46 protein-coding genes, 7 pseudogenes and 4 riboswitches (2 of these 57 only partly in view) are annotated in these 57,671 nt (G+C 52.1%); of the genes and pseudogenes, 19 read left to right on the forward strand and 34 right to left on the reverse strand.

Translation table 11 applies throughout. The annotated features are described in order from the left end of the window. The 3 genes from ACHZB8_RS21410 to ACHZB8_RS21420 all read right to left on the reverse strand — a co-directional run. Positions 1-191: the 5' end (the start) of a tripartite tricarboxylate transporter TctB family protein gene (locus ACHZB8_RS21410; protein WP_316863294.1), read on the reverse strand. The gene continues 352 nt to the left of window position 1, outside the view; the window shows 191 of its 543 coding nt (coding positions 1-191); it begins with the start codon at positions 189-191; its stop codon lies beyond the left edge, outside the window. A gap of 74 nt (positions 192-265) precedes the next feature. Further along, entirely contained in the window at positions 266-1,204 is a 939-nt protein-coding gene (locus tag ACHZB8_RS21415; protein WP_316863295.1) for a tripartite tricarboxylate transporter substrate binding protein, read from the reverse strand. A gap of 324 nt (positions 1,205-1,528) precedes the next feature. Then, on the reverse strand, positions 1,529-2,728 hold the full coding sequence (locus ACHZB8_RS21420) for a mandelate racemase/muconate lactonizing enzyme family protein (protein ID WP_394706245.1): 1,200 nt from the start codon (positions 2,726-2,728) through the stop codon (positions 1,529-1,531). A 305-nt stretch (positions 2,729-3,033) separates the two neighbouring features. On the opposite strand from ACHZB8_RS21420, the gene ACHZB8_RS21425 reads away from it, so the two are divergent. Continuing rightward, a complete protein-coding gene (locus ACHZB8_RS21425) occupies positions 3,034-3,756 on the forward strand; it encodes an FCD domain-containing protein (RefSeq protein ID WP_316863296.1) in 723 nt (240 codons plus the stop codon). 254 nt (positions 3,757-4,010) lie between these two features. Here ACHZB8_RS21425 and ACHZB8_RS21430 read toward each other — a convergent pair whose 3' ends face one another. The 10 genes from ACHZB8_RS21430 to ACHZB8_RS21475 form a co-directional block, all read right to left on the reverse strand. After that, entirely contained in the window at positions 4,011-5,090 is a 1,080-nt protein-coding gene (locus tag ACHZB8_RS21430) for a hypothetical protein (RefSeq protein WP_316863297.1), read from the reverse strand. Positions 5,091-5,114: 24 nt separating this feature from the next. Further along, positions 5,115-5,927: an ABC transporter ATP-binding protein gene (locus ACHZB8_RS21435; RefSeq protein WP_316863298.1), complete on the reverse strand. Its 813-nt coding sequence runs from the start codon at positions 5,925-5,927 to the stop codon at positions 5,115-5,117. Continuing rightward, positions 5,924-6,898: an iron ABC transporter permease gene (locus ACHZB8_RS21440; protein WP_316863300.1), complete on the reverse strand. Its 975-nt coding sequence runs from the start codon at positions 6,896-6,898 to the stop codon at positions 5,924-5,926. Before ACHZB8_RS21440 ends, ACHZB8_RS21435 begins: the two co-directional genes overlap by 4 nt. Before the next feature lie 43 nt (positions 6,899-6,941). Beyond that, positions 6,942-8,018 (reverse strand): ABC transporter substrate-binding protein, encoded by a 1,077-nt coding sequence (locus tag ACHZB8_RS21445; protein ID WP_316863301.1) that lies wholly within the window; start codon positions 8,016-8,018, stop codon positions 6,942-6,944. A 614-nt stretch (positions 8,019-8,632) separates the two neighbouring features. Continuing rightward, the gene (locus ACHZB8_RS21450) at positions 8,633-9,985 is read right to left on the reverse strand and encodes an alpha-glucosidase/alpha-galactosidase (RefSeq protein WP_316863303.1); all 1,353 of its coding nucleotides are present in this window, start codon (positions 9,983-9,985) and stop codon (positions 8,633-8,635) included. Positions 9,986-10,006: 21 nt separating this feature from the next. Beyond that, positions 10,007-11,665, reverse strand: coding sequence for an ABC transporter ATP-binding protein (locus ACHZB8_RS21455; protein WP_316863305.1), 1,659 nt, complete (start codon positions 11,663-11,665; stop codon positions 10,007-10,009). 17 nt (positions 11,666-11,682) lie between these two features. Continuing rightward, positions 11,683-12,810, reverse strand: a complete 1,128-nt coding sequence (locus tag ACHZB8_RS21460) for an ABC transporter permease (RefSeq protein ID WP_316863307.1) — start codon at positions 12,808-12,810, stop codon at positions 11,683-11,685. Further along, on the reverse strand, positions 12,807-13,817 hold the full coding sequence (locus tag ACHZB8_RS21465) for an ABC transporter permease (RefSeq protein WP_316863308.1): 1,011 nt from the start codon (positions 13,815-13,817) through the stop codon (positions 12,807-12,809). Before ACHZB8_RS21465 ends, ACHZB8_RS21460 begins: the two co-directional genes overlap by 4 nt. Before the next feature lie 267 nt (positions 13,818-14,084). Continuing rightward, positions 14,085-16,166, reverse strand: a complete 2,082-nt coding sequence (locus ACHZB8_RS21470) for an ABC transporter substrate-binding protein (RefSeq protein ID WP_316863310.1) — start codon at positions 16,164-16,166, stop codon at positions 14,085-14,087. A 234-nt stretch (positions 16,167-16,400) separates the two neighbouring features. After that, positions 16,401-17,852 (reverse strand): alpha-glucosidase/alpha-galactosidase, encoded by a 1,452-nt coding sequence (locus ACHZB8_RS21475; protein WP_316863312.1) that lies wholly within the window; start codon positions 17,850-17,852, stop codon positions 16,401-16,403. Positions 17,853-18,058: 206 nt separating this feature from the next. Between ACHZB8_RS21475 and ACHZB8_RS21480 the strand changes: the two genes are divergently transcribed. Further along, positions 18,059-18,946: an AraC family transcriptional regulator gene (locus tag ACHZB8_RS21480; RefSeq protein WP_316863313.1), complete on the forward strand. Its 888-nt coding sequence runs from the start codon at positions 18,059-18,061 to the stop codon at positions 18,944-18,946. A 364-nt stretch (positions 18,947-19,310) separates the two neighbouring features. On the opposite strand, the gene ACHZB8_RS21485 is transcribed toward ACHZB8_RS21480, so the two are convergent. The 3 genes and pseudogenes from ACHZB8_RS21485 to ACHZB8_RS21495 all read right to left on the reverse strand — a co-directional run bounded on the left by ACHZB8_RS21485 (position 19,311) and on the right by ACHZB8_RS21495 (position 20,306). Continuing rightward, the gene (locus ACHZB8_RS21485) at positions 19,311-19,514 is read right to left on the reverse strand and encodes an AlpA family phage regulatory protein (RefSeq protein ID WP_316863314.1); all 204 of its coding nucleotides are present in this window, start codon (positions 19,512-19,514) and stop codon (positions 19,311-19,313) included. A gap of 219 nt (positions 19,515-19,733) precedes the next feature. Then, a pseudogene (locus ACHZB8_RS21490) lies at positions 19,734-19,976 on the reverse strand (DUF736 domain-containing protein); the annotation flags it as partial. A 12-nt stretch (positions 19,977-19,988) separates the two neighbouring features. Further along, positions 19,989-20,306, reverse strand: coding sequence for a hypothetical protein (locus ACHZB8_RS21495; RefSeq protein ID WP_316863315.1), 318 nt, complete (start codon positions 20,304-20,306; stop codon positions 19,989-19,991). A gap of 632 nt (positions 20,307-20,938) precedes the next feature. Next, a riboswitch (cobalamin riboswitch) is annotated at positions 20,939-21,149 on the forward strand. A 364-nt stretch (positions 21,150-21,513) separates the two neighbouring features. Between ACHZB8_RS21495 and ACHZB8_RS21500 the strand changes: the two are divergent. From ACHZB8_RS21500 to ACHZB8_RS21550, 11 genes and pseudogenes are all read left to right on the forward strand, one after another. Further along, positions 21,514-21,768 (forward strand): annotated as a pseudogene (locus ACHZB8_RS21500) (iron chelate uptake ABC transporter family permease subunit); the annotation flags it as partial. Continuing rightward, a pseudogene (locus ACHZB8_RS21505) lies at positions 21,708-22,544 on the forward strand (FecCD family ABC transporter permease). The pseudogenes ACHZB8_RS21500 and ACHZB8_RS21505, both read left to right, overlap by 61 nt. After that, positions 22,541-22,705 carry a hypothetical protein gene (locus ACHZB8_RS21510; protein ID WP_316863316.1) on the forward strand — a complete coding sequence of 55 codons (165 nt, stop codon included), beginning with the start codon at positions 22,541-22,543 and terminating at the stop codon, positions 22,703-22,705. Before ACHZB8_RS21505 ends, ACHZB8_RS21510 begins: the two are co-directional and overlap by 4 nt. A 16-nt stretch (positions 22,706-22,721) precedes the next feature. Next, a complete protein-coding gene (locus ACHZB8_RS21515; protein WP_316863317.1) occupies positions 22,722-23,309 on the forward strand; it encodes a hypothetical protein in 588 nt (195 codons plus the stop codon). Between the two features lie 26 nt (positions 23,310-23,335). Continuing rightward, positions 23,336-23,524 (forward strand): hypothetical protein, encoded by a 189-nt coding sequence (locus ACHZB8_RS21520; RefSeq protein ID WP_316863318.1) that lies wholly within the window; start codon positions 23,336-23,338, stop codon positions 23,522-23,524. Beyond that, positions 23,521-23,916, forward strand: coding sequence for an ABC transporter ATP-binding protein (locus ACHZB8_RS21525; RefSeq protein WP_316863319.1), 396 nt, complete (start codon positions 23,521-23,523; stop codon positions 23,914-23,916). The genes ACHZB8_RS21520 and ACHZB8_RS21525 overlap by 4 nt, the downstream gene beginning before the upstream one ends. Continuing rightward, positions 23,903-24,313 (forward strand): ABC transporter ATP-binding protein, encoded by a 411-nt coding sequence (locus ACHZB8_RS21530; RefSeq protein ID WP_316863320.1) that lies wholly within the window; start codon positions 23,903-23,905, stop codon positions 24,311-24,313. The genes ACHZB8_RS21525 and ACHZB8_RS21530 overlap by 14 nt, the downstream gene beginning before the upstream one ends. Beyond that, the gene (locus tag ACHZB8_RS21535) at positions 24,310-25,098 is read left to right on the forward strand and encodes a class I SAM-dependent methyltransferase (RefSeq protein ID WP_316863321.1); all 789 of its coding nucleotides are present in this window, start codon (positions 24,310-24,312) and stop codon (positions 25,096-25,098) included. Before ACHZB8_RS21530 ends, ACHZB8_RS21535 begins: the two co-directional genes overlap by 4 nt. 116 nt (positions 25,099-25,214) lie before the next feature. Next, a riboswitch (cobalamin riboswitch) is annotated at positions 25,215-25,424 on the forward strand. Positions 25,425-25,657: 233 nt separating this feature from the next. Further along, positions 25,658-26,659: an ABC transporter substrate-binding protein gene (locus tag ACHZB8_RS21540; RefSeq protein ID WP_316863322.1), complete on the forward strand. Its 1,002-nt coding sequence runs from the start codon at positions 25,658-25,660 to the stop codon at positions 26,657-26,659. A 108-nt stretch (positions 26,660-26,767) separates the two neighbouring features. Beyond that, on the forward strand, positions 26,768-27,898 hold the full coding sequence (locus tag ACHZB8_RS21545; protein ID WP_316863324.1) for an iron ABC transporter permease: 1,131 nt from the start codon (positions 26,768-26,770) through the stop codon (positions 27,896-27,898). Further along, positions 27,895-28,668 carry an ABC transporter ATP-binding protein gene (locus tag ACHZB8_RS21550; RefSeq protein WP_316863326.1) on the forward strand — a complete coding sequence of 258 codons (774 nt, stop codon included), beginning with the start codon at positions 27,895-27,897 and terminating at the stop codon, positions 28,666-28,668. Before ACHZB8_RS21545 ends, ACHZB8_RS21550 begins: the two co-directional genes overlap by 4 nt. An 11-nt stretch (positions 28,669-28,679) precedes the next feature. Here the strand turns inward: ACHZB8_RS21550 and ACHZB8_RS21555 are convergent, their stop codons facing one another. Beyond that, complete coding sequence (locus tag ACHZB8_RS21555) at positions 28,680-29,375, reverse strand: methyltransferase domain-containing protein (RefSeq protein ID WP_316863328.1); 696 nt, start codon at positions 29,373-29,375, stop codon at positions 28,680-28,682. Positions 29,376-29,675: 300 nt separating this feature from the next. Then, positions 29,676-29,822, reverse strand: a pseudogene (locus tag ACHZB8_RS21560) (IS5/IS1182 family transposase); the annotation flags it as partial. Positions 29,823-29,967: 145 nt separating this feature from the next. Between ACHZB8_RS21560 and ACHZB8_RS21565 the strand changes: the two are divergent. Further along, positions 29,968-30,189, forward strand: a pseudogene (locus ACHZB8_RS21565) (ribonucleotide-diphosphate reductase subunit beta); the annotation flags it as partial. Positions 30,190-30,254: 65 nt separating this feature from the next. On the opposite strand, the gene ACHZB8_RS21570 reads toward ACHZB8_RS21565, so the two are convergent. The 4 genes and pseudogenes from ACHZB8_RS21570 to ACHZB8_RS21585 form a co-directional block, all read right to left on the reverse strand. Further along, positions 30,255-32,168, reverse strand: coding sequence for an SLC13 family permease (locus ACHZB8_RS21570; protein ID WP_316863329.1), 1,914 nt, complete (start codon positions 32,166-32,168; stop codon positions 30,255-30,257). A gap of 301 nt (positions 32,169-32,469) precedes the next feature. After that, positions 32,470-32,678, reverse strand: a riboswitch (cobalamin riboswitch). Between the two features lie 108 nt (positions 32,679-32,786). After that, the gene (locus ACHZB8_RS21575) at positions 32,787-33,461 is read right to left on the reverse strand and encodes an anaerobic ribonucleoside-triphosphate reductase activating protein (protein WP_316863330.1); all 675 of its coding nucleotides are present in this window, start codon (positions 33,459-33,461) and stop codon (positions 32,787-32,789) included. Then, positions 33,454-35,700, reverse strand: coding sequence for a ribonucleoside triphosphate reductase (locus ACHZB8_RS21580; protein WP_316863331.1), 2,247 nt, complete (start codon positions 35,698-35,700; stop codon positions 33,454-33,456). The genes ACHZB8_RS21575 and ACHZB8_RS21580 overlap by 8 nt, the downstream gene beginning before the upstream one ends. A 143-nt stretch (positions 35,701-35,843) precedes the next feature. Then, positions 35,844-36,076: riboswitch (cobalamin riboswitch) on the reverse strand. Between the two features lie 330 nt (positions 36,077-36,406). Next, positions 36,407-36,523 (reverse strand): annotated as a pseudogene (locus ACHZB8_RS21585) (IS5/IS1182 family transposase); the annotation flags it as partial. A 641-nt stretch (positions 36,524-37,164) separates the two neighbouring features. Here ACHZB8_RS21585 and ACHZB8_RS21590 point away from each other — a divergent pair. The 5 genes from ACHZB8_RS21590 to ACHZB8_RS21610 all read left to right on the forward strand — a co-directional run bounded on the left by ACHZB8_RS21590 (position 37,165) and on the right by ACHZB8_RS21610 (position 42,513). Beyond that, the gene (locus ACHZB8_RS21590) at positions 37,165-39,012 is read left to right on the forward strand and encodes an ABC transporter ATP-binding protein (protein ID WP_316863332.1); all 1,848 of its coding nucleotides are present in this window, start codon (positions 37,165-37,167) and stop codon (positions 39,010-39,012) included. Next, positions 39,005-40,834 (forward strand): ABC transporter ATP-binding protein, encoded by a 1,830-nt coding sequence (locus ACHZB8_RS21595; protein WP_316863333.1) that lies wholly within the window; start codon positions 39,005-39,007, stop codon positions 40,832-40,834. Before ACHZB8_RS21590 ends, ACHZB8_RS21595 begins: the two co-directional genes overlap by 8 nt. Positions 40,835-40,857: 23 nt before the next feature. Continuing rightward, positions 40,858-41,550: a TetR/AcrR family transcriptional regulator gene (locus ACHZB8_RS21600; RefSeq protein WP_316863334.1), complete on the forward strand. Its 693-nt coding sequence runs from the start codon at positions 40,858-40,860 to the stop codon at positions 41,548-41,550. 168 nt (positions 41,551-41,718) lie between these two features. Continuing rightward, on the forward strand, positions 41,719-42,009 hold the full coding sequence (locus tag ACHZB8_RS21605) for a hypothetical protein (RefSeq protein ID WP_316863335.1): 291 nt from the start codon (positions 41,719-41,721) through the stop codon (positions 42,007-42,009). A gap of 12 nt (positions 42,010-42,021) precedes the next feature. Next, complete coding sequence (locus ACHZB8_RS21610; RefSeq protein WP_316863336.1) at positions 42,022-42,513, forward strand: (2Fe-2S) ferredoxin domain-containing protein; 492 nt, start codon at positions 42,022-42,024, stop codon at positions 42,511-42,513. 728 nt (positions 42,514-43,241) lie between these two features. Here the strand turns inward: ACHZB8_RS21610 and ACHZB8_RS21615 are convergent. The 12 genes and pseudogenes from ACHZB8_RS21615 to ACHZB8_RS21670 all read right to left on the reverse strand — a co-directional run. Then, a complete protein-coding gene (locus ACHZB8_RS21615) occupies positions 43,242-44,510 on the reverse strand; it encodes a hypothetical protein (protein WP_316863337.1) in 1,269 nt (422 codons plus the stop codon). Between the two features lie 17 nt (positions 44,511-44,527). Further along, on the reverse strand, positions 44,528-45,307 hold the full coding sequence (locus tag ACHZB8_RS21620) for an ABC transporter ATP-binding protein (protein ID WP_316863338.1): 780 nt from the start codon (positions 45,305-45,307) through the stop codon (positions 44,528-44,530). Beyond that, the gene (locus ACHZB8_RS21625) at positions 45,300-46,364 is read right to left on the reverse strand and encodes an iron ABC transporter permease (RefSeq protein WP_316863339.1); all 1,065 of its coding nucleotides are present in this window, start codon (positions 46,362-46,364) and stop codon (positions 45,300-45,302) included. Before ACHZB8_RS21625 ends, ACHZB8_RS21620 begins: the two co-directional genes overlap by 8 nt. 126 nt (positions 46,365-46,490) lie before the next feature. Beyond that, a complete protein-coding gene (locus ACHZB8_RS21630) occupies positions 46,491-47,585 on the reverse strand; it encodes an ABC transporter substrate-binding protein (RefSeq protein WP_316863340.1) in 1,095 nt (364 codons plus the stop codon). Between the two features lie 456 nt (positions 47,586-48,041). Next, positions 48,042-48,362: pseudogene (locus ACHZB8_RS21635) on the reverse strand (integrase core domain-containing protein); the annotation flags it as partial. 241 nt (positions 48,363-48,603) lie between these two features. Further along, positions 48,604-49,638 carry a hydrogenase expression/formation protein HypE gene (hypE, locus tag ACHZB8_RS21640; RefSeq protein ID WP_316863342.1) on the reverse strand — a complete coding sequence of 345 codons (1,035 nt, stop codon included), beginning with the start codon at positions 49,636-49,638 and terminating at the stop codon, positions 48,604-48,606. Continuing rightward, positions 49,635-50,774: a hydrogenase formation protein HypD gene (gene hypD / locus ACHZB8_RS21645; RefSeq protein WP_316863343.1), complete on the reverse strand. Its 1,140-nt coding sequence runs from the start codon at positions 50,772-50,774 to the stop codon at positions 49,635-49,637. Before hypD ends, hypE begins: the two co-directional genes overlap by 4 nt. After that, positions 50,774-51,088, reverse strand: coding sequence for a HypC/HybG/HupF family hydrogenase formation chaperone (locus ACHZB8_RS21650; RefSeq protein WP_316863345.1), 315 nt, complete (start codon positions 51,086-51,088; stop codon positions 50,774-50,776). Before ACHZB8_RS21650 ends, hypD begins: the two co-directional genes overlap by 1 nt. 61 nt (positions 51,089-51,149) lie before the next feature. Next, positions 51,150-53,471, reverse strand: a complete 2,322-nt coding sequence (hypF, locus tag ACHZB8_RS21655; RefSeq protein ID WP_316863347.1) for a carbamoyltransferase HypF — start codon at positions 53,469-53,471, stop codon at positions 51,150-51,152. Positions 53,472-53,519: 48 nt separating this feature from the next. After that, the gene (gene hypB, locus ACHZB8_RS21660) at positions 53,520-54,374 is read right to left on the reverse strand and encodes a hydrogenase nickel incorporation protein HypB (protein WP_316863348.1); all 855 of its coding nucleotides are present in this window, start codon (positions 54,372-54,374) and stop codon (positions 53,520-53,522) included. A 182-nt stretch (positions 54,375-54,556) separates the two neighbouring features. Next, complete coding sequence (locus ACHZB8_RS21665; protein ID WP_316863349.1) at positions 54,557-56,263, reverse strand: GAF domain-containing protein; 1,707 nt, start codon at positions 56,261-56,263, stop codon at positions 54,557-54,559. Between the two features lie 139 nt (positions 56,264-56,402). Next, positions 56,403-57,671: the 3' portion of a DVU_1553 family AMP-dependent CoA ligase gene (locus tag ACHZB8_RS21670; protein WP_316863351.1), read on the reverse strand. It continues 738 nt past the right edge of the window; only the last 1,269 of its 2,007 coding nucleotides appear in the window; its start codon lies beyond the right edge, outside the window — the gene reads right to left on this strand; its stop codon occupies positions 56,403-56,405.

The raw sequence follows: 57,671 nt of genomic DNA on the forward strand, positions 1-57,671 counted from the left end.
TAAAGAAGAATTGCAGACCCGATATAAAGGAGGCTCACAAGGATAATGGCCAGTGAAACAAGTTCGGGCAAGAAACCACTGTCAATTCCAACGGGCATACGTCTGGGTATTGTGAGCGCGTAAAGATATGAAGCCACACCAAGCACGAGAAACAGAAGCCCGGTTGCTATGTCCTGATATGTTTTTTGCATTTTAGTTTCCTTAGCGTAAAAAGCCACCCGGATCTGACATGCACGAAGCATCGGTCCGGATGGCAAATTTCGCACTATTTCAAGTCAACCATATTGACGATCGCATCCAGTTCCTCCATGCGAGCAACGGCGTCATCTCCAATCATCGCGACCGGTTCTTGAGCATAGGCCTTGATGTCAGCAATATAATCAGGATTCTGGACAACCTTCATGACGGCTGCACCGAATTTGTCTACGATCTCCTTGGGAGTTCCCTTTGGAAAGGCAAAGTAGAAATTGAACTGAAAGGCAATGTCGTATCCCTGTTCCTTCAGCGTAGGAATGTCGGGCGCTGCTTTGATGCGCTCGTCGGTGAAGGTTCCCAAGGCACGAAGCTCGCCATTCTTGAGATAGTCCTTGACCTGAGCATAAGGGTTCTGTGACAGATCAACATTGCCACCCAAAATAGCTGTCAGTCGTTTGCTGCTGCCGCCGACGTCAACCAAATTGAATTTCAGCCCCTTCTTGTCAAGCAGCTTGGCGATCAGATAGGTTGTTGCACCCACATTTGCAGTCAGGCTCAAGGATTGCGGCTCGGCCTTGATGGCAGCTGCCAGATCATCCATAGTTTTCCAGGGAGCATCTTTCTGCACAAGCAGAACGGTACCGCCTTCCTTGCCGGCAATGGCTGCCAGTTCAAAATCCCGCCAACCAAAATCGGCAATGCCAGTTGCGGTGCTGACCATCAATCCGGCATGGTAGAACATGACCTTGTAGCCATCTGGTTTGGCCGACATCACCTGTCTTGCACCAATGGTGCCACCAGCCCCGGCGATATTGACAACCGGCAAGGCAACTCCCAGTTCCTTCTGCAAGTATTTGGACATCTCGCGAGCGTTGAAGTCCGTGTCTCCCCCGGTTCCGACAGGCACTACTATCTGAATCGGTTTCTCAGGATATTCTGCATAAGCGGGACTCATCGCGAACGCGGCCGAGATCGCAGCAGCACAAAAAAGTGTAGACATGACTTTCATGATATTTTTCCTCCATAATCAGTTACCTGAAGCTATTGAAGCCAAGGTGAACAAATTCCCATTCGTGGGCGGAAGGGGGGGCTCCCACCCATTGATTACAACGCATTTCACGGTTTGCCGGTTGGCCAACTCGACAGATGGAAAAGACGATGCACTCCGGTTGCTAGATTGGCGGCCTCCCAATGCCCGCCAATTTCAGGATTGGACGTGTTTTTACTCCGTGCGAACCTCCTCTTCATGTATTGATCTCTTGTGACCAAAATTGGATTTTACCTACCAGACACGTGACAACGCGCGATTTCTCGATGAGCTAAATGATGCTGGTCAGGATGAGGCCGTGAATGTTTCTTGATGCTCGATCCAGGCGAGCGCCTGTTCCGTGAGAGTGAAGCCCAGACCCGGCCGATTGGGAACGATCATCCGCCCATCCTTGATCTGAAGTTCTTCGTTGAACAGAGGTTGCAACCAATCAAAATGCTCCACCCATGTATCATGATTGTAGGCCGCAGCCAGATGCAAATGGATCTCCATTGCGAAATGGGGAGCCAAGCTCATGTTCTTCTGATCGGCAAATGCCATGATCTTGAGAAATGGTGTAATGCCGCCTACCCGTGGGGCATCTGGTTGAATGAAGTCACAAGCCTTGTTGTTGATCAGCTCCAGATGTTCAGTGACGCTGGTCAGCATTTCACCGGTGGCTATCGGGGTATCCAGCATGGCTGCCAACTCGGCGTGGCCTTCGGCATCATATGCATCCAGCGGCTCCTCGATCCAGAACAGGTTGAGTGGTTCCAGAATTCGACAAATACGGGCTGCAGTTGTCCTGTCCCACTGCTGATTGGCGTCGACGGCAAGCGGAAAATTATCGCCAATCTTTGCGCGAATGGCCGAAAGCCGTTGCAGATCAATCATCGGATCGGGTTGCCCCACTTTGATCTTGATCCCGCCAATACCGTCTTCGATGGACTGAGAAATATTATCAAGAACCTGTTCGATGGGGCTGGAAAGGAAACCGCCCGATGTGTTGTAGCACCGAACGGTATCCCGTTGGGCACCAAGCAATTTGGCAAGAGGCAAATTGGCTCTTTTTGCCTTCATGTCCCACAGGGCCACATCAAAGGCGGCAATTGCCTGCGTGGCAAGGCCAGATCGACCAACGGAAGCACCAGCCCAGATGAGCTTGTTCCAAATGCGCGCAATGTCATTGGGATCTTCCCCAATCAGATTGTCGCAGATTTCGACGGCATGAGCATAAAGACCGGGACCACCGGCACGTTTGGAATAGCTGAAACCAATTCCCTTGTGGCCTTCCCTGCTTTCGATTTCGGCAAATAGCATTGCCACAGCTGTCAAGGGTTTCTGACGACCAGTCAGGACTTTGGCATCGCTTATCGGGGTTTTGAGCGGCAGATTGATCAAGGACAAGGTAATTCGATCTATTGCGTCCGTAGTGGCCTCGCTTGGCGGTAAACCGGCTTGCATCGGATTCTCAGGCAGCAGACGTTTTGCGCTTCCTAAATCCATCATAGTTAACTCCTATGCTCTTGTTGTAATATGGTACGTATTTCTTGTTGTTGAGTGTTCGACACCGCCAATAGCTCCGAGGAAACGGTGCATTTGAACCAGAGACCGGCAAGGCAAACCTGTCTTGACGATTGTTTTGCAACGACGGAAAATCCGGACACAAAAGCCCGTTACGGGAAACGATATCGTTTCCTCCGTTAGGTCTTCCGTCGATGTTATGAGTGTTGAATGGAGCTTCACATTAATCTCTTTTTATGTCAATAATGGACTAATATGTCACTAATAGTGTGGATTTTGTGCTCACAATGAAACAAATTGATACTAATTTCGACAATACGGAATCCGTAAGTCAGCTCGTTCTGATAACCTGCCAGCGCCTCAAGGAATTGCTGATGGAGCCGGAATGGGACGAAGCATCCCGCCTTCCTCCGGAAGATCATTTGGCGCGCAGTTTGGGGGTTTCCCGGCGCACCTTGAGGGCAGCTCTGGCCGAGTTGAGAAAGGAAGGGCTCATCGTCACCAGACGGGGGTCTGGAAATTACGTGCAGAACGCAAACAAAGACGCATCGATTGCACCAAACCCGTTCAGCACCCTGTCCATCCATTCCATGGTCGACCTGCGGGCCTGTTTGCGTTTTCGACAGGTCATAGAGGTCGCCGCAGCCGGTGATGCGGCCGTTAATGTTTCAACCAAGTCGCTTGCCAGAATAGAAGCCGCTCTGGAAAAATACTGCCTTGCGTTGCCGGGGGATGAACAATTCGAGGCAGACTTCGCGTTTCACAGTGCCATCGCTGTTGCCTCTGGAAACCCCTTTTTCTCTGCTGCCATTGGAAGTCTGAAAGTCCCGTTTCGGATGAGCTATGATTTCAGCCGAAAAATGCGTCGGGTCTTGTTGAACGAAAGAACAAAAGTCGCCGAAGAACACGCCAAAATCGCGTCTGCGATCAAGGACCGGGATGTTATCGGAGCACGAGAAGCGATGGAGCTTCATAACAGCGCCACGATCAATCGCCTGTTTGGCGGATGACCCTGCGCAGGATTCATTCAAATTACGAAAAACACGGACGAAAAAACAAAGGCAAGGAGCGCTTGATTGCGGGCAATGCGACCGAGGTCGTCCACCTTGCATCATGAGCGGAAAGTGGCAGCCTTGTTAGAGGATGCTTTATGAAAATATCAAGCCGAAAGAGCTGATATTCGGTTGGGTATCATCAAAAACCTGAACAACCCTCCTTTGTCGAGGGTTATTCAGGTTGATAATCCGAAATGTCAAACGTGCCGCTAGTCGATGCGATCAAGAATGTCCTCGGATTTCATGTCAATCAGCACCTTGCCTATTTCAAATTTGTAGGTGTTCCAGCGTGTAATTTCTTTCTCACTCGCAAGACCCGCATTGACCTTCTTGCCAATGCTCGCGAAATCCTCAGGCAAAAGCCCGTCCTTCAAGCGCAGGCTGACCGTGTCATCTCCTCTGCTGAACTGGAAAGAAAAGCTGCCGAACGGAGATTTCGGTGCGGACATGTCGGAAATGGTGCTGCTACAGCGTCGTCTCGACCCGGCACGCAACACATATTCGAAGCAATCAATCAATCCGGGAGGGTTGAGGCCACAGCGGACATGGATCTCGTCCCGATCGAGACTTTCACCCTGCCAGCAGTGATAGACCAGATAGGTGAACAATTTGTGGGCCAGAACGATGCCGGCAAAATGATCCTTGTCGTGAAAATCCATCATGCCCTGAAATGGAATCGTGATCTCGCCAATTCCGTCCCTGACCCGCAAGTCCTGAAGCGAGGATGTGTCAGGCGTAAAGGCAAAGACATCCGGTTGACCTTTGGGATCCATGGCCTCCGAACCAACGTCAAACTGGTAGAGATCTTCCCCCCGTTGCTCCATGAAGCTTTGGGCAAGCGCATCGGAACGCTGCTGCCAGGCAAGCGCTTCTGCTGGAGGACAGAGACCGGCATCAATCCGCTTGGCGGTTGCTGCGAAGTCATCCGGGATCACGCCGTCACGCAGATGACCGGTCACGGTGCCTGCGGTTGTGCGCAAGGAGAAACTGAGTATCCCGGAACACTTACAGGCACCCGAGCCGAAACCGGGATCAAAGATAGCTCTCTGGCGGGAAAAGGCGCGCGTGACAAATTCCAGACAGTCAACCACACCGGGTGGAGTGGCCCCGACGATCAGGCTGCTTCGAAACCGTTGAAGCTCATCAATCTCCAGAGCCTGCATTGAGGCTTGCAGAAATTTCCAGCCAAGAGCGACCCCGGCTCGATGAAAGCGCCCGTGGTACTGTAGTGCATCCTGAAATTTCAGGATCTTGCGCCCTTGGCGATCATTAACGACAAGTTCTGTCATGATTTAATTCCGTTGGTTGTTTACTCATTTTGAAATCTGTTGCTTGCCTGTCATTCCAAGCCAGTCGGGAACGACAGTGCGCAAGGCAGGCGCTTGGGCGCTATAGCTGACAATGTTGACATGGATGCCGTAGATATCGCGGATGGTCTCGGCATTCATCACCTCGTCCGGATGACCAAACAGGGCTGATCCCCCCGGGCGCATCAGCAGAGCCTTGCTGGAAAAAAGAAAGGCATGATCGGGATTATGAGTTGTCATGATCACCGACAGACGGCGGTCGCAACTCAGAGACTTCAGCACTTTGAGTACTTGTGCCTGATTGAAAATATCCAGATGGGAGGTTGGTTCATCCAGCAGCAGAACATCCGGTTCGGCTGCCAGCGCTCTTGCAATGATCACCAACTGCGCTTGCCCACCGCTGAGTTCATTGAAATTGCGCTCCCGGAGCGATTCCAGTCCGACAAGGGAGAGCGCGGACAAGGCAACCTCCCGGTCCTGTTCACCGGGTTCACCAAACAAGCCAATATGGGCTGCCCGCCCCATCAACACCATGTCCAGAACAGTGAAGCCGAAGGTATCTTCGTTATGCTGAGGAACATACCCGATGGTCTTGCCGAGCAGCTGACGGCTCATCGTGGAAATATTGTGCGCCCCTATCCTGATATCTCCGGCTGCTGGTGTCAGCAAGCCGTTGAGACAGCGAAGCAGCGTGCTTTTTCCGGCACCATTGGGCCCAATAATGCTCAGGATCTCGCCAGCCTTGAGCGAAAAGCTGATATCGCGAAATATGCATTGCTGACCGAAGGAAAAATCGAGTTTTGTCACACAGACCGTCATGACCACTTGCCCCCTGTCCTTGCCAGAAGCCAGGCGAAAAACGGGGCTCCGACCAGGGCGGTCAGGATGCTCAGCGGAATTTCTGCGGTTGTCGCGGTACGTGCAATCACATCAATGATCAGCAAGTAGCAGGCCCCGATGCCCAGAGAAGCGGGCAGCAGAACCGAATGGTCGGGCCCAAGAAACATGCGTCCGATATGTGGTACCAGCAATCCGACCCAGCCGACGATGCCTGCAACGGCGACGCAGGCAGACGTCACGATGGTGGCAGCGCCAATGATGGCAAAACGCAACAGACGGGTGTCCTCACCGAACGACCGGGCGGCCTCTTCACCAAGCGCCAGAACGTTGAGTCGCCAGCGTAGCGCCACCAGCACCGCAGAGCCGATGCAGATAATAGGACCGGCAAAGAGCAGATCCCTGTAACCGGCGCTCGAGAGACCTCCCATCAGCCAATAAACGATCGTCGGCAGCTTCTCTTCGGGATCAGCCGTATATTTGACCAGCGAAATCAGAGCGGTAAAGACGGCTCCGATGACAATCCCTGCCAGCACCAGCATCAACAAAGAGCTATTGCTCTTTTTCAACCCGATAAAACAGGCCATGGAAACCGCGATGATGCCAAACAGGAAGGCCAGAATATTGGCCACAAAATAGGAATCGGCGATCAAAAGTCCCAGCGCAGCCCCGAAGCCAGCTCCTTGCGCAACACCCAGAATGCTCGGCCCGACCAGAGGGTTGCGGAAAAGCCCCTGAAAGGCGGCTCCAGAGACGGCGAGCCCGGCACCAACCAGCAATGCGGCAATCCCTCGCGGCAAGCGGATGCCGAGAACCACACTTTTCGCGACCGCTTCAACATCTGTACCCGTGGGGATGAAGATCGCCATGACCTCCTGAATGGAAATGGCGAAGCGTCCGATGCAAAGAGAGACGGCAAGGCTCAGCAAGGGCAAACAGAGGAGGAGCCACAAGGTTCCTCCTCTTCTTTCTCCCGACAGGAAACGGATCTGCATATCAGTTCCATTTCCAATCGCTGGTTGGATCCGGTTTGAGAATATGATCGATATCGTCTTCGGATAAGGTGAAGTCATACAGACGAGAGAAATAATCCTTCATTTCTTCTCGAATATCGATATCGGCAAAGAGGTCCGGCTGATTGATCGAAGCCATCCACTTCAACATCAGAGCCGAGTCGGCGCTGGGCGGATACCAACGATAGATGCCCAGAGGAATCTTGTAGACCCGTTTTTCCTTGACCGCCTTGACGGCACTCCAGTCTTGTCCGGGAACCTTGTTCTCGTAGAGATCTTCCGGCGTCGTGCTACAGAAATTGGTGATATAGATCACGTCGGGATCCCAACTGAGGATCTGTTCCATATTCACCGTTGCACCACGAGGACTTGTCTTGATATCCGAGGCAACGTTCCTCGCCCCGGTATTTTCCAGCCAGTAATTGGCAAAAGACCCCGTACCGGTCGCCATGAGACGCTCGACATTGAACAGGATGAGGCCCTTTGGGCGATCCTCTTGTTTGATATCAGCGGTTTTCGCTCTGATTTGCTCGAGGCTCTGATCAAATTCGTCGCGAATCTGTTGCGCCCGATCCGCTTTGCCCAGCACTTTGCCAAGAATATCGAGATAGCCGGTGTAATAGTCGTAGAAATCTCCACTATCGGTTGCGATGACGGGCAAACCGACGGATTCCATTTTCTCGATTTCCTTCTGTTCGGAACTGACCTGGAAAACAAGATCGGGCTTCAGCTTGAGTATTTCTTCGAGATTGACCTTGAAGCCCCCTTGAATGAACCCGGTTGGAACATCCAACAGCTCGGGAGCGATGCGCGAGAGCACGGATTCCCGAACGGCCGTTTGGGTGACCGGGTGCATCCCGACGATCCTGTCCCCCGTTCCATCAACCGCCGTCAGCATGGGCGGCATGACAACGGGAATGCTGACGATGCGCTTTGGATCGGCTGGAATGGTCACCTCTCGATCCTGCATGTCCTTGATCACGACGGTGTCCGAAGCACTTGCTTGACCGGTTGATAATGACAGACACAGCGCAATGGCACAGGCAAAAGCGGCTCTCATATTTCACTCCATATTTTTGAAACATTCGAATTATCCTGCCGGATCCTATTTATCTTGAGTCCAAGACTCAAGTATTAAATTGTCGCATCTTCACGGAAATTTTCTCGAATTGGCCATCAATAGGCAAAAATACCGGGTGCGGCTGCCCGAAGACATGGAGATACTTTCACGAACATGGAGCGAGAAGGGGCGACGTTGACAACGTCCGTCCTGAAGAGGAAAAAGTCTCCGAACGACGCAGTCTGCACGGTCTTCGTTTATACGCTTCGGTAAAGCTGAAGCGAGTGACACTGAAGTGAAAAAGGCAGACAAAGCCGCTCGTGCCATGCAATTGGCATGGCCCTGCCCGTCTGTTACCAGACGCACCTGGGGGATCAGGGCATACGTCTGCCTGTTTTAAACAGGATTCGCCCCTGTTGAGCGGCAAGATCGAATGCTCGCCTGGAACCAGTCAGCGAGCATCCTACCGACACCTCTCATACAGGGGCGACATGGATCTCAAAGCCAGAAGTCTGCCACAGGCAAAGCCCTTCATCGAGTGCCCCGAAACGGAAACACCGTGAGCAAAAGCCTGTTAAGTCACACTTCGACGCCTTTGTTCAACACCTGCGATTTTAATACCTTGCCCATTCAGGCAGCCAATCGCCATGGGCCTTGAGGAGATCGTCGGTCAAGGACCAGATCTGATCAAGATCCAGCTCGGCGGCAGTGTGCGGGTCCATCATCGCGGCGTGATAGATATGCTCCTTGTTCTCGGTCATCAGTGCAGCAACGGTCAGCTCCTGAACATTGACGTTGGTGCGGATGAGCGCTGTCAATTGCGGCGGCAAATCACCGATGAAGGTCGGCTGAATTCCGTTATCATCGACCAGACAAGGCACCTCGGCAGCACACTTATATGGCAACGAGGTGATGCAGCCATTGTTGCGCAGGTTGCCGTAAATCACCGATGGTTCACCGGTCCAGACGGAATTGACGATAGAGGAGGCATATTCGCGACTTTCCTCAACCTCGATGGTCTCGGCAGTACGATATTCATCAGCCTGCGCTTTCCATTTTCCGATCTGCTCGATGCAACGCACCGGATATTCGTCAAGCGGAATACCGAACTTCTCGATCAGGTCTTCGCGACCTTCCTTGATGAAATATGGGGTATATTCGGAAAAATGCTCAGAGCTTTCGGTAACGAAATAGCCAAGCCGGGTCATCACTTCATAGCGCACCTTGTTCGGGCAGCGCGGGTTCCATGAACTCGGCTTTGGAATGCGTCCGGCGCGATAGCCGGCCAAGAGATCGGGATAGAGATCCCTGTAACTGCCATCTGGCTGACGATGTTCGAACTTGAGATAGAAGGCCATATGGTTGATGCCCGCCGAGCGATAGCGGATATCCTCGATGGGGATTTCCAGATCGCGGGCCAGTTCTTCCGCCGTTCCCTGCACGGAGTGGCAGAGGCCGACCTGCTTGATGGTTGGGTATTTCTCGGCTATCGCCCAGGTATTGATGGCCATCGGGTTGACATATTGCAGCAACACCGCTTCAGGGCAGACCTCAAGCATGTCTTCGCAGATCTTCCATAGATGCGGCACGGTACGGATACCGCGCATGATGCCCCCGACCCCGAGCGTGTCGGCGATGGTGTGGCGCAGGCCGTATTTTTTAGGCACTTCAAAGTCGGTAACGGTACAAGGCTCATAGCCACCGATCTGGAAGGCGACGATGACGAAATGGGCCTTGTCGAGAGCCTTCTTCTGGTCAGTGAAGGTTTCAACGCTGGCTGTCGCGCCCAAGGTTGAAACGAGCTTGCGCGCAACAATGGCACTTTCGGCGAGGCGTTCTGGATTGACATCCATCAGGGCGATCTCGGCATCCTTAAGTGCCGGACGGTGAAGGATGTCACCGATGATATTTTTCATGAAAACCGTTGAGCCGGCACCAATGAACGTGATTTTGGGTTGTTTAGCCATGGATTTGCTTCTTTCCTGAGGTCAGGCGGCTACTTCGAAGGCGGCCTTGACGAGCCTTCTTGTGTAGTCGGTTTCCGGTTCTGTAAGGATTTGTTCGACCGGCCCCTGTTCAACGATCTTGCCATGTTGCATGACAATGACGCGATGACAGAGCGCCCGGACAACTTTGAGATCATGGGAGATGAAGAGGTAACTGAGGCCCTTCTCATCCTGAAGCTTGCGCAACAGGTCGATAATCTGAGCCTGTACCGAGAGATCGAGCGCGGATGTGGGTTCATCCAGCAGGACGAACTCGGGCTCGAGCACGATGGCGCGGGCGATGGCAATGCGTTGCCGCTGTCCCCCTGAAAACTCATGGGGGAAACGCCCCATGATGGTATCGGGCAGCCCCGCATCCCTGAGCCCCTGACGAACGCGCTCTTCCCGCTCGCGGCCATCCTCGCCTATGCCATTGACAATCAGCCCCTCGCCGATGATCTGACCGATGGTCATGCGCGGATTGAGCGAGGCGAAGGGATCCTGGAAGACAATCTGCATACGGGACCGGAAGGGGCGCAATTGCTCCCTATCCATTTTGTCGATGCGGTTGCCGTCAAAAGTGATCTCGCCACTTCGATTGTTGATGAGGCGCGTGAGAGCAAGGCCAAAGGTCGTCTTGCCCGAGCCAGATTCGCCCACAAGGCCAAGCGTTTCATTACGATGCAGGCACAAAGAGAGATTATCAACCGCCTTCAGCTCTTTCAGTTTGGATTTGAAAAAACCACCGCTCTTGAGCATGAAGGAGACCTTGACGTCGTTGCCTTCCAGAATAACCGGAGAATTCTCCTGCAATGGCTTGGCGCTGCCTCTCGGCTCAGACCCAAGCAAATGCTGGGTATAGGGGTGCTGCGGGTTGGAGAAGATGGCCTCGGTGCGATTATGCTCCTTGAGGCATCCCTTTTGCATCACATAGACATAGTCTGAGAATTTGCGCACCACGGTCAGGTCGTGGGTGATGAGGATGATCGCCATGCCGTGTTTCTTCTGCAAGCTGCGCAGCAGGTTGAGAATTTGCGCCTGCACGGTGACATCGAGCGCCGTGGTTGGTTCATCGGCGATCAGCACATGGGGATTGTTGGCAAGCGCCATGGCAATCATGACACGCTGGCGCTGGCCGCCGGAGAGCTGATGCGGATATTGATCAATGCGGATTTCCGGCTCGGGGATCTGCACCTCGCGCAGAAGCGCGATCACTTGCTCGCGGGCCTTGGCGCGGGAGATCTTGCGGTGGGCCTGAATGGCTTCCACGATCTGCCCACCCACCGTGTAAAGCGGATTGAGCGAACTCATGGGTTCTTGAAAGATCATAGAGATCTGACTACCGCGCAGGGCGCGCCGTTTGTGCTTGGACTGGGATATAACATCTTCGCCACGAAAGAAGATTTGCGAGCCCTTGCGCATCGTCGCACGGCGGGACAAAAGCCCCATGATGGCGCGGGCGGTGACGGATTTGCCCGAACCGGACTCGCCGACCAATGCAATGGTTTCGCCGCTATAAAGCTGCATGGAAATGTCTTCGACGGCCAGCACGCTGCCGCGTTCTGTAGCAAAGGATACGCCAACGTTGCGCACATCGATGATGGGATCGTCTTTGTGCAGGTCGGCGTCCAGACGCCTGGAAGGTATGAGATCTTCGGTCATGACTGTCCTTGGCCTCCTCAATAAGGGTCGATGGCATCGCGCAGCCCGTCACCCAATGCGTTGAAAGCAAAGACGGTGATGAGCACGAATGCGACAGGGCTCAGAATCCAGGGATAGGAGCCGATGACCGAATAGTTCGATGTGTCCTGAAGCATCAGGCCCCAGGAGATGAGCGGCGGCTTGACGGCAAAGCCGAGGAAGCCGAGGAAAGATTCCAGCAGCACCACGTTTGGAATGGCCAATGTGACGGCGACGATCACATGGCTCATGACGTTGGGCAGGATGTGCTGGAAGATGATCCGCCGGTCCGTTGCGCCAATGGCCATGGCCGCCTTGACATATTCGATGCGCGAGAGGGCGAGCGTCTTGCCACGCACCTCGCGGGACATCTGCGCCCAGCCGAGCGCTGACATCACCACGATGACGAAGACGAGGAAGACGTTCGTAGGCGCGGTGACCGGGATCAGCGATGTGAGCGCCAGATAGAGCGGCAATTGCGGAAAGGCCAGAACCAGTTCCACAAAGCGCTGCATCCAGACATCGAAACTGCCGAGGAAATAGCCGGACATCATGCCGATGGTAGTGCCGACGATGGTGACGATGCTGACCACAGTCAGGGCGATGGTCAGCGAGATTCGTGCGCCGTAAATGGCTCGGGACAGGATGTCGCGTCCGAGCTTGTCGGTGCCGAGAAGGTGGACGGGTTCGCCATCGCTGGTGCCGAACAGGTGGATGGTCGAGGGGACCAGACCGAGGATGCGATATTCGAACCCGCGTGCAAACAACACCAGCCTGCGCGGATTTTCAAAATCAGGACCTGTGAGCGGCTGGAAGGTGACCGGATCGAACTCGCCGGTCTCGACCAGCGGGTAGATACGCGGGGTTACCAGACCACCGTCCTTATCCAGTATGCGCAAGGCATCGGGTGGCATGAAGGATTCTGTCGACAGGTTTGGCTCCATGGGCGCAAAGAAGCCCGCGAAGATGGCCATCACCAGCAGCATTGTAACGAGGATAAGCCCCATCATGCCGGTGAAAGAGCGACGCAGCCGACGCCAGACGAGAGCCTGATAGCTCTCGTTGTGATCCGAGAGGGATGCATCGTTATTGGCTGGCTCGAAGGTGGATTCTGCGGGAATGGTCATGCGCGAGATCCTCCCAGACGAATGCGGGGGTCAAGCAGGGCGAGCAGGATGTCGGCAATGATGTTGCCGATGATCAGGGTGGCTGCGAGCACCAGCATGAAGGTGGCGGTGACATAGACGTCGCCTACATTCATCGAGGTCACGATGGCCGGACCGACGGTTGGCAGAGCGAAGATGATCGCCACTTCGATTTCGCCGGTCAGCATGTAAGGCAACACCACGCCCTGATACATGATCAGCGGATGCAGCGCATTGGGGACCGCGTGGCGCATGATAACCGCGCTCTCTGGTAGACCCTTGGCACGGGCGGTTTCGACATATTGCGCATTCAGCGTATCGAGCAGATTGCCGCGCATGACGCGCATATTGTAGGCAAGGCCACCGAATGTGGCGATGGCCACGACGGGCCAGACATGATGAACCAGATCCGCAAACTTGGCCCACGACCAAGGCGCACCACCATATTTGGGCGAGAAGAAATTGCCGATTTCGTTCATGTCATAGTGAAAGACCAGGAAATAGACGAGCACCAGCGCCATGAGAAAGCGCGGTATGGTCATCCCTAAGAAGGATATGCCCGACAGGGCTGTGTCGACCCAGCTATATTGCTTCGTGGCGGCCAATATTCCGAAGGTTATGCCGAACAGGGAGGCGAATATGTGGCATGTCAGCGCCAGCAGAATGGTGCGTGGCAGCCGCTCGGCGACAATCTCGGAAACGGGGCGGTTATAGTACATGCTGTCACCGAAGTCCCCGCGGGTAACCATACCGGCGATCCAGTTGACATATTGTACGGGGATCGGCTTGTCCAAGCCGTGTTCGACCGCATAGGCCTTGGCCTGCGCATCGGCCTGATCGAATGAGGCACCGCCCATATTGATCAACTGCGAGCGGATATAATCGCTATAATCCCCGGGTGGGGCCTGAATGATGGCAAATGTCACGACACTCAGGACAAAGAGCACCGGCACCGCAGACGAAATGCGCAAAATGAGAAATCTCAACATCAATAAGCTTCCTGCTGAATAGAACTTGCTGCGTCAACCTGATTGAGAAGGCCTGTCATCTCCACCTTTTCCGGTAAATTTCAAAAAGGCAACTGATGTCGGCTCTCCCTGAACTGCAGGGTCGGAATAGCTTGGCCCCGCCCCCGCAGCCCTTTGCTATATCGGCACTCTTCATAGTCACTCTGAAGGTGACAGGAAGGGTGCCGACAGGTTCAGCAGGAGCGTGCAGACCGGGAAATCTGGATCACGCTCCCACGCAAGCCCGTTCTATTTCACCGGACCTGCTCCGCCGGGGAGGCCTGGCAGAGTGTGAGGGTAGAGCTGATAGTCTCCCTGTGCTTCTGCAGGCACGAAGAGACGCTCACGCATGATGGCTCCCTCCGCCCAGTTGAACATATAGATCGGTGCGCCGGCAGGTACGTTTTTGAAACGTTTGTTGATGATCAACGCGCCAGGATACTGCACCAGACCAACCGAGTTGACATTACTAGTCGAGATTTTCTGATAGTCTTTGATTGCGGCAACCTGTTCGTCAGCATCATTGCTGGAGATGAACTTGCCAATCGCAGCGACCATTTCTTCTTCGAATGGCATCAGGTCAAGCTCGCCGGCCCCGTTTGCGCGATGGAAGAAGGAAGTCCGTGGTCCCATCGGGGCCAACTGGTGGGTGAGCTGCACAACGGACGCCAGTTCGGTCTGGTTGCGGAAGACCATCCAGTCGAATTTGCCGCCATAATTGACCGCGTCACGATCCTTGCCATTCTGGATGTTCAGCACAACACGCAGGCCAAGGGTCTGCATCTGGGCGATGATGCCCTCTGCAAGGCTTTTGTCGGTGTTGTAATCGCCACTGACGAGCAGGGAGATTTCAACATTCTTGCCACCCACGGTCCCTGCCGGGAAGTTCACGAAGCCATCACCGTCGGTGTCTTTCAGGCCAGCCTTGGCAAGCAGGGCCTTGGCGCCTTCCAGATCGAACGGATAATACATCGTCGAGGCCTGATCATAATAGTTCGAACCAGACATGATTCCGCCGGGATATTCCGCAACGAACGGGCCTTTGACCAGCGAGTCACCCAATTTCTTGCGATCCACCGCCATGGTAACAGCTTTGCGGAAGTCGAAGTTACGGTTCAGTTCGCGAACGGCCTGTTCTCTCTCGTCCGGATCGCCCCAGCCATTGCCGGAGAAGTTCATATAGAGATTGTAGCCGATGAGGCGCGGACCGAAAGCGAGGCGAGCAGGCGCATCGTCTTTGGCAGCGCGTTTGAGAGATTCAACAAAGTTGCTTGGCTGTTCGAGGTTGGACAAATCGCCCGACCCGGCAACGGCCTGAACGTCACGGTCTGCCCAGGTGGAGAGCTTATATTGGGTCTCATCCAGATATGGCAGCTGATTGCCGTCGGAATCGACTTTCCAATAGTAAGGGTTGCGCCGCAACACGATGATATCATCAGGACGATACCCGACCGGAACCCATGCACCCATGACCGGAAAATTCATAAAGTCCGGCGGGAAGGCATTCTTGAATTGCTCATAGGTGTTGTCGGAATATTTCGGATGCTGTGGCTTGAGCAGATGGGCAGGCCCCGGACAGAAGGTGCCATAGGCCATGGTATAGAGGAACTGTTTCGGGAAGGCCGTCTTGAAAGTCCACTGAACGGTATATTTGTCCAGAGCCTTCAGAGTGGTACCAACGCCGAAGCTTTCCTGACTGGCACCATTGAGCGGATAGACATTGGGATCCATCACATTGTCATCCCAATAGAACATCACGTCATCAGAGGTAAAATCCTCGCCGTCAGACCATTTGGCCCCTTCGATCAGATGCATGGTAAGCACGAAACCGTCGTCAGACCATTCCCAGCTTTTGGCAAGGTTGGGCATGGGCTCCAGTTCTTCGGGCTTGATCTGGAAAAGCGGTCCGGTGCGTGTGAGGCATTCATACATGGCGATGTCGATACCGCCCCAGCCCTGTGCCTGCCCTGCGGAGTTGTTCCACCCCTCGGGACGGCCACCGATGACATGGCGCAGCGTATCACCATAAACACCAATGCCATCAGGCATATTGCCAACCTGATAGACCATTGGTTCCTTGGGCAGACGGTCTTTGACGGGGGGCAGCTTGCCGGTTTCGACAAACTGTTTGGTGACCCAGTCAGGTTCGCTATACTTGTCCAGAGCCTTGAACTGGATAACGTCAGCGATGCCGACATACGTCACTTTGTTCTGGTTTGGAAAATTCGGAGCGTCGGGCGCTGACTGCATCTCAGAAGCGCAAGCCGACGAGGCAATGGCTGCCGTGCCCAACATCAGGGCTGCAACCAGACCGTAAGTTCTGTGTGACATTTTCTCTCCCGTATGTAAGTGAGCCGACCGGCGCAAATCCCCCGCACACGGTAGCCCTTTCATCAAGTCCGGCCTCCCGCCGGACCATTCAGCCCTCTTCCGCAGAGCGGCCGAATTCCTCCCTAAAGCGAGGCACTGCCCGCGCTTGCTTCTGACACTATTTCTCCCGAATGCATGTCACCAAGTGCGGACGATGTAGCCTCTCTTTGTTCGATTGCCTCCACAGAGGCGCAATCAGATTGCTTCCTTCTCCTCGCGCATTTCCTCAATAGAGCGAACCTTGCGGCGCGCGGAGCCTTCCCACTCGCGGGTCTTGATCCTTGCCTTGGCCAAGCGATCTTTCGCCGCCGGTATGGCATGGGCATATTGTGGCAACCACTGAGCCTGGGCGACCAGCATTTCATCCACCATCTGCCAGACTTCCTCTGGCGTGCAAATGGCCCCGACCAGCGGATCATGCAGGGTGGCAAGCTTGAGCATTTCAACATCACCGGTAACAGCAGCCTCAACCGACATGCGCTGCACATTGATTGAAGCCATGCAGGTGGCGGCACAGGCCAGCGGCAAGGTTATGCCAGCGGCCATGTTGATGCCGAAGCGGTCAACGAAGCCCGGCGACTCGATGATGGCATCATGAGGTAAATTGGTGATGACACCATTGTTCTTCTGGTTGAAATGACCGCGATAGACGCGCCCGGTTTCCAGACCTTCCAGAATGTAGCTGGCATGCTCGTTGGAGCGTTCATAATCAGCAAACGGCTTTTTGGCCTTTTCCAGAATGGACGGGAACTCGGTTTCGAACCAGTTGCGATTCTCGCGGGTAAAGCGCAAATAGCCGCCGGTTTCACCGTGGATCCAGTCGGACATGTCAATCCAGTTGACGATTTCGTCCGGCCGTTTGCGATACCAGGGCAGATACTCGGACAGATGGCCATTGCTTTCAGTGGAATAAACCCCGAAGCGTTTGAGCACATCGATACGGACTTTCTCCTGCTGGCTGAAGACAGGATGTGCCTCAAAGGCAGCGACCAGTTCATCCTTGCTGATCTTGCGCCCCTTGACGCGAATATCGACGAACCATGTCTGATGATTGATGCCCGAGCAGATGAAATCAAGATCATCGTGATCCACGCCCAACACTTCTGCGATCTGCTCACCGCCATGTTGCACACCATGGCAAAGGCCGATGGTATCGACCTTGCCATGGTCGATAGCGGCCCAGGTATTCATCGCCATCGGGTTGGCATAGTTCAGAAAGCGTGCGCCGGGTTCGGCAACTTCGCGAATATCTTTGCAGAAGTCCAGAATGACCGGAATATTGCGCTGACCATAAAGGATGCCGCCTGCGCAAATGGTGTCACCAACGCATTGGTCGATGCCATATTTCAGCGGAATCCGGATATCATCCTCATAGGCTTCAAGCCCACCCACACGTACACAGGAAACAATATAACGGGCTCCTTCCAGAGCTTTGCGACGATCGGTTGTGGCGCTGATGCGGACATTTAGACCATTGGTGTCCTTAATGGTTTTAAGAACTTGCTCTATGAGGGAAAGATTGTGCTCTGATATGTCAGTCAGTGCGAATTCAACGTCCTGAAATTCCGGAACCTTGAGTATATCGGAAAAAAGGGTTCGCGTGAAACCGACACTGCCCGCTCCGATAATGGCAATTTTGAAACTCATTGGTCTCCCCTCATTTAAATATATACAATTCAAAGGCTTCCATACGTGCAATGCCGTAATTGAAACGCAAAAATTCGACTTTCGTACAGCCAGTCCTTGATTTTCCTCTCTTTTGACTATGCCAATATTTGGATAGAATAAAAGAGGAGCTTTGTGCTAAAAAGGGTAAAATTGTGCTATCTGACCTAATCAAAAGCACCCCCGAGATGCGGATCATATCTCTGCTTCGCTCCTACGGGGACTTGCATGCCATGCCGACCAGCGCGGGTTATGAGCGCCTTAGGAGTGTGGACTATCGCTGGGATGGCAAACGGCGGGGCAATACGCCCTTCACCATCCTGCAACACACCATCAGCGGGCGCGGAAACCTGCGCTTTGAAAATCGTCAGATCGAATTGCGCCCCGGTGAGACCTTCGCGCTGATCGTGCCGCACAATCACTGCTACTGGCTGGAAGACGGGAACGAGTGGGATTTTTTCTGGATCTCGATGAATGGCATGGAAGCATTGCGCATTCATGAAATGGTGCTCAATGCCAAGGGCCCGGTTTTCCGCCTCAAGAGCGACACCATCGACAAACTGGCCGATTGCACCATGCAATTGATGGAAAAAGGAGTGCTGATGCCAGGGCGAGCCTCGGCAGTTTGCTACGAAGCCTGCATGCTGCTCTATGACGATATTTTCGGGCCATCCGACCGGCGCTGGAAGGAACAGAATGCGGTGACCCGCGCCATCGAATTTGCCATGGCCAATCTGGACAGGGATTTGAGCGTGGAGACGCTGGCGGATGCAGCAGGTCTGAGCCGCGCACATTTCTCCCGCTGCTTCGCCAGCTTCACCGGCATGTCTCCGGCAAAATATGTGCAGCATCAGCGCATGCGGCTGGCAGCAAGACTGTTGATCGCCAACCGGAATATGAGTGTGAAGGAAGTGGCGATTCTGTGCGGTATTCCCGAAAGCAACTATTTCTCGAAGGTGTTCCGCAAGACCTATGATGTCAGTCCTGTTGATTTTCGCATGAGCGGCAAGATCAAGTCCATCGGCTCGACAGACCCGTTGCAGTTCTTCCGGCAGAAAACTGGTGTCCGCACGTAAAAATCAAAATCTTCAAGGACAGATGTGAATGGCCGGATGTGAATGCCAGACAAGAGCTTTGCAAAAGCACACACGAGGCTTCAAGACATGCTCCCCAAGGTCACAACCAGGATCAGTCAGAAAGAGCATTGAGGTATCCGGACACGGCTTCCATAGCCCCCATGCAACGAGGGACCGCATCACAGGCGACCATGCTAGCGCATTGAAATTTAAGGAAATACCAGATTTCTTCCAGTTTGAAGGCAGATGGCGGAGAGATTGGGAGCAGTTCCTTACAGGAAAGATGCTGCCCGAATTGCAAGTCGAGGACACCTAAGTTCAACAATTTTGCCTGTCCAGCCTCAATTTACTTATTGTCTTCGAACTAACTACCTCTCTCAGGCCTCCAGTTCATAGGATTGGCAATCCAGCGATTGACTTCGAATTCCCGCCATCCTGCGCTACGCAAACTTATCCGTATCTGGGCTGAGAATGTACCCTCTCCTATTTTGCGATAAAGTGTTGAGCGAGATAGCCCGCTTCTTGAGAGTAAAGTTTTAAGGCGGATAATTCGATCTGATTGAACCATGTTTGCGAACCTTTCCTAGGTGGCTCATTTCCATTTTGCTCTATCCAGCCCCACAAGAACCCAAGGTGCAAGGCACAGTTCTTCTCCATCGAAATCTGGAGTAAAGGCGGCGGTTAATCGGACAAATCGCTGCGCCAATCTTCTGAATGAAGACTCCAGATTGAAGTTGACTGAAAGAAAACAAAAAAGGCTCCGGCATGTGCCGGAGCCTTCGCGATGTTATTCGCCACGATGCCCATTGGGACGAGACCAGATCAGGATGTAGCTCTCGCCATCTTCGTCATCGAAGAGGTTGGCATAGATGGGAGCTGTAAAGCTGGGATCACCCAGTTTGAGACCAAGATAGTCACGGCCTTCACTTGATCGCTTCGACCAAGCAGCTCCGATTTCTGCGCGGCCAACAAGGACCCGGTGGCTTGGAGCGTTGTCGCCTGTTGCACGAACGTCGGGGACGATGTGGACGAGAGCGGACCTTTACTTTTTCAAGTCGCCTGAAATGTGCATCCAGGAGAGCTTGTCTTCAAAATGGGAGTGAGAAGTCGATATAACTGCTTCACGATCATCCAGAAGGGAAGCATAAAAATGGACTTCGCTTGGATAATGGTCCGATTTATAGAAAATAGGCTTAATTTCTGTGATTTTCCGCCTTCCATTTTCCTGACCAATCCAATTATGAGAGCCGATCAGCTCAAATTGACATGCACCACAAAAGCGATGCCCCTTTTTCTTTGTTACTTTTTCATCGTGCATATTCGTGCCTTTCACAGCAAAAGACTCGGGCTCATTTTTCATTATCCGAGCCTTAAGAGGCTTGTCAAAGCACGGTAAATTGGGCCTCGATCCTGACATGGGCAAGGCATTGTCACACAAAAATGGCCGTCCACGCTCTAATTTGAAGTCGCGACCCTATCCTTACGTTCTCGAGCGCCTACTTCCCCGAAGCTTGATTTCCAATTCCAAACATTTACCGCAACGCCAGATTTTTATTGCCTCAAAGTGTGTACCGAACAAAACCGGACGGAGAATGGGCAATCTGCATGGGGACGAAACCATGCTTTAAATGGAAAAGCAGACCTCCAAGCATGATATATTGATATTCAACAGGGTTAGGTATCTGTTGGAAACAAGCCAGAGCAAATAGAAGCGTGTCTCTATTACCCATTGCTCAGCGAACCATTAATATCGTACTTCGGCTGCCGGACATTTCGAGAAAGCATTGCCAGAAAATACGCACAACTATTACGTTAAGCCCCCACTTAACCAAGCACCGAGAATAAAGCTTTTGAGTAACTCAAGCGCATTTCCCTATCGATGAGTGGTTCCGATCAATTCATTCAGTGGTTCTCTTCAAACCTGCGACAACTCGCCTTGAATAAAAGCCTGGTTGTCCAAAACGACGACTTGATTGATTAGGGAATCTCATTCAACCTAAAGAAGCTGATGGTGTCTTCGAGAAAAAAGTCTCGAAGAAAAGGGAACGCAGTGAGGTGATTGATTTCACCAATTCTGTGACTGCCCCCGCAACTGTAATTGGCGAGCGCACCCGAAAGGCCACTGAATCGAAACGATTTGGGAAGGCCGGGAAGGCGTTGTGACCCATAAGTCAGGATACCTGCCATCATTCCATTCACCCCAAATTCGGTGCGGGGCGCGCCGAGAGGAGTTTCTAATGACTGACTTGCCGTCATCCGTCACTTTTCTATTCAAAATCAATTATTTGGTTTGAACTGAGACTTTAGCGTCAACTCCGCTAATGGGCCACCAGAGCATGCCTCTATCATTCGCGGCTTGTATGGTGGCGAGGTATTTGGCTTTGCTGTGCTTGATCTTCCAATCAGCCGTAAATCCCAACTCGTACGACCTTTATAAACACGCTTTGCGTAAGTGTGCCCAGATCTTTTGCAAGGAATACTTCGTTGTCCGTTGCCAAACATAGAAAAGCTTGTTGCCAAACATCAGCGCGAGGGCCTTTTTCGCACTCTTGTTGTTCTGTCTGGCTTTGGTACTTGGCATTGTCTCAACCGGAATTGGGCCGGTTTATATCGACCCTATGACGGTTCTGAATGTCGTAATCCAGCATTTTACAGATGCAAATCCTGGGCAGGAATATTCGTGGGCCTATGACGCCATTGTCTGGACATCCCGCGTTCCCCGCATTCTGATGGCTTTGGCGGTCGGCTCAACACTAGCCGTATGCGGCACGGCCATTCAGTCAATGGTCCGCAATCCCTTGGCAGACCCGTTTGTGCTCGGTATCAGTTCAGGGCCGCCTCCACGGGCGCTGCCTTTGCCATTACCATTTTGGGCACTGCGGCCAGTAGTGCACTCACCCTATCAGCGTTCGCATTTGCTGGGGCTCTTTGCGCGATGGTTCTTGTTCTTGTCATTGGCGGGCGTTCAAGTGGCCATGATCCTTTGCGTCTCATTATGGTGGGCATTGCCATTGGATATGCAATGAATGCGGCCACTGGTTTTCTGATCTTTGCCTCGGATTCCCCGGAGGCCAGTCGATCAGTGATGTTCTGGATGATGGGGATCGCTCGCCAACACTCATTGGGAAATGGCCTTGGCCTCGATCTTTGTGGCCATTGCTACATTGTTCCTTCTTGAAATAGCCGAAGGCATCTCGATGCGATGGCATCCGGTGATGACACAGCACTGGCGATTGGCATTCGGCCAGAACGCGTCCGCCTCTATGTCATGATCATTGTCTCCTTGAGCGTGGGCGTTATGGTCGCAGGCTCGGGCATCATCGGCTTCGTTGGCCTCGTCTCCCCCCATATCGGGCGTATGCTGATCGGTTCACGTCATCGCATCTTGATCCCCGCATCAGCTGGCATTGGTGCTGTCTTCCTGGTGATCGCAGACATTGGTGCAAGAACGCTTTTCCCACCACAAGAATTGGCGATAGGCGTTGTGACTGGGCGTCACTGGCGCACCATTCATGATTTTTCTTCTCAGCCAAATGCGTCGACGTTTTTCGTCGCCAGCTGGCAATTCATAATTCCCAAATATGGAGGTTACAAATGAAGCTTGATAAAGGACTGGTGTTGGGCGGCTTTGCGCTTCTCACCATGGCCAGTGGAATAGCAACAACGGCCTATGCAGATGACTTCCCATTGACTATCGAAAACTGCGGATCGGAGGTTACGATCACCGCAGCTCCGAAACGCAATTGTACTCGTCAATAACAGCGTGCTTGGTCAATTGACCTATCTGGATGCGGTTGATCTTTTGGTCGGCAGGACACAGGATCCTGTTGAAGGCATTTATCCAGATGCCGACGTTGAAAAATTCATGAAAGTGCCTTTGCTTTCCAAAACAATTACCAATACCGGCGGATCTGTAATTTCTCTCGAAACCATTCTGGCGCAAAAACCGGATCTGGTTTTAGCCCCTCAAAGCGCACTGGATCGTGAGCTGCTCGCCAAAAGCGGCGTTCCGATGTATGCCCCTGCCAGGCTTATTGCGAAAACAAGGATCAAGCCCATTCCAGTCGTGCGACCTTCGATCTGGTCTATGATGATCTTTTGGAAATGGGGGACCATTATCGGGAAGGTTGACCTCGCAAAACAACGGGTAACCGAGCTGAAAGAGTTGGTAGCATCTCTCAAGCCTGAAAAGCCCGGTGTAAACGGGACTGCTGTGGCGCTATATGCCAGCGCCGGAGGTAAGGTTCTTTATCCCTACGGTGCGAGGAAGCATGGGTCACGCCTCTGTTTGAAAATGCAGGTTTCACAAACGTATATGCCGAAACGGACGAGCGCGTTTTTGAGGGGAGTACCGAAGATCTGATCGCCAAGGATCCGGAAACCATCTTGATGCTCTACTCTTTTGGAGATCCGGCAGATGCGACCAAGACGCTGAAAATGATCCCGGCCTTGCAAAGTCTCAGCGCAGTTCGCAACAATAAGGTTCTTGCATTCCCGTTCCCTTACACAGATCCTCCAACTCCTCTCTCCATTGAAGGCGTTTCAGTGCTGCTTGAAAAGCTAAAAGAGCTTCAATGATCAGCACCCGAAATCTGCATTTCAGCCGAGACGGACATGTCATACTCAACGACGTTGATCTTGACGTGTCCGACGGTGAAACTCTTGGACTTGTGGGGCCAAACGGCAGCGGCAAGACGACGTTGCTGCGTCTTCTCTATGGTGCATGCCGACCCGACAAGGGTAAGATCCTATTGGATGGGGCGGATGTTGCCGAGCTCAAGCAAAGCCAATTGGCACGGCGCATTGCCGTCGTACCGCAAGAACGGCCCACGACCTACAGTCAAGCTTTGGCAGACATGGTCATGCTCGGACGAATGCCGCATCAAAGCTTGATCAGTTCACACAAAAAAAAACGACTATCAAGCCGTGATCGACGCGTTAGAGCGGGTCGGACTAATGGCTTTTGCTGAACGCCATATCAACTCGCTGTCCGGGGGAGAAATGCAGAGAGCCTTGATTGCTCGAGCTCTCTGTCAGCAGGCCGATCATCTGTTGCTTGACGAGCCGACCAATCATCTCGATCTGCACTACCAACTCGATGTCCTCGCCATGATCCGCGATCTACCTGGCACAAAGGTTGTCGTCTTGCATGACCTCAATCTGGCGGCTCGATTTTGTGACCGGATTGCCGTGATAGCGAATGGACGCATTGTGGCTTCTGGACAGCCTGATCACGTTCTGGATGGGGATCTCATTCAATCAGTCTACCAAGTATCGATGGTTCGCCTTCGCTCTCCTAATGGACAAGTCCATCTCTCTTTTGACAGGCTTTCTCAAGCCTCAACTCTCATGGAGCTTCAATCATGATTGAAACAAAAGCACCGGTTGCGCCCGAAAGGCTTGCTGAAGCACAGTCTTTGCTCAGACGTTGGGATGCGCAGCAAACCGGGTTTATACGTCACCGTGATTTGCGGTTTGACTCTATGGTCACCGTTATTCGGAATATTTGCCAGAACAAGAAAACACGCGTTCTCGATCTTGCGTGTGGGCCAGGATCACTCATCGAATTATTGTTGAAATCAATTCCGGAGATCGAAATTGTCGGCGTCGACAAAGATCCCCTCCTGATAGCGATCGCTCACGATGTTTTTGGCGACGATGATCGCATTACCCTTCTGGAAGTGGATCTCGATGCTCCAAGCTGGATGGACGAGATTTCAGGCGAGTTCGACGCTGTAGTCAGCACGACGGCGCTGCACTGGTTGGAACCGCACATTCTTTGCCGGGTCTATTTCGAGATCGCCGATCTGATCCGACCGGGCGGGGTCTTCATGAATGGGGATCATCTCAAATATGATGGACTTTCCCAATCGATCTTCAGTGAAATTGCCAAGCAGGACGATTTGGACGCGCAATCAGCTTCTTTCGATCACGGCGTCGACGATTGGGACCAATGGTGGAACGTCGCAGAAGCTGTTCCGGCCTATTCCAATGCCGTTGCAAAAAGAAAAGAGATATGGGCGAACAAAAACAATTCCACGCCCAAAGTAACCCTAGGGTACCATCTCGAAACCCTGCGTAGCGCAGGCTTTTCGCAAACAGGAACAGTCTGGCAATATCTCGACGACTATGTCCTTGCGGCCTTTCGCTAAATTTCTGGCTCAAACTTACTCTGCCTCGTTGCGCAATTCTCTTGCGTTTGGCAGATCACCTCAAACTCTAAATAGGGTTGGTCCTTTGGCTGCTTGTGCGTTCTGGACGCCTTTGTTAGGTTGCTCAAGCATGTGGTTCCGCAAGTGGAAGCGGATCAAAAGGGAACACGGTGCGGATTACCCAAAAGGGGCCAAAACCGAGGCTGCCCTCGCAACTGTAAACGGTAAGCAATCCTTCAAAACCACTGGGATTTTCAAATCTCGGGAAGGGAAGGCACGCGCAAGAGCCGTAAGCCAGGAGACCTGCCACAGCTTTGACCCAATTAAACCGGACGAGGGAATCCGGCAGGAGATCCATTATGGTGCAGGCCAAGCTTTGCCTTGGTCGTCTTTGGCATATTTTTCATACAGATCCTGCGAATGATCATCGAGCGGTTTCTTTCCGTTTGTTTTGATGCTTGCGCACGATGCTGATGGTGAATTGCGTCAAAGGAATGCAGCATTTCACCTCTTCTTTGCCAGATTCATTGTCTCAATCTATGCAGACTTTGGATACAAAATGAATATCAAATCACAAACCAGACAGTTTGCAGTTATTGCTGCAGTTTCACTGATTTCATCACTCTCTTTCAGCTCGTCTTGGGCTGAAGAAACACACTATCCGGTTACCATTGAGAATTGTGGCTACAAGACCACCTTTGATGCGGCTCCGACCCATGCGGTAACCTTGAGCAATAACGCAACCGAGCTGATGCTGGCGTTGGGCCTTGAAGATCACATGGCCGGAACATCCTACATGGCGAATCTGACAATTAGCCCAGAATATGCCGGGGCTTACAAAAAGGTTCCCATCCTCTCTCCTCTTGTGGCAACCACAGAACAGTTGATCGATGCAGAAGCCGATTTCGTCTATGCCGGCTATCCCGATGGGTTCAGCAAGAAGCGTCACTCGCGAGAGCAGCTTCAGGATCTGGGCATGAAAACCCATCTGAACACAGAAGGCTGCAATCTGGGCAAATATGGTTTCGAGCAGCTCTATGCTGAAATCCGTACTATCGCCAAGATCTTCAATGTCAACGACCGTGGAGAAGCGCTGATTGAGAAACTATCTGCCCGCGTCGCCGGTGTTGAAGAAAAACTCAAAGATGTTGAAGCTATTCCGGTTTTCATCTTCAATGGCGGAGAGTCCGCACCGCGCGCTGTTCTGGGCAATACCATGCACTCCACGGTCGTTCAGCTGGCAAAAGGCGAGAACATCTTTGGTGATATGCCAAATCGGTATGGAACCGTCTCTTGGGAGCAAATAGCAGAGCGCAATCCGACCTTCATCGATGTTTTTTATTCTGGCACGGCGAGCGGCAAGGTCGTCGATAATCCGACCAGGGATCTGGGGGACGTTCGCATCAGCATTCTGAAATCCAATCCAGCCATTGCCGACACAACAGCGGTCAAGCAGGACAATTTCGTCACGATTGACTCAGTCATGGGCCAGCCCGGCCCAAGCTCTGTCCGGGCATTGGAACGACTGGCCAAAGCATTCCATCCTGAAGCCTTCGAATAAGATCGCTTCGGGCGGTGGCTCTACCCTGAGCCACCGCCGTTTCATCAAGAGCACCCCATGCCTTTCCTCCAAACGCAAAATACACCCGAGAATAATCGGCAATCGCAGTTGATTACAGCACTGCAGACACCGGCGTCTGCGTCTCATGCTGTGCCGAAAGACATGTCGCCGTCTGGTCAAGGTGAGCGACGCACGATTGCACGCCGCCAATATTTCGTCGTCCTTGCGGGCCTATGTCTCTTGCTGGGCCTTATGTTTCTGGCGGGTCTGATGCTTGGCTCCGTTCATATTCCGGCCACTACGGCGGTCAAAATTCTGGCTAATGCTCTACTGGGCGACGGCGTGATCGCGCCGGACTGGCGTCATGCGCATGAAGTCATCGTCATCCAGTCGCGCGTGCCACGGGTCATTCTGGCTGCGATTGTCGGGGGCAGCCTTGGGGCGACCGGCATGACCATTCAGGCGATCGTTCGCAATCCTCTGGCGGGTCCAAGTATTCTGGGCGTGTCGTCCGGTGCCGCTACGGGTGCGGTGATTGTCATGCGTTGGGGTTTGATTGGCTTTGGCGTTTTCACCCTTCACATTTCCGCCTTTCTGGGCGGGCTGATCACCTTGGCGGTTGTTTTCTGGGTTGCCAGAACGGGTGGACAAATCACGCCCACGCGCCTTGTCTTGGCAGGCGTCGCCATGAGCGCAATCCTATCGGCACTGACAAGCCTGATTGTTTTGACATCGCCGGATCCACAGTTGGCATCACGGGTTCTGTTTTGGACACTGGGTGGCTTTGGTACAGCGCAATGGAAGCTTCTGCCATTGCCAACCATGACGTTATTCGTCGGGTTGGTCATCATGCTGTTGCAGGCAAGACGCCTCAATCTGCTTTTGACGGGAGATGAGAGTGCCATTGCTCTTGGCCTTGATGTCGCCCGGTTTCGAAAATTGATGTTTCTGCTGACGGCCGCCTTAACGGGCATCATGGTATCACTGGCCGGTGTTATCAGCTTTGTCGGTCTGATCATGCCCCATATTGTCCGGTTTCTGGTTGGTGCAGACCATCGGCGTTCCTTGTTCGCTGTCTCCTTGCTGGGGGCAAGCTTTACCGTGGGGGCGGACCTTCTTGCACGCACCATCATTTCACCTCTGGAATTACCCGTTGGAATCGTTACCTCGCTTGTGGGTGGGCCGTTCTTCATCTGGTTATTGCGTCGAGATGCAAGATCGCAAGGATTGCCGAAATGACGATTGAACCCGGCACTCTCTCGATGGATTCCGTGACCTACGAGGTCGGAAACACCAGACTCGTGGACAATGTTTCGCTTGAGGTCTCGCCTGGCGAAATCGTCGGTATTCTTGGTCCCAATGGTGCCGGGAAATCGTCGCTACTTGGAACCATCTATCACCTCAATCGCCCTTCGGCTGGAACCATCAAGGTTAACGGCAAAAATGTCTGGCAGCAATCAACTGAATGGGTCGCGCAGAACATCAGTGCAGTCTTGCAGGACATGCCGACCGACTTTCCGCTGACGACAAGGGATATCATCGCGATGGGACGCTCAGCCCACAAGCGATTGCTCTCTCCAGATACACCTCACGACCACATGCTCATCGATAGCGCAATCGAATTGCTCAATCTGGGGCCGCTACAAGACCGCTCCTTCTCGATCCTGTCGGGGGGAGAGCGTCAGCGGGCTCTGTTGGCTCGAACACTCGTGCAGCAACCGAGTATCCTCGTGCTTGACGAGCCGACCAATCATCTCGACATCCACCATCAGCTACAGCTGCTGCAGCTCGTCAAATCTCTCAAAACAACAGTGATAGCCGCTTTACATGACCTTAATCTGGCTTCTGTTTTCTGTGATCGATTATACATCTTGAACAAGGGCAAGCTTGTTGCATCCGGGACCCCAGAGACCGTTCTAACAAAAGAAATGCTGAGGGAAATCTATCGCATCGAGGCAACCATCGACCGACACCCCAAAACAGGGCAGCTTTGGGTATACCCTTACTAGACATAACAATCTCACAACTCAGCCGGACACCAATCGATTAAGACTACCGGACAGCTGATTTCATTGCGCGGCACTGTATATGTGCGAAAACGATGCTCGATATTCATTTCTGACAAAACATCAGAAATCGCATTCGCGCGTTCGCGCTCGATAATTTCATCCCCGAGCTTGACTTCAAGTGGATCGGCAAAGGGCCGGCCGATTGTCTGAACCATTATTACTCGCCGCTTCGCCGCATCATTCAGGCGCTGTAGACAATCGTACATGTCGCGGACGCGATAAACAGCATTCGCGGTGAAAACCACATCAGAAGCCGCAACATTACATTCCTCCCATTTGCTCGGTATAAGATCTGGCATCCGCCCCATCTCGGCAGGCCATAAACGAACAAACTCGCGACGCATCGCAGCGGATGGCTCAACACCCTTCCAAGAGGAAACATGCGGATATAGCCGCTTGGTGAAAGCACCGGTTCCGGGACCGATCTCGAGAACCTCATCGCCAGAGTTCAGCAAGTCGATAACATCCGCAATCAACTCAATGGCAAGTGAGGCAAGAGGACTTTTGACATCATAGTCTGGAGCACAGTCTTGCCAGAATGCTTCTTCAGCTGCATCACTGGCGGTTCTATCCTTCTTTGATGCTGAATAGTGCCATGCATCAAGCCAAAACTGACTTGCTGATTTGGGATAGACATTCCTTATCATCAATGATCCTCAAAACCTGGCTGTTTGCCTCACACTCGCATGAAAACGCACCTAATAGATACATTTGCTCCTAACGTCCGTCGACGATAAATTCGCAACTTGTCGTTTGCCTCGCTAAATATGAGCCGCAGCGGATAAAATGCTTCATGAAGGAAGTTCTTCATTCGCAACTATCCGTCTGGGCTGCACCAAACACCATATCCGGCCGCAGCGCGTCATCAATCAAAACGGCTGATTCCGTTGAAAAGGGTCGGATTTCGAGGGAAAACTTGGTGCAGCAACAAGGCTTTTGATGGCGTTTCACGCCGGGACCGGGATCAATTTTGCCATTTTACACAGGTTCTGGGCTGTTGCTGCGATGAGGAATTCATCTCTGGCTCCATTTGGTCCTCTGAGGCGTAACCGGTCCAGTTTCACGATGTATTTGATATGAGCAAACAGCATATCCGCGCTGCCATAGCCGGTGTCCCCGACGAGTCGCACAGGATAGAGACAAGGCTGGACCATCACGCAGCCGGATCCACGAGCGAGATGTATTTGGGCGGAACTGGCGTGGCAGAACCGAAGGCTGCATCATCCAGTGCTTGCAGATACGGAAGACATAAAATCCTTCCTGCACGATAATGCCAATAAAGCCCTGATGAATCTGGACTATGAAGGTCTGTTCCTTGCTGAGGCTTGCAAGGCCAATCCTGCGATCCTCTCAGCCCTCTCAGCGAATGCAGATGAAAACCACGATTTCTTCTTCGGTTCAGGTTCCTCCTATGTCATTGGCAACGCCGTGGCAACCGAGAACGAAGATTGGGATTTCTAAACCAGTTTTTCCAGCCAATTGAGCGAGCGGCCTCCCCCGCTCGCTTTTCTGTTTTTGGATCTGGATCAGAACGGCAAGAAAATCGGGATGATGAAAGCTGCGACAATGATAGAAAGCAGCTGCAAGGGAACTCCAATGCGGACGTAATCCATGAAGCGATAATTGCCGGGGCCCATGACTAGCGTATTGATGGGTGAAGCCACAGGCGTGCAGAAAGCCGTGGATGCTGCAATTGCAACACTCATGAGCATGGGTTCTGGACGAACTCCCATGATATTGGCAACTTGAAATGCCACCGGAGCAATCAAAACGGCTGTCGCCGTATTGGACGTAAACTGACTGAAGATCGATGTTAACAGGAATAAAGCGATCATCATCATAGTTGGAGAATTCGATCCAACCAGAGTCATCATATAATCTACGATCAGTGAGAGACCACCGGTTTTGTCGAGCGCAGTCGCCATTGGAATCATGCCGGCAATCAAAACCAAACTGGGCCAGTTGATCGACTCATAGGCCCGCTTGGGCGAAACACACCCTGTGCAGACCATCGCAGTGGCGGCGCATACAACGGCAGTCACGCTGGGAACAGCGCGGAAAATGATGAGAGCCAACATGACAGCAAGAATAACCAACGCGATCGGTGCCAGCTTCCGCTTCGGAAGGTAGTTTTGCATTTCTTCAGGAAACGCCAGAAGAAGAAAATTCTCACGATCCGTGCGCAATTTTCGAATATCGTCCCATTCTCCCGCAACCAGCAACTGATCCCCAAATTCAAGTTCGGTGTTACCAAAATTCTCGTGAATGGGCACGCCCCTACGCATTGCGCCTACAACACTCAAACCATGCCTGGTTCGGAAACCGGCGCCTGAGATCGTTCGTCCGACAAGGTCGGATTCTTGCGGGATAACCAAATCGGCCATGCCGAGTTCACGAGCCGAGAGGTGATGATTTTGTTTCTCAATTGCAGATAGCTGAACACCCAAAATGGACATCATTTCATCGCCCAGTTTTTCGTCCAAAACACCAAAAAGAATATCACCAGACTGGAATTCCAGATCAGGATACGCTGGTTGAACAAGTGCTTTGCTACGAGCGGGGTTGACCCGTTCAAGAGCAAAGATTGTCAAGCCTACTTTGCGACGCAATTTGGCGCTCACAACGGTTTCGCCGATGAGCGGTGATGTTTCCCTCACAGTGAGGCGAACGATTTTGTCTTCAATGGCATAGGACCGAAGGAGACCTTGCAAGGTCCGGCGGCCTTTGTTTGTTACGCTTTGCCCGCCTGTTTTTCTTGGCAAAACAAATCGTCCATAGACAAGCATATGAATGATCGCCATTGCCAACATCACAAGCCCTATAGGTGTGAAGATGAAGAAGTTGAAAGGCTCCATACCTGCCTTGAGCAATTCAGCATTGGCGACCAGATTGGGGGGAGTACCAATGAGCGTCAGCATGCCGCCGATCAACGCCCCATAGGCAAGCGGCAGGAGCAAACGCGACGGAGAGATATTTGCCCTGTTTGCCAGACGAATAGCTATAGGAATAAAGATCGCGCCAGACCCTGTGACGCTCATCACTGAGGCCAAAGCTGCGACTGCAAGCATGAGCAAGACGATGAGTTTCCATTCCTCATCTCCGGCGATTTGAACAATTTTGTCGCCAACTGCATATGAAATGCCGGTCTGCGCGAGCGCTTCGCCCACAATAAACAAGCCTGCAATCAGGATGACAACTGAAGAGCTAAAGCCCGCCAGCATTTCCGATGACGAGATAATGCCACTCAAGCCAAGCGAGAGCATAACCAGCACAGCAACAAGATCGAGCCGCAACTTGTCGGTGACAAAAAGAACCACGGCGGCAGCGAGCACACCGAAGGTGAATATCATATCCCAAGACATGAACAAAATTCCGTTTTTTGGAGTATCAAGGCCTAACCGGCAAGAGCTATCAATGGATTGAAAGACTATCGATGCCATCTGCCTTCATCCGCAGCCGGATGAAAAGGTTAAATGCAAGAGGTACTTTAACAACGCCAATGCGATCGGGTTCGCTCCCAAGGCACCACGGGCAGATAGCCACATAGTTGTGCGGTCGGGGGAGTATTCGAATAGCTATTCGAAGGTTTCGGAAAATTGCTTCTGCTAGCGAAGAGCATAATCCCGTGCTCCTGTTGTGGCGGAGCATAGGGGCGGGAGGACTGTATACACAGCTAGATACTTCGCCGACTAAACACAGCAAAGCACTTGAGACTTCCCTCCTCCAGGACACCCCGCCCGGGTTGATCTAATGTGCATCGGCAGGTCTCCTGGCTTGCGGATCGACATATTCTCCCACCTTCCCGGATGTTTGATTTTCCAGTGGCGTATCGGGGAATACTCTTCGCTTACAGTTGCGGGGACAGCTCCGGATTTGTGACACGCCAAGGACGTGAAACGCACCGAATTCCCTTTTCATTCCATAAGGAAACCGATATTTCCTATTGTCGTTATCAAACAAATCCTGTCAACAAAAGTATGGCAATTTGGCATAAGGGAGGGGTTTTGCGCTTCACTAAAATCTCCTGCAAAACATATGTGTCTCAATGAGAGTGACAGTCAGGCAGTCTGATTGATCGCTTTGTTCAATCTTTCCTGATCAACCCCATCAGGCCGGAATTTTTGAAGTTTCAGATTTGAATAACCAAGAGCGTGAAGCTCCCTTTCAAGCTTTTCGAGCATGGAATCGGTCAATAGATCCTGATGCACGGTTGTTCGTAATTCGAAATCCACACCGCTATCTTGCAGTAGAGCCAGACTCTCAAACGCCTTTGGTCCACTTCCCTTTGCGCAAGTAATCTTCTCATAATCGCATTGAGAGGCTTTGATGTCGAAGCCGACCCAATCCAGGAAAGGCAGTATTTTTGCAAACCGTTTAGGATAAGGTCCTCCGGTATGAAGCCCAATGCGAAATCCCATACCACGAACGCATTTTATAGCTGTAGCCAATCCAGCTTGCAGCGTTGGTTCTCCTCCCGAAAATACCACGCCATCAATTAGCCCGCGACGGTTTTCCAGAAAGGTCACAACCTCTTCCCAGTTATGCTTGCCTCTTACATTTGAAGGGATCAGGGCGGGATTGTGACAATAGGGACAGCGCCAAGGACAGCCTTGGCAGAAAATTGTTGCTACGATTTCTCCGGGCCAATCGCAAAAGGAAATCGGTTCGAAGCCGCCAATTCGCAAATTGGCGGCTTCTCCTTGCTCACCTGAGCCGCGGTAAAACTCAGGCAAGCTCAGATTCCTTGAAGGTGCGGCGCTCTGCATACTCGCCCTTCTTTCCCTTATTGAAGGAAGAAACAGGGCGGTGATAGCCCATGACCCTAGTCCAGATTTCGCATGGCTGACGCTCGGCATTTAGCAACTCGACGCCCTCAATCATGACAAATTCATTGTCCGCCTTGACCACATCGTCGATTTTCAACTCACCAACAGCCCGTTTCTGCGCGACTAGATCGGCATCACATTTGGGGCAATACTCATGTTCGCCTGCAATGTAGCCGTATTTGGGGCTTATCGAGAATGTCGGTGAGACGGTGATGTAGGGCAACTTGAAATTCTCAAGAGACCGCCGCACCAGTTTTTTGCAAGCCTCGGCCGAAGAAACTCTTGATCCCATGTAGAGATGAAGTACGGTGCCACCGGTATATTTGCCCTGTAGGGCTTCTTGCGCTTCCAATGCTTTGAACGGATCGTCGGTATAGCCGACCGGCAATTGGCTTGAGTTGGTGTAATAGGGTTGATCCGGCGTTCCCGCTTGCAGAATTCCAGAAAAGCGCTTCTGGTCTTCGCGCGCGAAACGATGTGCGGTCCCTTCTGCAGGCGTTGCCTCCAGATTGTAGAGATGGCCAGTCTGTTCCTGAAACCGTACAATTTGTTCGCGCACATGATCCAGGAATTTGAGCGCGAAAGCATGCCCCCACTCTGTCGTGATGTCCTCACGGCCTTCGGTGAAGTTCCGGATCATTTCATTGATACCATTGACGCCCAACGTGGAGAAGTGATTGCGTAAAGTGCCCAGATAGCGCTTTGTATAGGGAAATAAGCCCTCATCGATCAGGCGCTGAATAACCTTGCGCTTGATTTCAAGGCTATCACGCCCCATAGCCAAAAGCTCATCAAGACGTTCAAACAAGCCCGCTTCATCACCTTTATGCGTGTAGCCCAATCGTGCGCAGTTGATCGTAACCACGCCAAGGGAACCGGTTTGCTCGGCGCTTCCAAACAAGCCGTTACCACGCTTGAGCAATTCGGTGAGATCCAGCTGTAAACGGCAGCACATCGAACGCACCATATTCGGCGTCAGGTCCGAATTGAGGAAGTTCTGGAAGTAAGGCAAGCCGTATTTGGCTGTCATTTCGAAGAGGCGCGTCGCATTCTCACTTTCCCAAGGAAAATCGGGAGTGATATTGTAGGTCGGGATCGGGAAGGTAAAGACACGCCCCTTAGCATCACCGGATGTCATTACCTCCATATAGGCGCGGTTGATCATATCCATTTCAACCTGCAAATCCCCATATCGGAACGGCATTTCCTTGCCGCCAATCACCGGCACCTGATCTTTTAGGTCATCGGGACAAACCCAGTCGAATGTGAGGTTGGTGAAAGGGGTCTGCGTGCCCCAGCGCGAGGGTACATTGAGGTTGTAGATGAGCTCCTGAATGCTTTGAAGCACTTCCTCATAGGAAAGATTGTCCTTGCGAATAAACGGCGCCATATAGGTGTCGAAGGATGAGAAGGCTTGTGCTCCTGCCCATTCATTCTGGAGGGTCCCAAGGAAATTGACGATCTGCCCAACCGCGCTGGAAAGATGCTTCGCAGGAGCAGCCTCCACTTTGCCTGGCACGCCATTGAGACCTTCGTACAGCAGGGTTCGCAAAGGCCAACCGGCGCAGTAACCCGACAGCATATCAAGATCATGAATATGGAGATCGCCAGCCCGGTGCGCGTCTCCGATTTCAGGGGCGTAAACATGGGACAGCCAATAGTTTGCAACCACCTTTCCAGATACATTGAGGATCAATCCACCGAGAGAATAGCCCTGATTGGCGTTCGCATTCACCCGCCAGTCAGAGCGATCAAGATACTCGTCAATAGAAGAGATCACATCAACCGTGATCTCTTTGCCCTTGCGCAATTTTGCATGCTGCTCACGATATACGATATATGCGCGGGCGGCTTCGAAATAATCCTCTGAAATCAGAACCTGTTCGACGATATCCTGAATGCGTTCAATATCGATCTGTTCTGCTCCGACCAAACTGTGGCGCAGAATTTTGATCACCTGCCCAGTCAACCGTTGGGCCTCGCCCTGACCAAATGTTACGGTCGCTTCTCCTGATTTCAGAATCGCGTTTTCAATGCGCTTTCTATCAAACGGCGCACGCACGTGATTGCGATTAACCACCTCTTTGGGAAGACTTTTCTTGATGGAAAAAGGAAGAGCGATTTGTGAATCGTAAGTATCTGTCATATTGCCGCCTTTTGCATTTGACGGCACATTGCGAAGACGCAGGACAGAAATGGGCTGCCTTCAAAGCCTCGGTTCGCATGCGAAAGCGACCGCTGAAGTCAATGACCCGCAACATCTTTGCGCCCGCCGGAACGCCCCGCCATTGGACTCTATCTGGTCACGGCAGGTCTCCTGGCTTACGGGTCTTCGCCTTAGTTCAGCCTTCCCAGGATAATTCCCAGTGACTCATGCAGAACAAGGCTCGCCGCTTACAGTTGCGGGGGCAGCACCGGACTCTGCTCATACACCCAACTATAGTAGGTCATTGAAAGCATCACCGATTTCCCTCTTGGCTTTTGAACTTGCGACTCAAAAGACCGTGACACCTTATGTTGTCTTCTGACTGGTTAATAATTCAATATGTAGTAGTGCGGCCTTCGTGATCATACAAAAGCCAATTCACAGAATTTTGCGCAATTCCCACGAATAAGATCGTTTTGAAATAGAGTTGCTCGCTTTGTTCTTTCGGCTAGGAGAAACTGCGAAAGGAAGGGCACGCATGAGCCGAAAGCCTAGCGTCCTATCACAGCTTTATCCCACGCAAACTAAAAGAAGCAATCCATCAAGAGATTCAATATCGTGCAAACCAAGTCCGACCTTAGTCACCATCGACGTATTTTCATGCTGCGGCAGCACATAACTAGCTGTCTGGTATTATCCCGCTTATCTAGGACCTGTTAACAAACTGATTGATCCAAAGTCTTGCTGATACGATATGAATGAAGCCCAGATAGCTTTGGGCCGTTTTATCGTATCGAGTTGCCAATCGTCTGGCATCCCTAAGCTAATTGAAAAAGAATAACAAGGATGTCTTGCAGGTTCCAATATTTCAACAATTGCATAAAGTTTAAGCGGGTGGGGGTATCGGTCACCCAACAATCCAAATAGCCATGCGCCGATTGCTAGCCAGCCATAAAAACAGCCATAACGATGCTGCTCGCCACCACCGTGCTGCCAATGAGGGTGGCTAACATTCGGCTCCATGCAATTTCATATACTAGTCCTGGGACTCCGGAAAAGAAAAAGGCCAGTCCTAGAATCCAAGGCATAATCAAAACACTCAAATTTTTAATACGTGCTGAATTTATAACTCAACCAATTGAGGGCAACGCTTAAATTTATGAAAAAATTGAGTTTTTGTCACAAAGTATGTTTCTTTGAAATCCTCTCCCGTTCAAAATTGTATCTAGCCCTCAAAATACGTATTAACTCTGATAAGTCATGTGTTGAGCATCTCATTTTGCACGAAAGGGTCGAATAATTAGAAACAGTGTGTTGCAAATTTTGCGAAATGGGTGTCTGTTATCGATTGACCAACTCCAGGACCAAAAAACTGTGCCGTTATTTGCCTGATTGAATTTGGAATCACGGAGTTTACGGCATCTGCGTTTCTCTAGGCATTATGCTGTAATTGGAGGTCCTATTTTGACAGCCATTGATATTGACTCTGACCTAGCACCCGAACCGGGTATTGGGCAGGAAGAATGTGCGAAACCGGACTATCTGGCCAGCCTGAAATTGGTTGCCGGTTTTCTGCGACACGCCAAGTTAAAACTCTCATTTGCTGTTTTGCTGGCTACACTTTCAGTCGCCCTTGAACTTGTTCCGATATGGATTGTCTATCGAGTTGCAAACGACTTGCTTTCTGGCATTTCCATCGATCTGAACCAAAGCCTGATCTATGCGGGGGCGGCTTTTGTTGCAATAATTGGTGGATACGGGGCATTGGGATTATCTCTTGCTCTGTCTCATATCGTCGCTTTTGATGTTATCTTCAATTTGCGGATGGCTCTGGCCAGGCATATGGCGCGACTACCACTGGGATTTTTTTCATCTCGAAAGAGTGGTGACGCCAAAAAGCTGGTCATTGACGAGCCAGAAAGACTCGAGCTTATTTTAGCCCATGGCATTCCCGAGGGAATTAGCGCTCTGGCAACATGGCTGGCCATATCGATATGGCTGTTTGTCGTTGACTGGCGGATGGCGTTTGCCAGCATCGTTTCAACCCTTTTTTCCTTTGTCCTGATTACCTCAGCCATGCAGAAGGGGCGGCAATGGTCTGGTGCCTATATGATCGCCGCCCAGAGGATGAACGGATCTATCGTTGAATATCTCTCTGGCATGCCCGTGGTGAAGATCTTTAACCGAACTGGCGAAAGCTTTGCCGAGACACGAGACGCCGTCAATGAATATGCAGAGATTGAAACGCGATGGGCGGAAGCCTTTGTTCCAATGGGAGCCGCTTTCTACAGTCTTGTTCTCTCAAACATTACTTTCATAGTACCCGTTGGTTTGTTCTTAATGGCCGCAGGCCAGCTCGAACTTTCGGCCTTGGTGTTCTTTGTCATCCTCGGGGCAAACTATAGCCAGCCATTGCTGAAGCTGTTCAACCAATTTCATGAACTGGCTCATATCAGTATGGGCTCTGAATTGGTGAAGAGCATTTTTGATACGCCTGAACAGCGTGACAGCAAACAGACGCAGGTGCTCAATGGCCATGACGTGGCATTCTCCAATGTCAGTTTTGGCTATGAAGGTCAGGATGTTTTGCATGACGTCAGTTTTACCGCCAGGTCCGGATCGATCACCGCTCTGGTTGGCCCTTCAGGATCGGGTAAAAGCACGATAGCCAGTCTTGTGCCACGTTTTTGGGATGTGGGCACAGGTCGTGTCTCCATAGGGGGTGTCGATGTTCGGGAGATGGATCTTGCCCAGTTGATGGACAGCGTCGCCTTCGTTTTCCAGGACACCTTTCTGTTCTCGGACACGATTGCGGCCAATATCCGCTTTGGTAAACCCGAAGCAAGTGATGAGGACGTGATTGAAGCGGCCAGAGCTGCCCGCGCTCACGAATTCATCATGGCCTTGCCCGATGGCTATGAAACGCATTTGGGAGAACAGGCCAAAAAACTTTCCGGAGGCGAGCGCCAACGCATCGCAATTGCCAGGGCGATCCTCAAAAACGCGCCGGTTGTCGTCCTTGACGAAGCAACCGCCTTTGCAGACCCGGACAATGAAGCCGCCATTCAGGAGGCGATTGAAGCGCTGACAGTCGGTAGAACGCTCATCCTTATCGCTCATAGACTGCATACAATTCAGGGCGCGGACCAGATTGTTGTCGTTGACAAGGGAAGGATAGTTGAGACAGGCGACCACGAAACGCTTCTTTCCAACAAGAAACTCTATGCCAGCCTCTGGCAAGATTATGTGGCGGCCCGTTCAATCGATTTGCGCGTTGGCGCCAAGGTCAGGAAAGGACACGTCAATGACTGATACAACAATGACAGGTGCGAGCAAGGCCTCTTCCGATAGCATTGACCATGAAATTCGTTCTGATCTGGCCAGTCTCAAGCGGATCTGGGTTCTGGCGGGTCCCTTACGCGGCAGGGTTCTGGCGAGCATCATTTATCGTTTTTTGCAGTCCTTTAGCCTCGGGCTTGCCTTTGGCGTCACGATCATGGTGATCAGCCGCCTGATAAAGGGAGAGGAGATGACCTTTTCGTGGGCCTGGCAGGTGACAGGCTTGATGGCCCTTTCCCTGTCTGGACAGCTTGTTTTCGGTTATCTGTCGTCAATGCGATCATGGCTTTCCAGTTACAAACTGGCCAGCCACATGCGTCTTGGCATGCTGGACCATTTGCGCAATTTACCCCTCGGTTTCCATCTCTCGCGCAACAAGGGCGACACGGTGACCGTATTGACCACAGACATGCAGATGCTGGAAAGCTTCATGTCTGATGCCCTGCTGCGCATAGCGCAGGCTTTTGGTCTGCCTGTCGCTGTTCTGGGGTTCCTTTTCTATCAGGATTGGGCCGTTGGTCTGGCCGCCCTTGTGTCTATTCTTGCCGGAATCCCGGTCTATCTTGCAACAAGCCGGTGGCTCGCACGTCTGGGCATCCAGCGGCAGGATATGCAGGCCGAGGCGGCCGCGCGCATGATCGAATATGTTCAGGGCATTTCTGTTATTCGCGCCTTCAACCGGATAGGCAAGGGGCAGGAAAGCTTTCGGGCGGGCCTGAAGGCCTTTCGCGATATATCGATCAGGATGGTTGTTCAATTGTCCACGCCTTTCGTCGTTTTTTCGGCAATCATTATGCTTGGCGTGCCTCTGGTTATCCTTACATCTGGCATGCGTTATGCTGATGGTGCGATCGATGTTTCGATCGTCATAACGGCGCTCGTCCTGGTGTTCTCGATCTATACACCAATTGTTGGTCTGGTCGGCGTGATGGAACTGACCAGAATGGCCGATGCGTCCCTGACGCGGATGGACCGTGTTTTAAAGGCTTGCCCTTTGCCCAGAGCTCAAGCCCCACAAGAACCGGATGGATTCGCCATTCATTTTGAGGACGTGCATTTCGGCTATAACGCGGAAAGAGAAGTTCTCAAAGGGCTGTGCTTCGATGTCCCAGAAAACAGCATGACCGCCATTGTGGGGCTGTCTGGTGCAGGCAAGAGCACAATTCTCAATCTTCTGCCCCGCTTCTGGGATGTGACATCTGGTTCCATCACGATTGGCGGGGTTGATGTTCGCTCAATGGATGAAGGTGAATTGAGCCGACTAATCACGGTGGTTTTTCAGGACGTCTATCTGTTTTCTGGTAGCATTTTTGACAATATCGCCTTTGGGCGAAAGGGCGCGAATCTGGACGATGTCGTCAAGGCGGCCAGGGCGGCCCAGGCACATGATTTCATCATGAGCTTGCCGGACGGTTATGACACCAAGGTCAATGAAGGAGGACTTTCCTTGTCGGGGGGAGAACGCCAACGCATTTCCATTGCGCGGGCCATCCTCAAGGATGCGCCCATCATCCTGCTGGATGAAGCCACCGCAGCGCTGGATCCGACCAATGAACGGGCCTTGCAGACCGCGCTTGGCGCTCTGGTCCGGAACAAGACGCTCATCGTGGTTGCCCATCGTCTTTCCACGATCAAGTCAGCCGATCAGATTCTGGTTATTGATGATGGCCTTGTTTGTGAAAAGGGCCATCATGATGACCTCGCCAGGGCGGGCGGACTATATGGCAAGCTTTGGCAACACTGGACAACGGCCGCCAAATGGAGGATTGGTAGGAACAACAAGCCAACAGCGTAATCTCTCCTGCAAGTGATGCAAACATGACGCCCAGTTCCAGACAAGCCGCACAAACCACGCACGTCGGCCGTCCTGCCAGAATTTCCCGGCAAGATATTGCCAGAGCCGCTCTTGCCATCGGCCTGGATAAGGCCACGCTCACCGCGATCGCAAAGGAGCTGGGCGTCGATCATTCCTCCCTATACCGCCATATCAAAAGCCGAAATGATATTCTGATTGCCGCCATTGATCTGGCGGTGCAGGAAACAGATTGGCAATTGGACTCTGATCATCCAGACGGAGAGAACTGGCGCGATTTTGCGGCCTCTATCGCTGAAGCCTGTTGGGATCTGTTTCAGCTTCACCCCGGCATCGCCAAGGCTATTCGAAATCTTGAAGTAACGCCTCCCTCCATGATTTGCATCTTTTCAGCCTGTTGCCAACGCCTGGAAGTTTTTGGCTTTTCAGCCCAGGAAGCAACATTGATTATGGATAGCATCATGGATATGACCAATGATTCATCGATCGGCTGGCAACATATGCAAAGCAAGGGAGAGAATGGTACACCAGTTTCTTCTTCTCTTGCCCGTTCCTGGTGTGAAATGAGCCAAAAGGAAGTCGCCCTGTCGCCCTATATTTCCGTCATGACCGATATCATAAAAGGCGAGCCCAAAGATTGGTGGCGACAAAAACTGGATCTGATTTTGGATGGCGCGGAGCGTTTGCGTAAAAGATAGACTGAAATATTGTCAACTGCGCAGAAAATTTCGATGTCAACGAGGTCTTGAGAGATCAGCCGAATTCTTCTTTCCCTCCCATCCATTTGGTAAAAAAGCAGGATCCGCTCGCTCGGGTCGAGGTGAGATGTCCTGTCGCTGGACAATATCAGGTGGAGACGCTCGTCGGTGAAGTACAGGCCTATCCATATGTGTTGTCGATGGAAAGAAGAGAGGTTCGATGAAACCTGTCATTCTGTTGCTGGCTTTGCCGCCATGGCTGCAAAGCCCAGAGAGGAAATGCAAGAATTGTATGATGCCGTTGCGGCAAAAAATCCTGAATATGTCGTCACCTATGCCTTGCAGGAACCAGGAACACCGTCGCTGCGCGCCCGTCTTGGCGAGCTTGCCACTCACAAGGTGCCCGAGGTCATCATCGTCTCGCTCATCCTCCCGATGGAGCCGGCTTTTCCCGGCTGAATCAGAAAATCGGTGCATCGCTGGATCGAACAACGCGGTGAAGCTTTCTTCCCACGCATCAGGATCGCGCATCCTCCCATCAGCAAAATTGACAAGCTCAACGACATGATCGAGGTGCTGACCTTTACGGCGGATGAAAGCAACATTGGTCAGGATCGGGGGAAGGTGTCAAAGGGAATGGTCGTTCCCAATCAGAAATACCGTCTTGTCTGCATGGGTGGGGCCTGTAGTGACGCCGGAACGAGCGCCATATACAGTCATGCTTGGTCTGAACAGGACAAACTGAAGCTGAAGAACAGCGGCGCTGGCATGATGAGTTGTAAGACCAGCTGTCTTGGCCCATGCAGCCTTGCTCCTGTCGTTCAGGTCTGGCCGGAAAGTACGATATGTGGGGGCGTGAGCGAGGATGACATTGATAGCATTTTGGAAAGCCACATCAAAAATGGAAAGCCAGTTGCTGATCTCAACTATCCTACGAGTGGCAAGAAACAGTCGTTGAAATGATTGAGCCTTTCATCTGCCTTAAAGTGGATATGAAACAAGCACAGCGCCTATATTTGAGATTATTGCGGAGATTTGAGACAATCCAGCACTCTGACATGCCTATTGAGCAACCTATCTCTTTGACAGGCTGGTAGACAAGAAAATCGCACCAAAACAAAATTCTGGCATGGCGTTGTCACCTTTATGGAAGACGATTACTCCCAAAGCGCCTCACACGGCCAGAACAGGTGAACTATCAATGGCAGATCTCCTGTTCAGGCCATGATAAATTTCGAGACAATCGTCAAAGCTCTGAGACCTCCACACACCAAGTAAATGCACGAACTACTTCAAAATGGCCGGACATAAGGTAATTTAGCCCAACGCTCTTTGTAGGGTGTATTACATCCAAGCAAATACCACGATGTGAAGTTTTTTACGCTTCAATATACGTCCATTCGTGAAGCGTTAGGAAAATGACGCTATCGACGTAAAGGTTTTTTTTAACATAGCCACTTATGAGCCCAAAATACGTTTTATTGAACCCAATACAGCTTAACTCCATCCCTACTTGCGACTGTTGTCACTGCCGCACAATGAGCCCTTATGGAAGTTCTCGGAAAGATTCACAGTGTCCGCCTCGTATTGCCGATTGATGAAAAAACGACAATGGTCGAGTTTTTGAAAGAAAGCGGGCATACTGCCCGCGATTTTTTTCAAAAACAGAAAGCAACATGGTTCTCGCTCTGTTACGAATGCAGCTCCTTGCCAATTCGATCTGCTTCCTCTCTAATCCACTCAATACATTTATTGAGGAAATTCATCGTGATGGTAACTTCGCCAAAGCCAGCATGCTCTTCAGGGTCAAGTGTCATGACCATAAGCTTGCCATCAAAATTGCTCTCATCAAGTAAGATAACTGCGCGCTCGGGTTCACCATCACACAGCAGACTGCGCTGCCCCGGTAATGGGTTAAACACCCCGTGGAAATGCCATTTCATGTCATCCAGTGTAATGCCTTGGAACAGAGCATGATCTTCTTCAACGATTCTTAGATCCTCGGTCTGCACCCGCCCTTTGTCCCATGTTGAGGGATCATTGGAATCATATTTCACCGTAACCGGGCGCTTCTGCCAAGTCATTTCCGGCAACCATGGCACAACCATTTCACCAAAGGAGACAATGGTGCGCCCTTCATTGAGGAACTGACGGATTTGGGGTTTCATCCGGTAAAGAACTTCCTGATTGGACTCACGTGGAATAACCAGCACTCGATATTTGAGCAGATCCGTTGTTTCCATACTGCACATAGGAAGCAGTTCAAAATCGTCGACGTAGTCGGGCCTAGTGAAAATATTGTGCTGAAAATGCAGCCCTGAATAAGCGACTGCGATGGGCTTTTGCTTTCTTTTGGCACGAAGGCGCGGTCCTTCTTCCCCAATCCAATTAAGCATATTGGTCAGTGCGCGTTTTGCACCGCTATCATTTGAGAAAGTGTGGCAGAAGACATCGAACTGACTACCGGCTACCACAATGCCTTTGGTAGAGCTGTGGTCTTCATAAAGGATGCAATCACCACGGTCATTACGGATCAGAACATTTGCGCCTTCTGGCGCTTCAAGATGACCATGACAACACAAGCCGTTTATGCCCTTGTGCCAGTGTAGATCATCAGATGAAATGCCCTCCAATATCGGGTGGTCGGCAACCTTGCTTAGCGGCTCGTCATCTTCAGGCGTAAAGCCGCCATAGGTGCACCCGGGCAGCCATTGTTGCCAATAGTCGCCCAAGGCGACTACGATACCGGGCATATTGAGGTAATCCTCGATTTGCTGGCGGCAGGTGGCCATAAAGGCCTGGTCAGTCGAGCGAGGAAAGATCACACCATCATAGGCGGATAGATCGGTTCGCGGCAGATCGTAAATATCTATAATATCAAACCGCCCCCTAAATTCAGGCATATTCATCGTTTGATGTTGAAAGCTAATACCAGAATAAACAACGGCAATACGGGCCATTCTACCCTCCCTTTTGATTACTGATTGAATGAAGCATTGTTTTGATCCGAAGCTGAAAAGACAGGAACCACGGTTCGGACACTCTGGTTGGCATGATTAAAGGCGACGTTCCGCACCTCCATGCCATAGAGGCGACTGAGATTTGCGTCACACATGACGTCGTCAACCGAACCGAACTGGAAGTCCGCGGCGCCATGCATCAACAGAGCCTTGTTGGCGCTATGCAAGGCATGCTGCGGATAGTGTGAGGTAAAAATAACCGTTAGCTGTCTTTGCCGTGAAAGCCGCTCGACCGTTTGCAAGATCACCTGCTGGTTTTTGAAATCAAGCGCAGAGGCCGGCTCATCAAGGATGAGAATGTCACATTCGGCAGCGAGAGCCCGCGCGATGAGAACAAGTTGACGCTGTCCGCCACTCAAGTCAGAGAACTGCCGTTTCTCAAATCGTGCAAGACCCAACTGAGCCAGCGCCTCACGGGCTTTAGTAAAATCTTGACGGCTTGGCGAGCGAAACATACTGATCTGCCGTGCGCGTCCCATGACCACCATATCGAGAACAGAATAAGGAAAGGCAGGGCTGGTGTTTTGCGGCACATAACCAATCGTTCCCGAAGCCTCGATGCAACCCTCTTTAAGCGCCAACACGCCAAGAATGGTCTTGAGCAAGGTTGTCTTGCCTTGTCCGTTGGGACCGAGAATGGCGAGAATATCGCCCTTTTCGAGATGAAAAGAACAATTCTTGAAGGTCCAGCCTTCTTCTAAATTGTAGAAAAAACCAGCCTGTTTTGCATTAATCATTCTTCCATCCTCTTGCCTGGTTACGACGCAACAGAACAGCGAAGACCGGAGCACCGATGATTGCGGTAATGACGCCGAGAGGAATTTCCGAGGCCGTGGCAGCACGGGCAACATCATCAATGATGACGAGATAAAGAGATCCGATCAGTGCCGAGGCTGGCAGCAGTACACGATTATCCGGCCCGACGATCATGCGGGCGATGTGGGGAACGACCAGCCCGACCCAGCCGACGACACCGGCAACGGCAACTGATGTCGCGGTGATCAATGTGACGCAAACAAGGATCAGCCAACGGGTTCGCTCCGCCCGAACCCCCAGCGCTTGTGCTTCCTCATCGCCAAGCGAGAGGAGGTTGATGCGAAAGCGCAGCAAATAGATGACAGAGGAACTGAGCCCGACCACTCCCAGCAATAGCCACATATCATCATATCCGGCACGGGCAAAACTGCCCATCAGCCAATAAACAATAGCGGGAAGCTTATCATCCGGGTCGGCGATATATTTGATGAGACTCACCAAAGCCAGAAAAAAAGCGCTGGTAACGACGCCGGAAAGAACCAGCATAAGAATAGGCGTGCGACCATTCATTCGGCTGATGAGATAGACAATCACCATTGCCAACAAGCCGAACAGAAAGGCCGAACCAATCAAAAGCTGATTGCTATCAGACAACAGAATCGCCAACACACCACCGAAAGCAGCACCTGAGGAAACACCGATATTCTGCGGCTCTACAAGAGGATTGCGAAAAGTGCCCTGAAGAGCTGCCCCAGCCAAGGCTAGTCCAGCTCCGACAATCGCCGCAGTGAACACACGCGGCATGCGAATCAACTCGACCACACGATATTCAACATCACTCCAACTTTGCTCAAGCGGACAAATATGGGAAATGAGAATAGTTAGCACCTTGTCGAAAGGTACAAAGAAACGTCCAACCCCAAAGGAAAAGACAAGGGTGAGAACAAGGAGTGTGGTCAGCAGTAGCCAAAAGGCAGCGCCTTCTCGAAGAGATATGATTTTGCCGCGATGACCGACCCCTGCGGAAAGAAATGCCATTGGAATAGGAGCTTTTTGAAAGGAGGAGAATCCAGACCTGTCACGCCCAGAATGATCACTTTAACACTTGCCACAGCCTCGCAAGGACCGTGACAAGTGAGAGAATTGAATTGGCGAAAAAGCCGATCACGAACCAGAGAACTGGCTATAATTGGCTGCCGAGCCATTCATTTTCATGCGCAGAATGCCATCAATTTGCTGCTCGCTCAGATCATAGTTATAGATAAAGCGATATTTCTCTGCGATATCTTTGCGCAGTGGCCAATCAAACCGGTCGGGATGGAGCACCATGCTCAGCCATTCCCACATCAAAGGGCTTTCCTGATTGGGTGGGTCCCAGCGGTAACCACCGAGTGGAATTTTATAGACGCGCTTATTCTTGACAGCGCTTACCCCTGCTAACATCGGGTTTGTATAAACATCATCGACCGTCAGCTCACCTTCAAAACCGTTCAGCAAGATCACTTCAGGATCCCAAGCGATGATCTGTTCAATATTAACCTCTTTAAAGCCGCTTAAATCCTGACCGACATTCTGGCCACCAGTGAGATTAATATAGAAATCATTATAGGTACCCTTGCCAGCCACGCTGAAAGACGAAAGAAAGCGAAGGAAATAGGCGACCCTTGGCTTTTCAAGGCCAGGAATCTCTGCAACCTTCTTGGCAATGGCATCCTGCTTTTCCTGCCGCCATGCAATAAGAGCGTCAGACTTGTCTTTCTTGCCCAGGATCGTACCCATGATGTCGAGCCACTGTCGCGCATAGGTTTCCGTACCATATTTGAAAGTTACGACTTTCAGTCCTGCATCCTCAATGGGTTTGACAACATCGCCCCCCAGATGCGCCCATTGGAAGACAAGATCGGGATTGACCGACAGCAACTCTTCAACATTGGGCATGAAGCCTTCACCGACGATATCGCTACGGATATCCATCGCCTCAGGAAAGATTTCCTTGAGCACCCCCTCCTCGAGGGCACTTTTGGATTTGGAATGCATACCAACCAGCTTGTTACTGCTGCCATCCAGCGCCATGAACATAGAGGCGGCCGGAATCGGGATGGTAACAACCCGCTTCGCCGGCTTCTCAAGAACAATCTGACGATCACTCTGATCCGTCACTTTGATTGCGTCGTCAGCCAACGCAACCCCGGATGCGGTTGTAAATGCCGTCAGAGCAAGGGCGACCCCAAGACCGATTTTATAGTGTGATTTGCTCATTTGAACTCTGCCATTTTCCAAGAAATCAACATTCAGGATCTCTGGAAATTTGCCCAAACCTCGTAACTCGCTCTTTCAAAAAGAGAGGATTCGAAATCAATGAATTTTTGTAAATGACAATCATTGTCATTAATATGAGTTTTACATACTGGTTTTATTTCGGTCAAGTCAATGTTTGTGATTTGGGGAATTTTATTTGAGAGTGGCAAAAAACCTAAGGAAAGAAATTACAAAGAAATTACTATGTATCGTATAACGGAAGATGACACTAATTGGGTGAGATCCGCCGGATCATGCCAGAACTAGGTGATGGTTTGGAAGGCAAAACCTGTCGTCAGCATCTTGCTGATGGCAACTCCGGACCTGTTGATCAGACACCGAGGCAATTGTATAGGCATCTCGGTGTAGTAAAAAGAAATTGCAACAAGACAAGCGAAGCACGATGAAGCGCGCCGGTTATTTGCTTCTTGCAGGTGGTGCCAAAGATTTTCGCACTTTCCGTTTCAGGCCACGTCTCCCTGAGATTGATTTCGCTCTGCAAAGAATGGCTTTGCCTCGGCCGAAATAGACGTCAGCAGGTGCAATATTTTTCAAGCTTTTGTGGTAACGACGGTGATTGTAGTGGTTGATAAAGGATTGGATCTGCGTTTCTAAATCACATGGCAGAAAGTAATTTTCCAGCAAAAACCAGTTCTTCAAGGTTTGATGCCACCGTTCAATCTTACCCTGTATCTGCTGGTGATATGGAGTGCCACGAGAATGATTCATGTCTTTGGCGATCTTCGCTGAAGAACTACACCCATTACCTGATGTTTACTTCATACCCTCCCATTTGGGATTACAATGAGACAAAATCCATCTCTTGGCAAATCAACCTATTTGACCCCATACGCGTTGATAGGGAGCACATTCAACAAACTCATTGTGCTTCTCATGTCATAGCATTTGGAATGGCGATTGGTTTTTGTCCGCATCAACAGTTAACCGATATTCTATGGAGCAAATTTGGTATATCACCTCAGCAAATGCGAGGCAGTTGTTCTCCAACCAGCATATCGACAATGCGCCCTCCCCCAAACAAAGTCTGCATGATGACGCGTTTCGGATGAGCTTCCACAGCGCGCCCTATGATCGCTGCTTCGCGTCCCGCAGATGTAGCTTTCATGGCACCGAGAGCAGCATCAGCATCAGCTTCAGGCACAAACAGAACCAAGGTGCCCTCGTTGGCCAAATAGAGAGGATCAAGCCCGAGAATTTCCGAAACACCACGCACCTCAGGATGAATCGGCAAGAGCCCTTCCTCGATCTCGATCCCTACACCAGCCTCTTGAGCGATTTCATTGAGAGATGAAGCAAGCCCACCTCTGGTCACGTCTCGCGCTGCCCGGACGCGGGGAGCAGCCCGCAGCACCGCTTCCATGAGGCCATTGAGCGGCTGGCAATCACTGGCGATGGAAGCCGATAGGGCAAGATCTCCCCGTGCTGCCAATATCGCAGCGCCATGATCGCCAAGCCGGTGATTGACAATGGCCACGTCACCAGCCTTGACTGAAGAAGCAAGCAATTCCCGTCCCGGAGGGATCACACCAATCCCTGACGTATTAATAAAAACACCATCACCCTTGCCCTTGTCGACCACCTTGGTGTCACCCGTAACGATTGTTACGCCGGCTTCTTCAGCGGTGCAGACCATGCTCTCAACGATGCGCACTAAGGTCGCAACATCAAAGCCTTCCTCTAGGATAAAGCCAGCCGATAACCAGAGAGGTTGAGCTCCTCCCACGGCCAGATCATTGACCGTTCCACACACCGAGATCTTGCCGATATCACCACCGGGAAATTCCAAGGGTGAAACAACAAAGCTATCAGTGGTAAAGGCCAGTTGCGCACCCGGCTCTACCAATGCCGGATGCGTAAGTCGGGCCTGATCCTCTCGGCTTTGCGGCTTGAAGCGCGCAGCAAAAATCTGGTCTATCAGATCATGCATAGCCTTGCCGCCGCCACCATGAGCAAGAGATATCCGCCCCACAGCAAGTTTGCTCATCTCATTCATTCTGCCCCCTCCGGCCTCATATCGGCATATTGATAATAGGCTGCACAAGCCCCTTCAGATGAAACCATCAACGCCCCAAGAGGATGCTCCGGCGTACAGCCTTTGCCAAATTCAGGACAAACGAAAGGCTTCATCCGCCCCGTCATCACGGCACCACAGGCAAAGCTCTCCATATCCGGTTGATGCGGTTTGGACGATCCATAGCCGACGTCGAATTTACGCTCTGCGTCATAGGCGGCATAAGCCTTGCGAATGCGCAGGCCAGACTTGTCAATTTCTCCAAGACCACGCCACTCGAAGGTCGGACGCGGTTCATAGACTTGTGAAATCGCAGCCAAAGAGGCCGGATTGCCTTCTTCAGGCACGATCCGTGCATATTGGTTTTCGATTTCAGCACGCCCTTCTGCCAGCTGCCTGAGCACCATGAGCACCGACTGCAAGAGATCGAGCGGCTCGAACCCGGCCACGACCAGCGGCTTGCCATAGTCACGCGCAATGAAATCATACGGATGTGTGCCAATTACCATGGAAACATGCCCCGGCCCGATAAAGCCATCAAGCTTCATTTCCGGATCTTCCAGCAACAGCCTGAGAGGCGGGGTGACTGTTATGTGATTGCAAAAAAGTGAAAAATTGGAGATCCCTTCCTCAGCCGCCTGCAAAATTGTCAGAGCTGTAGACGGCGTCGTCGTCTCAAAACCGAGACCGAAAAACACAACTTCACGATCCGGATTGGTCCGCGCCAACTCCAGCGCATCGAGAGGGGAATAGACCATGCGCACATCTGCCCCTTCAGATTTTGCATCAAGAAGTGATTTCTTGCGTCCGGGAACCCGCATGGCATCACCAAAGGTGGTGAAGATCACTCCCGGCTTCATGGCGATCTCCACGCATTCATCCACTCTCTTCACGGGTAGCACACAGACAGGGCAGCCCGGCCCGTGAATGAATTCCAGCCCTTGCGGGGTGAGACGATCCAGCCCATAGCGGAAAATGGCATGGGTGTGTCCGCCACAGATTTCCATCAGGCGCACAGGATCTTCTGCCGTAGCCCCAATCTGGTCGATGGTTTTGCTGATCGCGCCAAGAAGGCTCTTTGCTGCTGTGGGATCGCGAAATTCCGTCACATATTTCATTACGAAGATCCCTGCCCCGACTGAGTTTCCGCCCCCAGCATGGTCTTTGTTTCTTCGATGCTTTCCAGCGTGTCGGAAACCTCATCCAACTCATGCAGAGCCTTGAGGGTCAGGGCGGCCTCTGCCTCGTCAATCAGGCTCATGGCGAACCCCACATGGATGAGCGCCCATTGACCAACAAGATCTTCCAGTGCGTTGTTAATCGTTACGCAAGTGACATTGACTTCGCGGCGCACACCGGAAATATCAACCATTGCCAATTTTCGTTCTGGATCAGTGACCCCAACAATCTGTCCCGGAATTCCCAAACACATCTCGCACCCTTTCTCCCTTCAAGTCAGCTTCGCCAAACCAGCGCAAGACTGAAGTCAAGCTTCACCCACCCATCACGTCCCGGCTACGCGCCATCCCAATAGCAGCCTGCCCCAAAGACAATCCCCCATCATTACAAGGCACCTTGCTGTGGCTCAGAATATGAAGCCCCGTTTTTGCCAGACGATCATGCAAAAGGGCAAACAGGGTCGCATTCTGGAAGCAGCCACCAGACAAAGCGACGATATTGATCCTCTGCTCTTGCGCCAATATCAATGTCAGTCTTGCCAAGGCTTCTGCCAGCCCAAGATGGAAACGTGCGGACAGCAGTCCAGAAGAAGCGCCTTTCAGTCTGTCTTCAAGCATGGCCTCCAGTGCTGGAGCAGGATCAAGCCGTAAAGGACTTCCCGCCCGAATAACAAATGGGTAGGCCGCCCTCTCCTCAGCTTTAAGACATTGGCGATCGATTGCCGCTTCGAACAGCATGGCCGCCTCGCCCTCAAAGCTCTGCCGCCCCCATGCAACGCCGCAAAGGGCAGCTGCTGCATCAAACAGGCGTCCACAGGAGGAACTCAATGGTGCGTTGATGCCCTGGCACATCATTGCATCCAGCGTAGCCAACGGTTGCGCACCAAAGCGCTCCACCAAATCAAGGTTAAGAAAGCGATCAGCAAATTGTGGCCAGCCCATGCTAGAAACAATATAAGCATAGGCATTGCGCCAGGGTTCACGCACAGCCGCCACCCCTCCGGGTAAGGGCACTGGTTTGAGATGAGCCAAACGTCGATAGCCTTGGTAATCGGCCAGTAGAACTTCCCCCCCCCATATGGTGCCATCATCGCCCAAGCCAGAGCCGTCCAGAGCCAGCCCCAAAATAGGATCATCTGCCAGCCTTACCCCATTTTCGGCCATACAGGCCGCGATGTGCGCATGGTGATGCTGCACCTCCGTAACGGGCCGTCCTTTAGCCATCTCATAGCCAAATTGGGTGGAAAGATAATCAGGATGCGCATCAACGATAAGGCGTTCCGCATGATGATGAAAAAGAGAACTGAACAGTGCCAGATTGTACCGTTGCTCTTCGTTTGTGGCCGCATCTTCCAGATCACCCATATGCTGACTGAGGATTGCCTGTCCATTTTGTGTGAGACAGAAAGTATTTTTCAGCTCCGACCCCATCGCCAAGATGCAAGGGTTCTGAGGAAAATCATCCGGCAGAGTTATTGCCTGCGGCGCATAGCCCCGTGCCCTGCGCAGAATACGCGCCTCACCCAAGTCAACCGCCACCACACTGTCGTCAATCCGGTTTGCGATCTCCCGATCATGCATCAGGGCGAAGTCGGCAATGGCCGAAAGCTTGTCGCGGATCTCCTCATTGGTTGTGCATTGGGGATGCCCCGAGATATTGCCTGAAGTCATGATAAGAGGCCGATCCAGATGCTCGAACAACAGATGGTGCAGGGGCGTATGGGGCAACATGAAACCAAGGCGTGAAAGACCGGGAGCCACGGCCTCCGGCAATGTTTCACCATGTCCATAGAGCAACAGAATAGGTGCAGCCGGACTGGTGAGCACTGCTGCTTCCGCAGTGGAAATAGCCACATACCGCCCAATGGCCTCCAGATCACGCGCCATCATGGCAAAGGCCTTGGCCTTGCGTCTCTTGCGCATACGCAGCGCTCCGACGGTACTGGCGTTGGTCGCGTCACAGGCCAGATGCACGCCACCAAGTCCACGGATGGCTACGATATGACCCGCAAGGATCAGATCAGCCAGTAACCGAGGGCTATCATCGGTCTCGACCCGCGCACCGCTTTTCAGATCTTCGATCCAGACCGTCGGGCCACAGTGTGGGCAAGCCACAGGCTGGGCATGAAAGCGTCGGTCGGCGGGGTTTGCGAATTCGCCCGCGCAATCCTCACACATGACAAAGGGCGTCATGGTGGTCTTGGCCCGATCATAGGGGCCGGATTGAACAATCGTAAAACGCGGTCCGCAATTGGTGCAATTGTTGAAAGGATAGCGATAGCGACGATCACCGGGATCCCGGATTTCATTCAGGCAATCCGGACAGGTTGCCATGTCTGGCGTAACGGCCAACTGCGTTACGCCTCCCTCCTGACTGCTCACGATTTCAAAGCTTTGAGGAGCGGCTCCGGACAAAGAGTATCGAACAATGCTGTCGATCCGTGCAAGCCTGGGCAGATTGGCCTTGAGAATGGCCTCGAACCTTTCTGCCATCTCCCCCCAAAGCCGAACCTCTACGCCTTCGCCTGTATTCTTGACATCGCCCGTCAAGCCACACTCACGCGCCAAGCGCCAGACGGTGGGCCGAAACCCAACCCCCTGCACCTGACCGCGAATGATGAGCGATAGTGCAAACATAACCAGCCTTCCTCCAACGCCTCATAGCAAGGGCTCTAGGGTCCAAGCCTAACCAGCTACAGACATTTCCTTTTTCAATTCTGTAAGAAAATCAATCCACTCACCCATCCCCTCGCCTGTGCGCGCCGACAGCATAAAGATACGAGCCTGCGGATTGACTTTGCGGATATTTGCGGAAATCCGATCGGCATCAAAATCCACGTAAGGTGCAAGATCGATCTTGTTGACAACCACCACCTCGGATGCACTGAACATGTAGGGATATTTCACCGGCTTATCGTCGCCCTCGGTTGTTGAAACAATCGCGATCTTCATATGTTCCCCCAGATCGAACATGGCAGGGCATACCAGATTGCCGACATTTTCGATCATCACGATCGAACCCGGTGCAGGATTTAGCTTTTTCGTTGCGGCAGCTATCATGTCTGCCTCCAGATGACAGCCGGCTCCTGTATTGATTTGCAAGGCGCTGGCTCCGGCAGCGCGTATCCTGTCAGCGTCATTGGTTGTCATCTGGTCGCCTTCGATCACTGTCAGTTCCACAGTGGGAGATAAGGCCTCTATGGTCCTTTCTAGCAGTGTCGTCTTTCCCGCTCCGGGTGAACTGACCAGATTGAGCGCAAGCACACCGCGCCCTTCAAACCAACCGCGATTGCGCTGAGCCAGACGATCATTTTCCGCCAGAACCGCCTGCTCCACAGAGATAATCCGTCCGCGATGTTCATGCTCGTGATCATGATGGTGACTGTGACCATGATCATTGTGCGCATGATGATGGTGGTGATGGGTATGGTCGTGATGATGGTGATCATGATCTGCCCGCAGAAGAGACGTTTCGCCAGTTTCAGGATCAATCATTGAAACCGCAGAGTTCGGGTCGGAACAGCCACAGGTGCCACACATAGTCATATCCTTTCAAAGCTGAGCCTGCGCCGCGAGCGAAAGGGCGGACGGAAGCAGGTTCGTCATGCCGCATGTCCTGCTTTGACAGATCGGTCAACAATCAAGGCCGATGTCACAACAGGCTTTTAGGTCTTGCCAGAAGTCTTTTCGAAATTTTTCGAGAAGGCTTGAGAAAGAGGTGTCTATTTCTTGTCCAGTAGGGCTTTGAGCTTGCCAAGATCCCTGACGAGGAACTCTTTTGAGCCGAGCCTTTCAACATAACCGTCGCGGATCAGGCCTGCGATGGCAGTTGAAACCGTCTGTCGGGTCACACCAAGGCGCATCGCGATTTCTTCGCCATTCGACTGCATCTGAACCGAAATTCCGCGCGCAGTCGGGCGCCCGGATTTCTCGGCGCGATCAACCACCATCCGCACAAGCCTGAACTTGACGCTATGAAAGACCATGTCCTCGATCAATTCGATGGACTTTCTGAGCAGATGCTCAACAACAGGAATGACGGACAGGGCAAACTCGGTGCTCATACCAAGCGCGGTTTCAAATTCCTTGTGGCGCAAAATATAAACTTCGCCTTCCGTTCGCATTTCCATTTGCAGGTGATCGCGCAAGATCATGGCGTCGCCCGGCCCAAGCGAGAACAAGGTCAGTTCCTTGCCCTCAAAGGAAGTGAAACAGCGCACCTCGCCCTTGACCACAATGAGCACAGCTTCCCCGCAGTCATCCCGTTCGTCAGAAGCTGTCAGCAACGCTCCGGTATGAGGTTTGCGTCGAGAAATAGGGCCAACAATATGATCCTTCTGCAAATCATCCAGAATTTCATGAGGATGGCGAGGAAGATCTGTTACTTTTCTTTGTTGGCTAAGAGGCGCAGGACTGACGGTCTGTCGGCGCCGTTCCGACGCAGCCTGCACCATGCGGGCAAAGAAAGTCTGGCCATTTAGCGTCTGCACGATGCATTCATCTGCAGAGGCCGTTCGATTCACGCTGCCATGCTGCACAGAAAAAAGATCATTGAAGCGCAAACCACCAATGGCACTCCATGGCAACCCTAGCAGGGTCATCGCAATCCGGTTGGCGCCCACAAGTTTATCCCCTTCAAAGGCCAGCACGCCTTCATGCGGACTGCCCAGAAGACTGGGATTGCTGTGAATGATCATTCGCTCCCAGCTATCGCTGTTATACTGGAAAACATTGCGCTCGATATGCGTGACGGCTCGCCCGAGCAGGGCCAACAAATGATCATGGGGAATATTGGCCGGTGTACTGAGATCAAGAGTGCCGAGGATGCTGCCTTGCGGATTGAGAATAGGGATTGCAGAACAGCTCAGGACACCATTGGGATCAAGAAAATGTTCGGTCCCACAAATAGTCAAAGGGCTTCCTTCCTGAATGGCTGTACCGATGGCATTGGTCCCCATCAGACGCTCATTCCAGGATGCGCCCGGCATCAGAGCGAGACGATTGGCCGCCTGCATGAAAGTATCATTGCCGACCCGCATAAGGATCTGGCCCTCGGGATCCGTCAGGATCACCACGCCTTCCGACTGCCCGATATCGCGACGCAAAGCCTCCACTTCCCCCCAGGATGCTTGCACAAGGGACTCATTGCGTTCGATCAGGGCGCTAAGCTCAGCCCGCGTGGGGATTTCAACCTTGGCGGGCGCTTCCATGGCAACGCCATAGTCTGCACTACGCCGCCAGGATTGAAGAATGGTTACGGGGATATTGCCCTCAACATTCCCGGTATCGAGAAAAAAGCGGCGCGCACGAGCCATTGCGACATCATAGGATCCCGCAATCGAGTTCATTTGAGCCAAGTTGAATTTTTGCGTGGACGAGGACGCGCGACAGTCATCGCCGTCCTTGTCGTCATTCCCGGTTGTCATCATTGAACAAATTCTATGCCTCCAGCAGAACCCTGGTCCAGTTCTGTCCTCCCATTTAACTAAATTGTCTCTCAGCCGCCCCCGGGCGCTTTGATGTAAAACAATTGATGGCGTTCCTCTGCCTCTTAAGGGCCGTTTCACTTTAGTTCTTTAGATAAGCCATCAGATCTTTCAGACTTTCGATTATCCTCCCTTCCGTTATTGCTTCGGCGACACAGGGGACCGACAAAATCTCCCTCTCGATTTTGCTGCGCTTGATCAGAAGTGCGGGCATAGTGAGCCTTTGAGCCGCACTCCAATCTTCCGGTCCATCCCCGACGAAAAGACACTCCCCGACAGCAAGCGACACATGACGACAAGCCATCAGCAACAGGTCTGGTCTTGGCTTTGATGAAAGTGTAGGTGTCTTTCCGACAATCGCGTCCAGAAACGCAGACAACCCCAGCCTTTTGACAAGCGCTTCAGCATCGCGCTGGCATTTGTTGGTCGCAACCACTACGCGATAGGACTCCTCGGTGAGCCTTTGCAAAACCGGCACCACATCAGGATAAAGCCGGGCCAACTGCTCTTCCATCATGGGATAGGAAGCCAGATAATGGTCAAGCTGAGCCTTTTGCTCCTCTTCTTTGATCGTTTCTCCCAAATGCTCTGCAATGGAGTCTATAAGTCGGAAGGCTCCCCCGCCCAGAAGCCTTGCCACGAGATCTTCCGACACCGGAGGGCGCCCAACAGAAGCGCGGGCACAATTCACCGCCGCATGCACAGCAGGCAAGGTATGAGCCAGAGTACCATCCAGATCGAACAACACCGCCTTAGTTTTTGATCCGCCATTCTTCCGCACCGGAACCCTTTTGCTCTTGTGAGGGAGCAAAACTTCATCAGCCTGTTTCAGGTAGAGAGACAGATGACCACGGCCAGTTGCCTGCTTGAAAGCTGGGAGCCTCTGCATTTGATTCAGAATACTTTGCTTCAAGCCATCCCTTTGCGCAGTTGCAATGGAAGCGACATTCAGTTGCAATATTGCCTGCCCTCTGTCGTCGCTGGCCAGAGTAGCGGCGTAGTCGGTGACACCATCTGTTGCGAAAAGCGCTTCATCCAACGCACCACGCGTCAGCCTACCGCTCCCTGGAAGCTCAAGGGCCGAAAGCAACCGGTCATCGGGGCCATAGAGACGACGGGTGACATTGCCGCACGCGCACAGCTCGTCGACCAACCGCCCCAGATCTCCGGTCCTATAGCGGATCAGTGGCAGCACCTCTCGGCGGAGCGTGGTAATAGTGATTTCGCCATAGGCCCCTTCAGGCAGAACAGTACCGGAAAGTGGTTCCACGATTTCCAGATAAATATCCGTTTCCCGCACATGCAATCCATCATGGCAAACACACTCCAGCGCCCCGCCATAGCCGGTTTC

It is taken from the genome of uncultured Cohaesibacter sp. (assembly GCF_963556055.3).
Taxonomy (GTDB): Bacteria; Pseudomonadota; Alphaproteobacteria; order Rhizobiales; family Cohaesibacteraceae; genus Cohaesibacter.

What these genes read in the sequence shown, in the direction of transcription:
- ACHZB8_RS21415 (WP_316863295.1), bottom strand. Translation starts at nt 1,204, where the DNA reads ATGAAAGTCATGTCTACACTTTTTTGTGCTGCTGCGATCTCGGCCGCG.
- ACHZB8_RS21420 (WP_394706245.1), bottom strand. Translation starts at nt 2,728, where the DNA reads ATGGATTTAGGAAGCGCAAAACGTCTGCTGCCTGAGAATCCGATGCAA.
- ACHZB8_RS21425 (WP_316863296.1), top strand. Translation starts at nt 3,034, where the DNA reads ATGAAACAAATTGATACTAATTTCGACAATACGGAATCCGTAAGTCAG.
- ACHZB8_RS21430 (WP_316863297.1), bottom strand. Translation starts at nt 5,090, where the DNA reads ATGACAGAACTTGTCGTTAATGATCGCCAAGGGCGCAAGATCCTGAAA.
- ACHZB8_RS21435 (WP_316863298.1), bottom strand. Translation starts at nt 5,927, where the DNA reads ATGACGGTCTGTGTGACAAAACTCGATTTTTCCTTCGGTCAGCAATGC.
- ACHZB8_RS21445 (WP_316863301.1), bottom strand. Translation starts at nt 8,018, where the DNA reads ATGAGAGCCGCTTTTGCCTGTGCCATTGCGCTGTGTCTGTCATTATCA.
- ACHZB8_RS21450 (WP_316863303.1), bottom strand. Translation starts at nt 9,985, where the DNA reads ATGGCTAAACAACCCAAAATCACGTTCATTGGTGCCGGCTCAACGGTT.
- ACHZB8_RS21455 (WP_316863305.1), bottom strand. Translation starts at nt 11,665, where the DNA reads ATGACCGAAGATCTCATACCTTCCAGGCGTCTGGACGCCGACCTGCAC.
- ACHZB8_RS21460 (WP_316863307.1), bottom strand. Translation starts at nt 12,810, where the DNA reads ATGACCATTCCCGCAGAATCCACCTTCGAGCCAGCCAATAACGATGCA.
- ACHZB8_RS21465 (WP_316863308.1), bottom strand. Translation starts at nt 13,817, where the DNA reads ATGTTGAGATTTCTCATTTTGCGCATTTCGTCTGCGGTGCCGGTGCTC.
- ACHZB8_RS21470 (WP_316863310.1), bottom strand. Translation starts at nt 16,166, where the DNA reads ATGTCACACAGAACTTACGGTCTGGTTGCAGCCCTGATGTTGGGCACG.
- ACHZB8_RS21475 (WP_316863312.1), bottom strand. Translation starts at nt 17,852, where the DNA reads ATGAGTTTCAAAATTGCCATTATCGGAGCGGGCAGTGTCGGTTTCACG.
- ACHZB8_RS21480 (WP_316863313.1), top strand. Translation starts at nt 18,059, where the DNA reads ATGCGGATCATATCTCTGCTTCGCTCCTACGGGGACTTGCATGCCATG.
- ACHZB8_RS21485 (WP_316863314.1), bottom strand. Translation starts at nt 19,514, where the DNA reads ATGGTTCAATCAGATCGAATTATCCGCCTTAAAACTTTACTCTCAAGA.
- ACHZB8_RS21495 (WP_316863315.1), bottom strand. Translation starts at nt 20,306, where the DNA reads ATGAAAAATGAGCCCGAGTCTTTTGCTGTGAAAGGCACGAATATGCAC.
- ACHZB8_RS21510 (WP_316863316.1), top strand. Translation starts at nt 22,541, where the DNA reads ATGAAGCTTGATAAAGGACTGGTGTTGGGCGGCTTTGCGCTTCTCACC.
- ACHZB8_RS21520 (WP_316863318.1), top strand. Translation starts at nt 23,336, where the DNA reads ATGCTCTACTCTTTTGGAGATCCGGCAGATGCGACCAAGACGCTGAAA.
- ACHZB8_RS21525 (WP_316863319.1), top strand. Translation starts at nt 23,521, where the DNA reads ATGATCAGCACCCGAAATCTGCATTTCAGCCGAGACGGACATGTCATA.
- ACHZB8_RS21530 (WP_316863320.1), top strand. Translation starts at nt 23,903, where the DNA reads ATGGCTTTTGCTGAACGCCATATCAACTCGCTGTCCGGGGGAGAAATG.
- ACHZB8_RS21535 (WP_316863321.1), top strand. Translation starts at nt 24,310, where the DNA reads ATGATTGAAACAAAAGCACCGGTTGCGCCCGAAAGGCTTGCTGAAGCA.
- ACHZB8_RS21540 (WP_316863322.1), top strand. Translation starts at nt 25,658, where the DNA reads ATGAATATCAAATCACAAACCAGACAGTTTGCAGTTATTGCTGCAGTT.
- ACHZB8_RS21550 (WP_316863326.1), top strand. Translation starts at nt 27,895, where the DNA reads ATGACGATTGAACCCGGCACTCTCTCGATGGATTCCGTGACCTACGAG.
- ACHZB8_RS21555 (WP_316863328.1), bottom strand. Translation starts at nt 29,375, where the DNA reads ATGATAAGGAATGTCTATCCCAAATCAGCAAGTCAGTTTTGGCTTGAT.
- ACHZB8_RS21570 (WP_316863329.1), bottom strand. Translation starts at nt 32,168, where the DNA reads ATGGCATCGATAGTCTTTCAATCCATTGATAGCTCTTGCCGGTTAGGC.
- ACHZB8_RS21580 (WP_316863331.1), bottom strand. Translation starts at nt 35,700, where the DNA reads ATGACAGATACTTACGATTCACAAATCGCTCTTCCTTTTTCCATCAAG.
- ACHZB8_RS21595 (WP_316863333.1), top strand. Translation starts at nt 39,005, where the DNA reads ATGACTGATACAACAATGACAGGTGCGAGCAAGGCCTCTTCCGATAGC.
- ACHZB8_RS21600 (WP_316863334.1), top strand. Translation starts at nt 40,858, where the DNA reads ATGACGCCCAGTTCCAGACAAGCCGCACAAACCACGCACGTCGGCCGT.
- ACHZB8_RS21615 (WP_316863337.1), bottom strand. Translation starts at nt 44,510, where the DNA reads ATGGCCCGTATTGCCGTTGTTTATTCTGGTATTAGCTTTCAACATCAA.
- ACHZB8_RS21620 (WP_316863338.1), bottom strand. Translation starts at nt 45,307, where the DNA reads ATGATTAATGCAAAACAGGCTGGTTTTTTCTACAATTTAGAAGAAGGC.
- ACHZB8_RS21625 (WP_316863339.1), bottom strand. Translation starts at nt 46,364, where the DNA reads ATGGCATTTCTTTCCGCAGGGGTCGGTCATCGCGGCAAAATCATATCT.
- ACHZB8_RS21630 (WP_316863340.1), bottom strand. Translation starts at nt 47,585, where the DNA reads ATGAGCAAATCACACTATAAAATCGGTCTTGGGGTCGCCCTTGCTCTG.
- hypE (WP_316863342.1), bottom strand. Translation starts at nt 49,638, where the DNA reads ATGAATGAGATGAGCAAACTTGCTGTGGGGCGGATATCTCTTGCTCAT.
- hypD (WP_316863343.1), bottom strand. Translation starts at nt 50,774, where the DNA reads ATGAAATATGTGACGGAATTTCGCGATCCCACAGCAGCAAAGAGCCTT.
- ACHZB8_RS21650 (WP_316863345.1), bottom strand. Translation starts at nt 51,088, where the DNA reads ATGTGTTTGGGAATTCCGGGACAGATTGTTGGGGTCACTGATCCAGAA.
- hypF (WP_316863347.1), bottom strand. Translation starts at nt 53,471, where the DNA reads ATGTTTGCACTATCGCTCATCATTCGCGGTCAGGTGCAGGGGGTTGGG.
- hypB (WP_316863348.1), bottom strand. Translation starts at nt 54,374, where the DNA reads ATGTGTGGCACCTGTGGCTGTTCCGACCCGAACTCTGCGGTTTCAATG.
- ACHZB8_RS21665 (WP_316863349.1), bottom strand. Translation starts at nt 56,263, where the DNA reads ATGATGACAACCGGGAATGACGACAAGGACGGCGATGACTGTCGCGCG.